Genomic DNA, 57,671 nt, shown 5'->3' with positions numbered 1-57,671 from the left:
AACGGGGCCACCGGCGCCGGGGCGGCATACCGGTTGCGCTGGCGCAGGAAGAACGCCACCAGGCTGGCGTTGAGCAGGGCGAAGGCCAGGAACAGGCCGTTGGCGCCCACATGGTCCATCACCCAGGAGATGACCAGCGGGCTGACGGCCGAGCCGATGGAATTGATCAGCAGCAGGCCCTGGATCATGCGCACCAGTTCGTCGGCGGGGGCGCGGTCGGCCGCGTGGCTGACGGCCACGGGGTAGATCGCGAAGATGCCGCCGCCCAGCAGGAACAGCAGCGCCGCAAGGAACAGCGGGGACAGCGGCAGCAGCAGGATTGCCAGAGACAGCGCCAGGCAGAACACGCCCAGCGCGATCAGCACCGTGCGGCGATCCCGGTGATCGGACCAGCGGCCCACCGGGTACTGCAGCACCATCGCGCCCAGGATGGTGCTGGCCATCATCTGGCCGACCTGCTCCACGCTCAGGCCGATGCGCTGCAGGTACAGGGGCAGCAAGGTGTAGACCGCGGCGATGGCGACGCCCGAGCCGAAGCACCCGACCACGCCGGTGGGCGTCATGCGCAGCAGGTGGCGCGGCGACAGCGGCTCGATGCGTTCCACCAGCGGCGATACGCGCGGGATCATCACCATCGGCATGACCGACAGCGAGGCCAGCATGCCCGCCACCATGAAGGGGGCCGCGTCGCCCCACTGGTCGATGGTGCCCAGCTTCCACTGGCCCAGCATGCCCGAGCCGTACAGCACGATCATGTAGACCGCCAGCAGGCGGCCGCGCAGCTTCTGGTCGCCCGCCAGCAGCAGCCAGCTTTCCACCACCAGGAACACGCCTACGATGGCCCAGCCGGCGACCAGGCGCAGGACGAACCACGACCACGCGTCCAGATGGAGCCCCTGCAGCAGCACCGTGACGGCGATGAGCGAGGCGAAGCAGCTGTACGCGCGGATGTGCCCGATGCGCACGATCAGGCGATCGTTGAACACCGCGCCCAGCGACAGACCGATGAAGTAAGAGGCGGACACCATGCCGATGACGGTGGCCGACACGCCCGCGGCGTCGAGCCGCAGGGTGGTGAGAGAGGCAATGAAACCATTGCCGATACAAACGATGAAAAGCCCGAGCAGGGGCCCCAGCACCAAGGCCAGCAGTTGCCGCGACATTGCGTTCCTGAATCGAAGGAAGGCCGCGGGCCTGCATGCCCGCGCGCCGGATGTTCCCCCAGGCAACGCCGCTACGGATTCTTTGGTGCCGCTGCTGAAAATTGCGCCGCGAATTTTACGCCGACGCCTGCCGTTGGGAAGGGGCGGGCGGCGTCGCGGCCAGTGGTGTGGCGCAGCCGCCACGCCCGGCGAGATCAGGCCTCGGCCGAGGCTTCGTCCGAAGCGGCAGCCGCAGCGGGCTGGGCCTGGCTGATCAGCGCCGGCCAGGTGTTGATGGACAGCAGGTGGCAGTAGACCAGCGGCAGCCAGCCGTTGGCGCGCCAGCGCAGGAAGGTCTCGTCGGGCAGCTTGTTCAGCCTGGCTTCGTCGACCACCTTGAAGCCGGACAACGCCAGGCGCTGGCCGTCGGGCAGGGTGATGTCGGCGCGGTTCTCGACCAGCAGGTCGGCCTCGGCCAGGGCGCGCGCGAACTCCATCGTGTAGGCGTGCTGGTTCTGGTAGTCGCGGCAGAACTCCAGCGCGCTGCGGGCCAGGGCGGTGGGCTCGCCAGCTTCGTCGAAGAACGGATTGTCGCGCCCTTCGACCACCGAGGCGGCCTTCTCGTCCACGCACAGCGTGAACTGGCTGCGGTCGGCGTTCTCCATGAAGATGAAGGGATAGCGGCGGATGTAGGCCGGGATGTAGGTGCCGGCGCGCCACTGGCCTTCGGCGTCGACGAACAGGTTTTCCTGGCCGCGCACGCCCAGCACGGCGACGGGCGAGGGCTGGTCGCCATCGGTGAACACAATGGGGAAGTGGCGGCACGCGGTCGGCAGCTCGGTGGCCACCAGCGGCACCGCATTGGTCTTGGCGGCGAAGCCGAAGCCGGTATTGCCGGCCAGCGACAGGTTGGCGTGCGCGCCGGCCGCCAGGGGCCGGGGTTGCTGGTAGAACAGCGGAAGCGAAGTCTGCGTAGTCATGTGAGGTATCAGAGAGTGCGGGGTTGCTCGTCGCGTTCGCGACGCGGTTCATCGCTCGGCTGCGCGCCGCCGATGCCGGTTTGTTGCGGCGCGCCGGCCGGGGCCTGCAGCACCGATCCGTCGCCCGAGGGGATTTGCAGCAGGGCATTATCGCCGGACTGCCGCTGCCACACCGCGCGGCCGGCATCGGCCACCGTCAGCACTTGCGGATCGGCGTAGGCGCCCAGGACATCGGGGCCGTAGGCTTGCGGCATGACCGTGCCGCGGAACAGCGAGTCCGCCGTCGGCGTGGTCGGCGCCACCCAGCGCGGCGCCGTGCTGGCGGCCAGGCGGTCGATGACGTCGGTCGGACCCCAGGTCGTGCCGTTCAGGAAGTACGGCGAGCCCACCAGCGAGCTCTTCACCGTGGCGGCCGCCAGCGCGCCGCCCTTGCCGCCGATCATGCCCCACATGTCGGCCGAGCCCGCCGTCGGCACGCTGAGGCTCAGCACGTCGAGCTTGTGACTGGGATCGGCGTCGTTCAGACCGATGCGCATGGCGCCCAGGCCGGAGGACAGCGTCAGGGCGGTCTGCGGACCGGACAGGCCTACGGCGGTGATGTCGCCGTTGGTGCTGATGGTCGCGGCCGCGCCCTGCAGCCGGGCAGGAGCGCCCAGGCTGATCGGTCCTTGCGTCACCAGAAGATTGGCCGGCAGCGTCACGCCCGAGCCGCCGGTCTGGGTGAAGCCGGTGGCGGCCCGCACCGTGGTGCCCGCCGCGAAGTCCACCGTGCCGGTATTGCCCGGGTTGGCGATCTTGATCGCCCCGGTCGTGGCGGTGACGTCGCCGCCGAACGAGAAACCGCCGCCGGACAGGGCGATGCCGTCCGGGCCGGCGGCCGTCAGCGAGCCGTTGTAGCTGGCCGACCGGGCTTCCAGCTGCTCTACCCGGTAGGCGCTGACGTCGCCGTTGAACACGATCGTGTCGACGGCGCGCAGGGTCAGCGAGCCCAGGCCGGTGGCGTCGTCCGCCACCAGGATGTCCTGGCCGGCGCTGATGGCCAGGTTGTTGCCGTTGCCGCCGTCCAGCGTGCTGCCGAACACGACCGAGCCGGTGCTGCTGCCCAGGTCGCGATCGCCGGTCAGGGCCACGGCGCCCTTGTAGGTCTGATCGCCGATGGTGACCACCTTGCCGGCGCCCATGGCGGTGTCGCCTTCGACGGTCAGGCCGCGCAGGGCCGTGATCGCGCCCACGTCGCCGTGGATGTCGGCGTTGCCGACGATGATCAGGCCTTGCTGGCCCCACTCGGTGCCGTCGACGCCGGCGCCCAGCTGCACGGTGGTGCCAGTCAGCGTGGTGTCGACGCCGCCCAGCACCACATGCTGGCCGTAGCGCTGTTCGCCGGTGGTATCGACGGAGCCGCCGTTGATCACCAGGTCGCCGGCGCCGCTGGTCTGTACCGAGCCGGCGCGGACCGGGCCTTCGAAGCGGGTCCCGCCGTTGGCGGCGATGGTCAGGTCGCCCAGGCGGGCGCCCTGGCCGACCGGGCCGGCGAACAGGACGTCGCCCTGGTCCGCGACGATGCTCAGGTCGTGGCTGCCGTCGATGGCCTCGTCGAAGACGATGTCGCCTTCGTGGCTGGCCAGCGCGACGTCGCCGCCCAGCGTGACCGTGCCCGTGTACGACTGGTCGCCCTGGGTCGCGATGCTGCCCGCGCCCAGCGTGGCGTTGCCGTTGACGGTCAGGCTGGCCAGCGCCTCGTTGGAGCCGAACGGCCCCTTCAGCACGGCGTCGCCGTCGATGGTCAGGTCGTGTTCGCCGTCGCCGCCGCCCAGCAGGCTGACGGTGGTGCCGGTCAGCACCGTGTCGCCGCCGAACAGCACGATCTCGCCGTACGACTGCGTGCCGATGGTGTCGACCAGGCCGCCATTGATGGCGATCGTGCCGCCTTCGTCGGTAGTGACGGACGCTGCGTACACCGGGCCGCTCAGCGTGGTGGCGCCGTTGCTGCGGACGGTGATGTCGCCCAGGCGGCCGCCTTCGTCGTCGCCCACGGCGTCTTCGAAGGTGACGTTGCCCGCGCCGGCTTCCACCGACAGGCTGTGGCCGCCGGCGCTGGCCACCTTGTGCGTGAAGCTGACATCGCCGCCCTGCGTGCTCAGCTCCTGCAGGCCGGCCAGCGCGACCGTGCCGTTGTAGGCCTGGTCGCCGACGGTGGCGATGCTGCCTTCGTTCAGCGTGATGCTGCCGTTGATGGTCAGGCTGCCCAGCGCGTCGCTGGCGCCGAAGTCGCCTTGCAGCGTGGCGTCGCCGTCGATCGTCAGATCGTGTCCGCCGTCGCCGCCGCCCAGCAGGCTGACGTGCGTGCCGGTAAGCACGGTGTCCGCGCCGAACGTGGCCAGTTCGCCGTAGAACTGCGTGCCGGTGGTGTCGACCAGGCCGCCGTTGATAGCGACCGATCCGGGCACGTCGGTCTGCACCGACGCGGCATGGACCGCGCCGCCGAAGGTGGTCGCGCCGGCGGTGTCCACCGCCAGGGCGCCCAGGCGCTGCGCGCTGCTGCCGATGACGCCGAACGTGACGTCGCCCGCGCCGGTGGAGGCGACGGTCAGGTCGTGGGCGCTGTCCAGCGAGCCGTCGACGATGACGTCGCCGACCGTGGTCGTCCACGACTGGGCGCCGACAAGGATGAGGTCGCCGCGGTACTCCTGGTTGCCGGTGGTCGCGATGCTGTCGGTGGCCAGCGTGGCGTTGCCGTGGATGGCGAGGCTGGCCAGTTTGTCGGCGGCGCCGATATTGCCGGTCAGTCCGGCCGCGCCAACGATGGTCAGGCCGTGGGCGCCGTCGACGCCGTTGTTCAGCGTGACGCTGCTGCCGGTCAGCGTGGTGTCGGCGCCCAGGGTGACGTGGCCGACGTACGTCTGGGAGCCCGCGGTGGTGACCGCGCCGCCATCCAGGTAGACGTTGCCTATGCCGTTGTTGGCCAGCGCAGCGGCGTCGACCGTACCCTCGTAGCGCGTGTCGCCGGTGGTGGTCACCGTCAGCGCGTGGTCCGCGCCCGTGACGTCGCCAGCGAAGGCGACGTCGCCATATCCCGCCCACACGGTGACGCCGTTGGCCAGCGTCGTCGCGCCATCCACGGTGAAGCCGCCGCTGATGGTGGTGTACGAGTTGCCTGCCAGCGTGGTGTTGCCGTTGTATCGCTGCGCGCCCGTGGTGGCGACGCCCTGTACGCTGATCGCGGCGCCGTCGATGGTCAGGCCGGCCAGGTTGGCGGCATTGCCCGACAGCGTGACGTCGCCTGCGCCGGCGTTGAACACCGCCTGCTGGACGCCGCCGTTCAACGTGCCGTTGATGCCGATGTCGCCGCCGGCGCCGCTGGTATTCAGCGTGCGCGTGCCGCCGGCCAGCGTGACGTCGCCCGTGATGTCGATGGCGTCGGCGGTGATGTCGCCATTGAGCGTGACGCCGGCGGTCGAGGCCAGCGCCACGCCGCCGTCGCCGGCCGTGATGTGGGTGTCGCTGCGCAGGGCGCCGCTGGCGGTGACGTCGATGTCGCCCGCGTGGGTGGCCAGCTTCGCCAGCGTCAGCGGGCCGGTGCCGCCCAGGTAGATGTCGCCCGTGCCCAGCACTTCGGCGGAGACGTTGCGGACCGAGGTCGCGAATCGATCACCGGCGCTGCCGATGCCGGTGTAGGCGGTCATTTCCAGGCTGTTGGCCGTCAAGCCCGAGCCGCCGCCCATCAGCGAACCCTGCTCGGCGGTCAGGATGATGGCGCCGGTCGCTCCGGCATTGACGGTGCCGACCTCGATGTCACCGTCCGTGGCCGTCAGGTCGATGGTGCGGTTGGCGCCGGCAGCCGTTACGGAGCTTGCCCTCAGCATGCCGCTGGTCGTCGCGGAGATGTCGCCGTTGGCGGTGCTCAGCGTGGCGTCGAGGTCGCCGGTGTTGTCCAGCGTCAGGTTGCCGGCCGCGGTGGTGCCGGTCAGGCTGGCGCTGATGGTGGCGACTTCGGTCTTCAGCGTGGTGCTGCCGCCCGCGGCGCCGCTGACGAAGTTCAGCGTGTCCGCCTCGACGATGATCGTGCGCGGGTCGGCTCCGGCGGCGCGGATGTCGACTCCGCCCGCCAGGGTGACCGTGTTCGCGGCCTGCACGCCCGAGGCGGCGACCGTCAGAATGCCGGCCGCGGACAGCAGCAGATTGTCCGCGGTGGCGGGCACACCGGCGCTGGCATCCAGGGCGCCGGCGGTGCGCACGTAGAGCGAGCTGTGGTCGCCCGTCTGCGTCACGTTGCCGTTCAGCGTCAGCGGCGTGGTGCCCAGGTTGTCGATCGAGATCACGGCGCCGTCGGCGGCGGTGGCCAGCTGGCCCAGCGACGCGACATTGGTGCGCAGCGCCTGGCCGCCCGTGCCGGTCGGCAGGTCGCCGACCGTACCGATGCTGCCTCCGGCCGAGGCCGTCAGGCTGCGGCCGGTGACCAGGTTGGCGGCGGAGCCGCCCAGGATGGACCCGGCCGCCTGCAGCGTCACGTCGCCCAGTACCTTGCCGTCCACGGTGTCGACCGTGAGGTCGCCGTGGGAGACGGCGATGGCGATATCGTTGGACGCGTTGCTGGTTTCCGAGATCACGCTGACGGCTCGCGTGGGTCCGGCGGTGGTGATGCCGATGGCGCCGTTGGCCGTGCGCATCGAGTTCAGCGTGGTGCCGGCCGCGCGGTTGTCATCCAGGTAGATCGCGCCGTTGCCCGTCACGCGGGCACTGATGCTGCCGGCGTCGGTCTGCACCCGATCCAGCGAATCGGCCGTGGCGCCGCCGATGCCGGCGCCGGCGGTCAGCGTGACGCTGCCGCCCACGATGCGCGTCGCGTCTTCTCGGTCGTCGACGATGGTGCTGCCCGCCCGACCGAAGTCGATCGTGACGCTGCCCGTGCCGGCGTCGATATTGCCCGCGACCAGTTGGCTGTTCGTCCCGTTGCCCGTCATGCGGATCGTGCCGCCGCCGTTCGTGGCGATGGCGTTGGCGATCTGCAGGTTGCCCGCTGCGGCGATGTCGATGGTGCTGCCGGACAGGTACGAGTAGACCGCGTTGTTGTCTGCCGCCAGGTACATCGAACCGTTGGTGGTGGCTTCGACGCGCTGGCCGCTGGCGTTGATGCGGCCTGTGGCGCTGTCCGCGCCAATGCCGTCGCGGGCGTTCAGAGCGACGCCATAGGCCTTGACGGTGGCGCCCGCGCCACGGGCGAGGATGTAGCCGTTCTCTGCGTTGAGCGTGACCTGGCCGTGGTTGGCGCCGGCCTGCACGTTGCCGACCGTGATACTGCCCGACGAGGTCTTCACCGAGATGTCGTTGCCGACCGCATCCGTGCCCGAGGTCATGCCGGCCAGCACGATGTTGCCCGAGGACGTGACGCGCGTCGCGCCGTTGTTGACCGAGGTCGTCAGGCCGCCCATCAGGTTGTTGGTGCTATCCAGATATAGCGAGCCGGTGCCGGTTACCGTGGCCGACACCGGGTTGAGCGGCGCGGAGATCCTGATCGCCGCATCGCTCGTTCCGATGCCGTCGCGCGCCGTCAGCGAGATGGCGCCGTCGCCGTAGCCCGAGATCGTGCCGCCGCCTGACAGGATGCGGCCGGCCTGCGCGTTCAGGGTCAGGCTGCTGCTGTCGCCGTTGGTGCCGTAGTTGACCGCGCCGACGATGATGTCCCCGGTGGTGGTGCGCACCGACAGACTGTCCCCGGCGTTGAGATTGCCCAGGTTGATCGAGCCGGTCTGGTTCAGCCAGATGGAGCCCGAGGCCGTGGCGGCGATGTTGTTGACCTGGGTGTTCAGGTAGAGCCCGTTCGAGCCGATAGAGTTGGTGGCGTTGCTCCATCCCGCCGACAGCGTCAGGTCGTCCGCGGTGATCTTCGAGAACGTGTTCAGCCCATAGATGCCGCCGGACGAGGTGGTGTACGGATTCGTCGCCAGCGAGACCGAACCGGTTTGCGTGACGTCGATGGTGTGCAGCGCGATCGCGCCGATGGCCCGATAGTCGAAGTTCAGGCCTGTGCTGTCGCTGACCGTGGTCAGCGTGCTGACGTTGCTGGAATCGCCGCCGCTGAAGACCAGGTTCTGCGCCTCGATGGAGAGGAAGCCGGCGCTGCCGAAGTTGCTGCCCTGCGCGTTGTTCCGGATGATGGTCAGGTCGGTCAGGTCGGCCAGGTTGTCGACGTAGATGCTGCCCGGGGTGGCCAGCGTCAGCTGCGGTGTGTTCAGGTGCAGCTTGTTGGCGTTGGAAGAGCCGATGCTGCGGCTCGTGCCGTAGTCTGCCGTCAGGCTGACGCTCTTGCCCGTGATGAGATTGGTGTTGTCCGCGCCGACGATGCTGCCGCGGCTGGTCGAGAGCGCGACCGCGCCGTTCGTGGTCGAGATGGTGCCCACCACCAGGTCGCGACCCATGCCGGAGAAGTCCGCCGTCAGCGTGACGTCGCCATCGGCCGTTACCGAGGCCGCCCGCAGGCCAAAGGCTTCGGTCAGCGCGATGCTGCCGTCGGCCGTGTCCGTCTTGCGGGCGCTCAGCGTGACCACCGTCGTGCCGCCGCTCGAGATGTTGGTGGTGCGGATGGCGCTCTTGTTGCCGATCGAACCGTTCGCCGTCAGGGTGACGGTGGTGGCGTTGCTGATCGTGCCGCTGAGGATCGAACCGCCGGCATTGTTCGCCGTGAACGCGTTGCCGTTGGTATTGACGGTACCCAGCTCGATATCGCCGACGGTGTTGGTGACGGCGCTGTTGCCCGTCGCGTACAGGCTGGGCAGGCTGGTGTTGCCTTCCACCGTGATGTAGGCGCCGCCGCCGTACGCGCTGCCGCTGACCGTGCTGACGCGGGTGTCGATGGCGTTGCCCGCGCCGGTGGCCCCGATGGCGCCTTGCTGCGCGGTCAGGTTCAGGGACGCGGCGTCGATCTTGGTGTTGCTGTCGCCGTCACCCAGCAGCGAACCGCTGCGCGCGTACAGGCTGACGGTGTCGTAGCCGACGTCGATCGTACCCACGGTGATGCTGCGGTCGCTGATCACGTTCAGCGCCATGCCGCCCGCGTCCTGCACGTTGGTCAGCACCAGGCCGGCGGCGCTGCCGCTGCCATCGTCGGTGGCCGTGAAGCCGATGGAGCCGCCGTCGCGCGCGGGCGAGGCGATGCTGTAGGAGCGCGCATTGTTGCCGCGCGAATCCAGCGACAGCGAATCGATGTGCGTGTCCGAATCGATGTAGACGTCGCCGGTGTTCTGGATGCGCAGCAGCGGCGTGGACAGGTTGAGTTCCCGGCCGACGGCGCCCATGCCGCCCGTGCCCTGGGTGACCAGTTCGACTTGCGCGGCGGTGATGCGTTGCGTGCTGTCGGCGCTGCCCAGGATGCTGCCGTTGCTGGACAGACGCACGGTGCCGGTCGGCAGGGTGTCGATGATGCCGATGTCCTGGCCGACGCTGCTGGACAGCATCAGGTTGAGCCCGGTGTTGTCGCGGACCTCGTTGACCAGCAGGCGACTGCCGTTGTGCGACACGTCGAACAGCAGTTCGTTGGACAGGATCTCGTACGTGGCGGGCGACGCTCCGGTCGCGTACAGCGACAGGGTAGCCAGGTCGCGGTGGTTCTCGACGTAGACGTGGCTGCCGGCGGTCAGGTAAAGCTCGCTGGCCGTGGTGTGGATCGAGCCCAGGTTGTCCGCCGTATCCACGCCGATTTCGCTGTTGGCGAACAGCGAGACGCTGTCGGCGGTGATGTGCGAACCCGGCGCCAGGTTGACGATGTCGCTGCCTGCGCCGGTGGCGGCCAGGCTGGCGCTATGCGCGGGGCCGACGTCGATCGTGCCGACGCGCACGTCGCGGTCGCCGGAGAACGAGAAGTTCAGGCCGGTCACGTCGCGGATTTCCGTGACGTTGTAGCCGTTGGTGTCCGTGATGTCGAACGTCAGGCCCTGGGCCGCGACCTGCACGGCGTTGTCGACCGCGGGATTCGCGTGATTGGCCTGGATGTCCAGGCTGAAGAGGTCGGTGGCGTTGTCGACGTACAGGTCGCCGCCGGTGCGCGTGGTGAGGCGTCGCGTGTCGGTCAGCAGCGCGTTGCCCGCGGCGCCGATGGACTGCGTGGCCGACAGCACGAGCACCGGGGCCACGAAGGCGCCCGCGCCCTGCATGATCGATCCGTTGGTGACGTTCACCTCGGCCGAGCTGGCGACGTTGTTGTTCAGCAGCGTGAGGCTCTTGTTGTTCGACACCCACATGCTGCCGCGGATGTTCGAGGACAGCGAATCGACGCTGACGTACAGCGGCCGGACGGTGTTGTAGGTGCCCGTCACCGAATTGGCGTTCAGCGTCAGCGCGCCCGTGGTGATGTTGGGACTGGCGGCGCTGGAGCTGTTGCCGTAGATCGTGCCGGTAGTGCTCAGGGAGACCGAGCCGCCGGCGCCCGTGTTGACGTTGCTGACCGTCAGCGTGCGGTCCGACGAAATGGACAGCGCCAGGTTGCCCGAACTGCGCACGTCGCCGAGCGTCAGGCCCGAGGTGCCGGTCGAGTCGCTCAGCGAGAACGCCGACAGGTTGCTGGCGGTGATGGCGTACGTGTTGCTGGACGACCCGCCGGAACGGTTGTGGTTCGCCGTCAGCGACAGGGCGTTCAGCGAGATGTTGTTGTTGACGCTGACATTGCCGGCCGACGCGATCGACAGGTCGGTCGTGCTCGTCTGTGCCGAGACGCTGCCGTTGGTGCCCAGGGCGCTCAGGCTGACCTTCCCGCCGGTGATCAGGCCGGTGCCGCCTATGCTGGGCGCGACGTTGCTGTTGGCGTAGCGCGAGGTCAGCGCCACCGTGCCGGCCACGCCCGTACTGATGCCGTTGGACGTGAGGCCGGAGTCGGCATTGATCGACAGATCGGCGCCGGCCATGTTGGCGCTGATCGACAGGTTCGTGCCGCCGGATATTCCCAGCGTCTGGCCGCCCAGGCCGCCGATCGCATAGACGTTGGTGTCGAAGTTGGTGGTGCTGCCGGCGTCGCGGCGCGACAGGTACAGATCGAGGCTGCTGAGCGCCAGCCCGCCGTTGTTCAGGTAGATGTCGCCGTTGTTGGCGATGTCCAGGTTGCTGGTGCTGACGCGCAGCGCGCCGCTGGCCATGCCGATGGCGCCGGTTTTCGCGTCGCGGGCGGTATAGCTGTCGGAACCCGTGGCGGACAGCGTCACGGTGTCGGCCGTGATGCGGCCGGCGCCGCCGTCGCTGGTGATGCTGGAGTTGACGCCGCCGTTGGCGGTGGTCAGGCTGACCGAGTTGCTGGCGCCGATGGTGCCGACCAGGATGTTCTTGCGGCCGCTGAAGCTGAAGTCCGTCAGCCCCCCGGTGATCTGCTCGAGATAGTGCGTGAGCCCGTCGTCGCTGATCCGCACGGTCTGGCCGGCCGCCGTGCCGATGGCGTAGTTGCTGGCCAGCCCGGCCGAACGCAGGCTGTTGATGGACAGGCTGCGCAGCACGGTGTCGCTGTCCACGTAGACGTTGTTCCCCGAGGTCAGGGACAGGCTGGACGTGCCGGTCAGGGCCAGCGCGCCGCCCGCCACCGCCGAGCCGATGGAGCCGCTGCTGCCTGCCGCCAGCGAGACTGTCGCGGCCCGGATGGCGCCGCGGTTGGCCGGATCGTCGTTGGCGATGTTCAGTCCGGAGGCCAGTCGCACAGTGCCGTTCGCGCCCGTGTCGATGTTGCCGACCAGCACGTTCTTGTTGACGCCGTTGAACCCGAAATCGAGGTCGGTCGAGCTGGCGATGTCCCTCAGGTGCAGGCCGCCGGCATCGTCCGAGATCGTAAAGGACGTCAGGTTGGGCGCCGTGATCCAATACGCGCCGCTGCCCGCGCCATGGCGCGTGATGTCCAGGCGGTCCAGGCCTGCCGTGTTGTGCACGGCGATGTTGCCGCCGCTGGCCAGCGTGAGGTCGGACGTCTGCACCGTCAGCACGGCGGCGGGTGCGCCAATGGCGCCCGAGATCGCCCGCAGGGCGACGCTGCTGCCGCGGATCAACGTTGCCGCATTGCCGTCATCGGCAATGGAACCGGAATCGTTCGTTATCGAGACCGACCCGCCGGACAGCACATTGCCCACCGTGGTCGTGTTCGACCATTGCGTGTGGCGGACATTGCCGCCTGCGTTCAGGCTGGCCAGGAAGATGTTGGACGACCCGCCGTTCAGGTATATCTCGCCGCCGGCCGTGGCCATCACGGTCACCTGCCCGGCGCCGCCGACACCCACGCTGCGGTCGGTGTCGGCATACATGCCGCCGATCTGGCCCGCAGCGTCCAGAGTGATGAAACCGGCGCCGGAATACACGCTGCCGGAGCCCTGGATGGAACCGTTGCGCGCGATCAGCGAGACGTTGCCGGTGTTGCTGCGCACCATGCTGCCCAGTACCAGGTCGCCTTGCACGGCGTCGATCTGCACCAGGTCCGACGCCGTGATGCTGCCCAGCGTGATGATGCCGGTGTAGTTGCCGGACCCGACCGGATTGGGCAGGCGGACGTTGAACATGCCGCTGCCCGCCGAACCGTTCAGGTTGCTGGTCAGGATGTCCATGTAGCCGGCGCCGCCCGCGCCGACGGCCCGCCCGGCATACAGGTTCACCGAGTTGGCCAGCAGCAGGGTGTTCTTGTTTCCGTCGTCGATGATGCCGCCGGAGGTGTTCAGCGTGATGGTGCCGGCATAGCCCGCATCGATGCTGCCTGCCGTGATGTCGCGATCGCTGTAGAAGCTGAAGTTCACCCAGTTGCTGTCGCGCAACTGGTGGATCGTGTGGCCGCTGGCATCGTCGCTGATGTCGAACAGCAGCGACGGCGCGCGCACGTCCAGCACGTAGTGATCGTCGTCGGCCTTGTGGCGGGCATAGACCGTCAGGGAGCTGAGGTCGGCGATGTCGGTGACGTACAGGTTGCCGCGCGTGTCGGCCGACAGGGACGGCGCGTTGACGGCGATGAAGTCGGCGCTGGTGCCGATGTCCAGGTAGGCGGAAAGGCCAACGCTGTTGGCCGTGACCCGCGTATTGGCGTTGCCGTCGTCCAGGATGTTGCCTTGCGTGGACGTCAGCGTGACGCCGCTGCCGGCCCGGATGGTGCCCAGCTTCAGGTCCTGGTCGCCGCGGAAGACGAACTGGTTCAGCAGCGAGCTGTACACGTTCCGCAGTTCATAGGCGACGCCGAGATCGTCGTTGACGTCGAACTCGAGGAAGGGCGCCGAGACCAGCAGCGTGTTGCGCCGGCTGGTGTCCGCGTGCGAGTTGGCGATGGACAGGTGCGTCAGCGCCTTGTCGGGGTTGTCGACGTAGATGTCGCCGCCGCTGTTCAGCGTGAGGCTGGCGGTGGATGTCTCGATATGGTCGCCGGAGGTGCCGATGTGCCGTTGCGCCTGCAGGTCGACGCTGTTGCCGGCCAGCACGCTGCTGGCGTTGGCCCGCAGGATGCTGCCGCCCTGGGCGTTGAGTCGCAGCGTGCCGGTGCCCGCATTCAGCATGTTCGCGGTCAGGTCGGCCACGCCGGTGACAGTGATGCCTTGGTATGCCGTCAGGTCGTCCAGCAGCACGGAGCCGTCCGCCTGGTGGATGTAGATCTGGCCGCCCGTGGCGTGCAGTTCGCCGGCGGCGGTGCGCAGTGCGGTGCCGGATGTTCCCACCGTGTAGGCGGAATTGGCGGCCGGGGCCAGCAGGGTGACGACGCTGCCGGTGATCAGCGACGCGCTGTTGCCCGTGATGCTGCCCGCGCGCGCGGTCAGGGTGACGTTGCCCGCTCCGGCATTGACCTGGCCGGCGGAGATGCTGTTGCCGGTGAGGTTGATGGCGCCGCCGCCGGATCCGACGTTGTTGGCCGTGATGTGGCCGCCGCTGGTGATCGCGATGGAACCGCCGTCGGACTGGGCCTCGGTGATGTTCAGGCTGCTGGTGCTATCCAGGTAGACCCCGGTCGCGCCGGTGGCCGACAAGGTGCTGGCGTTGGTCTTCAGGCTGCGTGCCAGCGTGCCGATGGTGCCGTACTCCGCCGACAAGGTCAGCGACGGGGTCGCGACGATCGTGGCGTCGTTGCCGTCGTCCAGGATGCTGCCGGCAGTAGCCCTCAGGGTGGACGAGGCGCCGGCCTTGATGGCGCCCAGCGTCAGCTGTCCCGCATTCGTCACGAACAGGCTGCCGGTAGTGTCGACCGAGTTGAGCGCCAGGCTCATGGCGTTGTTCAGGTACACGCCACCCGTGCCGCTGGCGGCGGTCAGGCTGGCGGTCTGCGTGTTCAGCGCCTGGCTGAAGGAGCCGATGGCGCCGTTGCGGCCATTGCTGCCCGCGGCGGACAGCGCGATGCTGCCGGCGCTCAGCCGCGAGGCCGATGTGCCGAGGATATGGCCGGACGTCGAATTCAGCGCCAGCGCGCCCGCGCCCAGGCTGATGTCGCCGGCGGTGATCGTGCGGTCGCCGGTGAACGAGAAGTTCAGGCCGCTCTGGCGCACCCTGTCCAGCGTATAGCCGCCCGCGTCGGTCACGTCGAAGTCCAGGCCGACCGACGACAGTTCGAAGACGTTGTCGACGTTCGCCTGCGCGTGGCGGCTGGTGATGTCCAGCGAGGTCAGTGCCGTCCGGTTGGCCACGACCAGGTTGCCGCCGGTGGCCAGCGACAGGTGCGCCGTTTGAGTGTTGACCGCATTGCCCGGCATGCCGATGCTGCCGCCGCTGGCGTCCAGCGTGACGCTGCCGCCCGCGACCACCTGGCTGGCGCCGCCGGTGTTGCGGATCGTGCCCGCGCTGGTGCGGACCAGCGCCACGCCCGCGCCCGCATCGATGACGTTGGCCAGGTTGATGTCGCCGGTGGCGTTGAGCGTGACGTTGCCGCCGCGGCTGGTCAGCTTGCCGATGTTGTCCAGCGTGCTGCCCACGCCCAGCGCCTCCAGCGTGATGGAGCCGCCCTGGGTGCTGATCTCGGTGTCCGCATTCTCGAAGCGGATGCCGCCCGTCTGCGTCGAACGCATCGTGAAGCTGTGGCCGGGCGCGGTCTGCAGGTCGATGAGCGAGATGTCGCCCGCCACCGTGATCTGGCCCGTGGCCTCGAGCTTGATGTTGGTCGTGCCGGCCAGGCTTTCCAGCAGGCCGCGCGACACGGTGTTGGTGGCGGCGTTGGCATCGCCGCCGTTGATGGTGCCGTCGCCGGCGCTGCCGTCCAGGGCGCCGGCGCCGGCGTCGATGATGCGCAGGTCGGTCGGGTCGATCAGCAGCAGGCCGGTCTTGCCCTTGGGCGCGCGCAGGTCGGCAGAGCCCGTCAGGCCGATGTTCTTCTTGCTGGACACTTCGGCGAAGCCGCCGTCGCCGCCTTGCTCGCCGCCGCGCGCCGACAGGCTGCCGGCGAACGCGGTCGCGTCGTTGGACCACATCGTCACGTCGCCGCCGTCGCCCTTGACCAGGGCGTCGGCCTTCAGCGTGGCGCCCGCGGCCACCTTGACTGTGGACGACTTGCCGCTGAACGCGGCCGAGCCGTCGTCGGGCGCGACGCCCAGGCTGCCCAGCGCGATCTCCCCGCCGCCGGCCGAACCCGACGCGTCGATGGCGGCGCCGCGGACCACGTCCACGTGCTCGCCGGTCACCACGACCTTGCCGCCGCGTTCGCCCGCGTTCTTGCCGGTGGCGTCCACCGTGCCGGCCACCTTGACCGTGCCCGCGTCGCCGCCCGACAGCACGATCTTGCCGTTCTTGGTGCCCACCGCCTTGGCGCTGACGATGCCGTCGGTGTTGATGACGTTGTCGATCACGCCCTTGACCGCGCGCGCGGTCATCAGCACCGTGCCGCCGTCGGCGCGGATCTCGCCGGTGTTCGACACCAGCGCGCCTGCCGGCTTGCCGTCGGCATCCTTGGGCAGGCCTTCGACCGCCGAGCTGGCGTCGAAGCTCAGCAGCCCGTCGCCCTGGAAATCCACCGTGAAGGTGCGCGCGCCCGCCAGCGCCACGCGACCCAGCCTGGCCTCGATCACGCCCGAGTTGCGCACCGACGGCGCCACCAGCGCAGCCAGGCCGCTGTCCTTGATGCTGATGGTGCCTTCGTTGATCACCGCGGCATCGAGCTTGGGCGAGGCCTGGTCGAACTTGTACTTGCCGGCGAGGAAGTCCTGGTCGCGGATGTTGGCCGTGGTGGCCACCAGACCGCCTACGTCGATGCGTGCGCCCTTGCCGAACACCACCCCGTTGGGATTGACCAGCATCACGGTGCCGTTGGCGTTCAGGCGGCCGAAGATGGCCGATGGGTCATTGCCCACCACGCGGTTCAGCGTGACGCTCTTGCCGCCCGGCTGGCGGAAGTTGACCGTCTCGCCCTTGCCGATGTTGAAGTCTTTCCAGTTGATGATGGCCTTGCCGGTGGACTGGTTGATGTCCAGCGTGCCATTGCCGCGGTCGATGATGGAGGCCGAACCTGCCACCACCGAACCGCCGGTGGGGTTGGCGTGCACGCCGCCCGACACCATCGATCCCAGCACCACGGCCAGCGTGCTGAGCGCCGGCAGTGCGGTTTCCTTGTGCAGATGCAGCCGGCGAGCGGCCTTGACGGGGGAGCGTTTGCCGATGCTGCGGGTAGAGCGCTTTTCCATAATCAATCTCGTCTCTGCTTAGTACTGGGCCGCGATGCTGAAGAAGAACCGGGGATTCTTGTCGCCCTGCGTAAGGACGTCGGAACTGGTGGGCTTGGCGACTTCGAACGTGGCGTAGACGTTCTTGGTCAGGTTGGCGCGCATGCCGGCGCCGATCGACGACAGCTTGGCGCGCGTCAGGTCCGTTTCGCTGTCGCGCCGCGCCCAGATGCGGCCGGCATCGACGAACGTGTACACGTGCGCGCCGTGCGGCAGCAGGGTGGGCGTGGACACCGCATAGCGCAGTTCCAGCGAGCCCGCGATGCCGCTGTCGGCGGACATTTCGCCGTCGTCGTAGCCGCGGCCGAAGTTGGGGCCGCCCAGCGCGAATTCCTCGCTGGCCAGCAGCGGGCTGGCGCTGTACTGGCCGGCAAACGTGGCCAGCAGGCTGAAGCGGTCGGTCAGCTGCTGCAGGCGCGTCAGTTCGGCCGTGAACTTGAAGAAGTCGGAGCGGCCGTTCACGCGCGAGGCGAGCTCGTTGCCGTTGTCCGACGCACCCAGTCCGTCCAGGCCCTTGTGCAGCGTGCCGCGAACGGCAGTGATGCCGTTCCAGCTGTCGGTGCGGTCATAGCTCAGGCCCATGCGCAGCACGCGCAGGCGGTCTTCCGTGAAGGGCGTGTCGGTGATGTCGGTGGTGACGTTGCGCACCTCGAACTGGCCGACTGCGCGCAGGTTCTGCAGGCGCGAACGGATCAGCGGGTAGGTGGCGGTGGCCGAATACGACTGCACGTCGCTCGCCACGTTGAGATCGGCCAGCTCGCGGCCGGGTTCGCTCTTGGCATAGCTGGCGGCCAGGCCCACCGTCATGCCGGTGTCGGTGGCCAGCATGTCGTAGTTCGCCGCGACTGCCTGGCTGCGCTCGGCGGGCAGGCCCAGCCGGCCGGTCAGGGTGACGCGGTCGGCGCGGGCGCCGAAGGAGTTCAGCGACACCTGGCCTATCATCTCGCTCCAGCCCAGATAGGGCGAGCCGCGATTGTCCAGGGTAAGCGAGGCATCGACCGCCTTGCGCTCGCTGCGCACCACCAGCACCGAGCCGCCGACTTCGGTGGGCGACGATTCCAGCGAGGCACGCACCGTCAGGCCGGGCAGGTCGTTGGCCAGCAGCAGTTGGCGTTCGACCTCGGCCACGTTCACGGGCCGCATGGCGCGCAGGCGGCGAACCAGTTTTTCCACAGCCGCCTGGGCCGGGCCGATGTCGCCGTCGTACTTCACGTCCGAGATGAAGCCTTCCACCACCACGATGCGGAAGCGCCCGTCCTCGATGGTCTGCTCGGGCACGATGACGCGCGTGGTGACATAGCCGTCGTTGCGATAGCGCAGCTCGATGTCATTAGCCACCTTGAAGGCGTCGGCCACGGTGATGGTCTTGCCGAGCAGCGGCTGGTACAGCGTGCGCAGGTCCGCGGCGGGGTAGTGCCTGGCGCCTTCGATGCTCATGTCCGTCAGCGTGAAGCTGAGGTTTTCCGCGCCCGCGGGCGCCTCGGTGGCCTGGCCCTGCGGCACCGACACGCGCGGAGCGCTGGGCGTGCTCTGCGGCATGACCGGCTGCGGCAGCTGGCGGCCCGGTTCGGCGGCGGACGGGAGTTGCGGTACGGTCTGCGCTGTCACCGGCGTTGTCAGCAGCGCCGCGGCCATGGCCAGCGAGGACGAGATGAGGGAAGGCGGGAAGGGGCGGCGAGAGGCGAATCGGCTGGACATGAGATCGGAACCGCGGGGAAGACGCTACACAGGGAAATCGACGCATACTATTTGACATATATTTCTTGCGCCAGTAAACAAATTTTTCAACTTAATCAGGAAATGTAAATTCCTATACTCAATAAGCCTCGAATATCGCGGAAAGTGTTTCTGATTTGTCGTGCTGGGCCCGTTGGGAGGGTCTTGTAGCGTTGTGTGGGCACGACGGAGCGTGGAGTGCCGTCTGCGCGTCCGGTTCGGCGTGGGCAACGGTTCTTCCGAGCACGCGCTTGGCGCAATGCCCTGGTAGCGGCAGGCTGGTTGAAATGAACATGGCACGTACCGCGCGTTCCATCTGCGTCCGGGCGTGGAGATCGCAGGATCGAGCCGCTCGATGCGGCATTGAATACCGACGGCTGAGTCCTCGTGCCGGACTGCCAGCCATTCGACGATGACGTGGTGATTCCGCGACCGGGATTGCGCTGCGGCGCGCTACGTTGGTGACGTCGGTGGGGATCCGGGATGTCGGCGATAGGCACCCGGGCGTGATGCCGCGTGCCCCGGCACCGGCGGCGTCGCGGTCCGGTGCCGAGCCGCGCAGGCGCGGCCTACAGTATGGTGTAGACCATCATGAACCCTACGCTGACCAGCAGACTGAGCGCGCCGAAGAACAGCACGTCGCTGGCCGTGGCCAGCTTGTCGGTCAAGCGCTCGCGTCGGGTTCTCAGCGCCCAGAACGACATATAGGTGGCGATCAGGAACAGGAACGAACAGATCGCCAGCAGGTCGTCCGCAATGGTTTCGAGGCCGGCCAGGCGGTGGTTCGACCGGAAGAGCGTCACTCCGGCGATGCACAGGCCCGACAGCGAGGCCGACATGGGCAGCAGGCGCAGCAGCAGATCGCGCTTGTCCGTGCCCGTCGGCTCTGTGGTGTTCATGTCTCGAGCGTCGCGCATGTCGGGGCACGCTCCGTAGTGTGGGCGCGACACATGTCGGCCGGTGGCAGGTCGCCATGCGGCGATCGCGCACTGCCGCGCCGCCGCCGCAAGCCGAGGGGGCGCGGGCCAGAGAGGGTCATCGGCGGTCGCAGCGGCATGGGCGCCTCGCGACGATAAAGTGTCGACCCAGTATGCGCCGCGCTCGATCCGTGCGCAACACGCGCTCGTGCGGCACGCGACGTGCTGATGTGGCTCACCCGGCCCTGGCGCGGAATCCCTCCGCGCCGGCGGGCCCGGCCATACGCCAGGAGGTCACGCCATGTCCAACCACGTCTACAAGCAGATCGAGCTGGTCGGCTCGTCCACCGTGTCTACGGACGACGCCATCGCCCAGGCCATCGCACGCGCATCCGAGACGCTGCGCAACATCGACTGGTTCGAGGTGACCGAGGTGCGCGGCCATGTCGAGAACGGCAAGATCGCGCACTGGCAGGTGGGCATCAAGCTGGGCATGCGTCTGGAGTCGTGAGGGTGGCGGATAGGCACTTTGGAAACATTGCGGTAAGAATTTGAGCGGCGAACTCCAAGTGCTTGTCGCAGCGGTGTTTTTCTGAATTGTCAGAAAGCTGTACATAGGCTTTTCCACATCCGCAGTGGATAAGCCCGTTTCAGTGTGTGCGGGCCGGGTCCGGACGCTGCCGTGCTTCCTTCGTGCGCGGTTTGTGCGCGGCGCCCGCAAACGATTGTCCCGTAAGGGATTTCCCGAACTGCCCGCAGGCTATGCCCAGCCTTATCCACATACCGCGTGGAAAAGTCGGCGGCGTCGTGACCCTTTTTTGATCACGGTACCTAGGGCATTGATAAGAAACGTGAAATTTTGGCTGCCCTCAAGCTGTCCTCAGCGTTTTCCACATGCGGCGGGGATAAATGCGGGTCTACCCGGACATCCCCGCCGCAGGGCGTTCAGCCTACCTTCCGCACCCAGGCTTCGTAGCGGTCCATCCAGCCCTGCAGGAACTTGCGCGTACCCTCGTCGGTGATCTGGTACTGATCGTCGATCAGCCCGTCCTTCATCTGCAGGAACACTTCGGGGGTGGTCAGCACGTTCACGCCTTCGGCGGCCAGGATGTTGCGCAGGTGTTGCTGCGCCATGGCCGAGCCCGCCGCGCTGGGCGAGGTGCCCACGATGCCGCCCGCCTTGCCCATCCACGAGTTCTGGCCCCAGGGACGGGTACCCCAGTCGATGGCGTTCTTCAGCGCGGCGGGAACCGAGCGATTGTGCTCGGGCGTGACGAACAGCAGGCCCTGCGCCTGGGCGATCAACTGTTTCAGCTTGGCCGCGGCGGGCGGCATGTCGTTTTCATGGTCCTGGTTGTACAGGGGTACGTCGCCAAGGCTGGCGTACTCGAACTGGAACTCGGCCGGAGCCAGCTTTTCCAGCGCGCGAGCGAGTTTCAGGTTGATCGAAGCGGCACGCAAACTGCCGACGAAGACGGCGATCTTGATGTTGCTCATGGGTGCAATGCTCCTATGTGAAGGATCGGTCAGTGTAGACGTGCCCTGATGACTGGTCGATCTCACCCTGTGCCCGTTCCGAAAGGCGGCACATCATCCCGCCGGACGGCACGTGCCGCCGCACGGAGGCAACGGCTCGAGGGCTGAAATCTCAAGGGCTCATCAGGCTGACGTGCGCCGCCACCACTCGCCAACCCTGCGGGGTCCGCATCCACGTCTGGCTCTGGCGCCCGATGCGCGGCGAGCCTTCGCGCCGGAACTCGATGTTGGCGGTGGCGAAGTCGCGGCCATACGTGGTGATGACGGTGCGCAGCACCTCGCGCGCCAGGCCTTGCGCCGGACGCTGTGCGCGAAACTCGCGTATGGCCTCATAGCCGTACAGATTTTCGGTGGCGCCGTAGCGCAGGGTGTGCGGACTGTTCCAGAACAGTTCGTCGAGCGTCTCCACCTCGTTGTTGACCAGCGCGTGCTCGTAGCGCGCGAATTGCGCCGACACCTCGGCGACCACGTCGGGCAGGTTGATGTCCATCCGGACTCCGATAAAGACGCACCGGGGCGGTGCGAAAGTTTAGGGTTATCCCTGGTTTGGGGATTTGTGCGGTGCAAGAAATAACGGTCAACTGCAGCGGCCTGCACCTATGAGGGAGAGGATGTTGCGCCGCAAAGTTGGCATGGCGATTGCTAGGGTTAATACCGAGGCGCCATACCGCGCTGCTTGCCAGGCTGACCACGCTGCATAGGAGTCCATCATGTCCGCCGCCCCGGTTCCCGTTCCCGTCACGATGCTGGTGACGCGTCACATCTCTCCCGATCGCTACAGCGATTTCCTGGCGTGGATGCGCCAGGGAGAGATCCTGGCCGCCGGGTTTCCGGGCTTCCTGGGATCGGGCGTGCTGCAGCCGCCCGAGGGAGGCGACCAGTATCAGATCGTGCTGCGCTTCGCGGACGAGGCCAGCCTGACGCGCTGGGAGACCTCGCTGCCGCGCCGGATGTGGCTCGAGCGGGGAGCGTCGCTGGTGCGTACCAGTCATGAAACGCGGGTCAGCGGGATGGACAGCTGGTTTGGTCCAAGGATGACCGCGCCGCCCCGGTGGAAACAGGCGTTCAGCATCTGGATCGCCTACTTTCCGATGCTGCTGCTGTTCAGCACCATTTTCAACGAGCAGCTCAGCGCGTTGCCGCTGTTCTGGCGCGTCCTGGTCACCACGGCCTGTATGACTCCGGTGCTGTCGTTCATCTGTATGCCGGTCATCACGCGGCTGCTGCGCCGCTGGCTGTATCCGGCCGGCGCCTCGCAACGGGGATTGAAGGCGGCGCGGGGATGAAGCATGGGTCCGGACCCGGCGCCGCCGTCAGAGCGCGGACGCCTGGGACGGCTCGGGCACGAGGGCGGGCCAAGGGCCCGCCTTTCATCATGGGCGTCGCCGAACGGGCTCAGGCCGTATGTCCGCTGCCGCCGGCCATGGGCATTTGAGCGAGTTGCGGCACAACCCGCGCAGGCGCCGAGCTGGCCGGTTGCTGGCTGCCCTGCAGCTGCAGGAAGCGGCGTACGTAGCGGTCGATGGTGTCCTGGGTCATGGCGGTCTGCTCCGAAAGAGGCGGACCCCGGCGGGTCCTAACCGCTTTCAAGCAATACCTATGCCAACGCACCACGGTGGGCCGCGCTCCCAGGCACATGTCACCGCAACGATGTCATAGAGGTGCGCGATGCACTGGTATGGTGCGATTTCCGTTCTCGTTTGGTGCGCCGATGGCGAACCACGACGCGCGCCGATGGTCCGGCCGAGCGCCAGCGGATCCGGCGCAAAGACCCCGCGCTGATTTGACAGCACTCTGAACAAAGAACGAATCTCGTTTACACTCCGTTCTCCCGTGAATCAAGAACGAAGCGCGGTCTGCCGCGGGGCGGCCGGCGCAAGACGGAGATTAGTCGATGCATCAAAAGCTACGAGGTCTGTTGACCGGCGCCGCGCTGGCAGCCGCCCTGGGCGCGGCCGGCGCCCATGCCGCGGTCGAGCCCGCCGCCGTGACCCGCACGTATTCCGATATCGCCCTGGCCGGCTATGAAGACTCGCTGGCCACCGCGCGCACGCTGCGCACGGCGATCGAGGGGCTGGTCGCCAAGCCCAGCGCCGCGACGCTGAAGGCTGCGCGCGACGCCTGGTTGGCCGCCCGCGTGCCCTATCAGCAGACCGAGGCCTTCCGCTTCGGCAACCCCATCGTCGACGACTGGGAAGGCAGCGTGAACGCATGGCCGCTGGACGAGGGCCTGCTCGACTACGTCGATGCCTCGTACGGCTCGGAAAGCGACGCCAATGCGTTCTATGCGGTCAACCTCATCGCCAATTCCAAGATCTCGGTGGGCGGCAAGACGATCGACACCTCGCGCATCACGCCCGAGCTGCTGTCCGACGTGCTGCACGAGGCCGACGGCAACGAGGCCAACGTGGCCACCGGCTACCACGCCATCGAATTCATGCTGTGGGGGCAAGACCTCAACGGCACCGGCCCCGCGCCGGCCGACCGCAAGGGCACCCCGCAGGAACGCCACTCGGGCAATCGTCCGCACACCGATTTCGATACGGCCAACTGCACCGGCGGCAACTGCGCGCGCCGCGTCGAGTTCCTGAAGGCCGTGGCCGACCTGCTGGTCTCCGACCTGGAAACCATGGTGGCCAACTGGAAGCAGGACGGCGCCGCGCGCAAGGCCGTGCAGGACGATCCCAAGGCAGGCCTGACCGCCATGCTGACCGGGCTGGGCAGCCTGTCGTACGGCGAACTGGCCGGCGAGCGCATGAAGCTCGGACTCATCCTGGGCGACCCCGAGGAAGAGCACGACTGCTTCTCGGACAACACGCACAACTCGCACTTCTACAACCAGATGGGCATCCGCAACGTCTATATGGGCGCCTATACTCGCGTGGACGGCAAGACGGTGCAGGGCGCCAGCCTCTCCGAACTGGTGAAGTCGCGCGACGCCAAGCTCGATGCCGAAGTGCGCGCCAAGCTCGACGACACGGTCAAGGCCATGCAGGCCTTGAAGCAGCGCGCCGAGACGGTGGAAACCTACGACCAGATGATCGCCAGCGGCAATGCCGAAGGCAACGCGGCGGTGCAGAAGGCCATCGACGCGCTGGTCGCGCAGACCCGCAGCCTCGAGCGCGTGATCGCGCTGCTGGAAGTGGGCAACGTCAAGCTCGAAGGTTCCGACAGCCTGGATAACCCCGCAGCCGTATTCAAATGAAGCTTTACCTGTATGCCGCGGCCTTGGCTGGCCTGGCCGCGGTAGCGAACGCAGCCGGTACGGCGCCCGAGCCTGGCGGGGCGCCGCAGCGGCATGCGCCCGGAGACGTCATCCCCGAGCAACCCATGTCTCCCGCCGGTCCGGCGCCCGCGCCCGGCGGCATCGTCCAGGCCGGCGCCGCGGCGGCCGAACGTCAACGCAACGACTTGTCGGCCGACGACCTGAAGCGCGTGCGGCAGGTCACCGCGCCGGCCGACGATTTCAGCAAGGCCGAGCCGTTCGAATTGATGCAGGCCGGCGCGGCCACGGTCAAGCCGCTGATCAATGCCGACATCTTCTCGCTGCCCTCGGCCACGCTGACTTTCGAAGGGCGGCAGCGCTTCCAGATGGGCAACAGCCTGTTCCGCAAGGACTGGGTGTCCTCGCCTTCTTCCACCCAAGCCTCGGATGGCCTGGGTCCGCTGTTCAACGCGCGTTCTTGCCAGGCCTGTCACGTGAAGGACGGCCGCGGCACCGTGCCGGGCTTCGATCCCATGGAGCGCACCGACGCCGTGGCGCTGCTGATGCGCCTGGCGGTGCCGGCGCGCGACGCCGATGACCAGCGCCGCATCGATACCGGCGAACTGCTGTTCCTCACCGATCCGGTATATGGATCGCAGCTGCAGAACTTCTCGGTGGCGGGCCTGCCGACCGAAGGCCGGCTCGAGATCGAATACGAGCCCATCACCGTGAAGCTGAACGGCGGCGAGACCGCCACGCTGATGAAGCCCACGTATCGCATCGAGAACCTGGGCTATGGGCCGATGCATCCGCAGGTTCAGTTCTCGCCGCGGCTGGCGCAGCCCATGATCGGCCTGGGCCTGCTCGAGGCCGTGCACGAGGCCGACATCCTGGCCAACGCGGCCACAGAGAAACGCGACGGCATACGCGGCAAGGCCAACTGGGTCATCGACGCGCGCACCGGCAAGCCGGCGCTGGGGCGGTTCAACTGGAAGGCCAGCCAGCCCACGGTGGCGCAGCAGAGCGCGGTGGCCTTCTCCAACGACATGGGCCTGTCCACGCCGATGTTCCCCAGCCACTATGGCGAATGCACCGAGAAGCAGCCGGAGTGCTTCAAGCTGCCGCACGGCGCGCAGCCACACCTGGGCGAGCACGAGGTGCCGGGCGAATTGATGGACCTGGTCGCCGACTATTCGACCAACCTGGCCGTGCCGCAGCGCCGCGACGTGGACGACGCTCGCGTGCTGGCCGGCAAGAAGCTGTTCTACGAGGCTAACTGCGTGGCCTGCCACGTGCCGAAGTACGTCACGCGGCGCGATGCGGAGCGGCCCGAACATCGCTTCCAGCTGATCTGGCCGTACACCGACCTGCTGCTGCACGACATGGGCGACGGCCTGGCCGACGGCGTATCCGAAGGGCAGGCCAGCGGCCGCGAGTGGCGCACCGCGCCGCTGTGGGGCATCGGCCTGACCAAGACCGTCAATCCCAATGCCACCTGGCTGCACGATGGCCGCGCGCGTACGCTGCTGGAGGCCATTCTGTGGCATGGCGGACAGGCGCAGGCCGCGCGCGACCGCGTGGTCGGGATGACGCCTGACGAACGCGCCGACCTGGTGCGATTCCTCGAGTCGCTGTAGCGGCCGCATTGCAACGAGAAGGAGCCGCGATGATGCGCAACACACTCTACAAGGGCCTCGCCGCGGCAGCCCTGGGGCTGGCCGTCTGGTCCGCCCACGCGGCGCAGCCGCCGGCCAGCCTGGGCAAGCGGCTGGCCGAAGGCTATGCCCGCCCCGCCTTCGACAGCCTGAAGACCAATGCGTCGGGCCTGCAACAGGCATTGAAGAATTGGTGCGAGCGTGACGACGCGGCCGGCGCGAAGCGCGTGGCCGAGGCCTACGCCGCCACCGTGCAGGCCTGGTCCGGCGTCGAATTCCTGCGCTTCGGTCCGCTGGTGCAGGGCAATCGCTACGAGCGCCTGGCCTTCTGGCCCGATACGCGCGGCGTGGTGCTGCGCCAGGTGCAGGAAGCCCTGGCCAAGCGCGACGAGGCGCTGCTGGCGCCCGGGGCGCTGGCCTCGCGCAGCGTGGCCGTGCAGGGCCTGCCCGCGCTGGAGTTCGTGCTGTACCGCGATGGCGGCGTGCTGCAGTCCCGCGATGCGCAGCATTTCGCCTATGAATGCCGCTACGCGCAGGCGCTGGCGACCAATGTCGGCGCCATCGCCGGCGAGCTGGCGCAGGCGTGGAGCGCGCAGGGCGATTTCGGCCGGCAGTTCGCCGAGCCTGCCGCGGGCAATGATTTGTACCGTAACAGCCAGGAGGTCGCGGCCGAGGCGGTGAAGGCGCTGTCCACCGGCGCGCAGTTCGCGCGCGACGTGAAGCTCTTGCCCGTGCTGGGCGACGCGGCGGCCGACGCCAAGCCGCGCCGCGCCGCCTTCTGGCGCAGCAACCAGACGGTGCCGTCGCTGGCGGCGGGCCTGGACGGCATGGGCGCATGGGCGGGCCAGCTCACCGAAGCCCTGCCGCCCGACGGGCGCTGGGCGGGGCAGGCCGTGCGCGAGGAATTGGGCAGGGCCCGCCAAGCTCTGAACGACGCGTCTCAGCCCATCGAAAAAGCCGTCGCGGACGAGAACGCGCGCCGCGCGCTGACACTGGCCGCGCTGGTGCTGAAGAACGCCAAGGACATCACCGACCAAGACCTGGCCGCGGCATACGGCGTGGTCATCGGCTTCAACGCGCTGGACGGGGATTGATCGAGCGCGGCCCAGTGGTAGGTACGCCATGAACATGCACATCGACCGCCGCCGGTTCCTGGCATGGATTGCGGCCATGGGCCTGCCGGGCGACACGGCCCTTGCCGCCTCGGCGCGGGACATCGCGGCAAGCGCCGCCCGCACGAACGACGACGAACCCTGCTACGTCACGGCCCGCCGCCGTGCCGGCCGCTACGAGGCCGTGGTGCTGGACGCGCGCGGACAGGACCTGCTGCGCGTGCCCATGCCCGATCGCGGCCACAGCTTCGCGCTGGACCCGGCGCGCGGCCGCGCCGTGGTGTTCGGCCGTCAACCGGGTTTCTTCGCGGTGGCCTTTGACCTGCAAGGCCGCCAGCCGCCGCAGCCGATCGCGGCCGCCGAAGGCCGGCATTTCTTCGGCCATGGCGTGTTCCTGCCCGATGGCAGGCGCATGGTGGCCACCGAGAACGACTACGAGGCCGGCCGCGCGGTGCTGGGCGTCTACGACGTCTCGCCGGGCGGCGGCTATCGCCGCGTGGGCGAATTCGACGTCGGCGGCGTGGGCTCGCACGAGGTCGTGCTGATGCCCGACGGCACGACGCTGTGCGTGGCCAACGGCGGCATCCTGACGCATCCCGACTACGGCAAGCTGGAACTGAACCTGGACAGCATGCGGCCCTCGCTGGCGTATCTGGATGCCGCGGACGGACGCCTGCTCGAAAAGATCGAGCTGGATGCCTCGCTGCATCAGCTGTCGCTGCGCCATCTGGCCGTGGCCGGCGACGGCGCGCTGTGGTTCGGCTGCCAGTACGTGGGCCCGGCATCCGAGCGTCCGCCTGTCGTGGGGCGACATCGGCGCGGCCATGCGCCCGAACTCTACGCCGGCCCACCCGAGGTGCTGCGCGGCATGGGCAACTATGTGGGCACGGTGGCGGTAAGCGACGCCGGCACGGTGGTCGCCACGTCCAGCCCGGTGGGCGGGCAGGTGGCCTATTGGGACGCGGCCAGCGGCCGCTGCCTGGGTGCCACCGCGCTGCCCGACGGTTGCGGCACCGCGCCGCGCGCGCAGGGCGGTTTTCTGATCAGCAGTGGCTTGGGCGAGATGATCGCGGCCGGCCCGGGCCTCGAGCCGCAACCCGCGCGGCCCGCCGACTCGGGCCTGGCCTGGGACAACCATTTCCGGCGCCTGTAAGGCTTTGCTTCTCCGGCCCGCCAGCCGTCGGATCGGCCGCGCGCATCTGCTAGAGTTGCCGCGGTAAGTCCGCACCTGGCCGGGCGGCCCCCGGCAAGACGCTCCGCCCCGGGCTGCGTCCGAAGGCAGCCTCTTTTTTTCTTTTTCTTCCCATGGGAGTTGGCATGGAATATACCTGGAACGGCCTGGCCGGCCTCTGGCCGCGCGTATTCGACCTGGGCGTGAACCTTTTGGTCGCCCTGTTGATCCTCGGCGCCGGCTGGTGGATCTCGAACCTGCTGGGCAGGTGGGTGCGGCGCATGGCGGCGCGCTCCCCGCACATCGATCCCACGGTCGTGCCGATGTTCGCCTCCGTCGTCACGTGGGCGGTGCGCGTGTTCACGATCATCGCGGTGCTCGCGCGCTTCGGCGTGCAGACGGCCAGCCTGATCGCGGTGCTCGGCGCGGCGGGCCTGGCCATCGGCCTGGCGCTGCAGGGCACGCTGCAGAACATCTCGGCGGGCATCATGCTGCTGATCCTGCGTCCCATCCGCGCCGGCGAATACGTGGCGCTGAGCACGGGCATCGACGGCACGGTCGACGAGGTCGGCCTGTTCCTGACTCGGCTGATCAAGGCCGACGGCATCACCGTCACGCTGCCCAACAGCACCGTGTGGAACGCCACCATCACCAACTATGCGCGCAACGCCACGCGCCGCCTGGACGTGCCGGTAGTGATCCAGTATGGCGACGACGTGGACGCCGCCATCGAGCGCCTGCAGCAATTGGTGGCGGGCCATCCCGACGTGCTGGAGACGCCCGCGCCGGTCGTGAAGATCGAGGACTATCGCGACAACGGCGTGCTGGTCAACGTGCGCGTGTGGACGCCGTCGTCCAAGTTCGGCGACCTGCGCTGGGAAATGCTGCATAGCGTGCGCAAGACGCTGGACGACGCGGGCTTCCAGTCGCCGCTGCCTTTGCAGCGCGCCATCCACGTCGGGGCCGCGGGGCACGACGAAGGCGCCGAGAACGCCGGCGCGGCGCAGGCGGCTCGCGCGACCGAGAACCGCGCCAATCCGGCCAACCTGGCGAATCCGGCCCATCCCTCCAATCCGAGCCATCCCGGCTCGTCGGCCTGACAAGCCCCGGTACGTACGCGCGGAGGCGGCTCAGGCGCGCGGCGCCAGCCGCCCCAGCTCGGCCTTGATCCAGCCTGCAATCTCGCGCTGGCGCTGCGCCGGCATGCGGTCGATGATGGCCGTCACGCTGACGGCCAGTTGCGGCTGGCCCTGCGCGTCCAGCAGCGCGCACCCCACGCCCAGCGCGCCGCGCACGGCGTGGTTGCCCACGACCGCATAGCCCCGCGCGCGCGTGTTGTCGATCAGGCGCAGCATCTCGTTCGAAGTCATTCCGCCGTACTCGTCCAGCTTGCCCGAGTTGCGCGCCACGATGCCGTGGGCCACGCGGTCGGGCAGGGCGGCCAGCAGCGCCATGCCGCCCGAGCCCACGCCCAGCGGCTGGCGCTTGCCCGCATACGTGGCCAGTATCTGCACGGGATAGCTGCCGATCTCGCGATGCAGGCTGACCGATTCGTCGCCGTCGCGCACCACCAGGAACACCGCGTCGCCGGTGCGCTCCGCCAGGCGGCGCAGCGTGGGCAGCATCTGCCTGACGCGGGGATCGGGCGGGGTCATCTCGGGTTCGGTATCCAGCTGGGCGCGATAGCGCTTGCTGCCTTCCACCGGCGACACCAGGCCCGCCTCGAGCAGGGCGGCGAGCAGGCGATAGATGGTGGGACGCTGGATGGAGGTCAGTCGCGCGATGTCGGTGACGCTCAGCCCCGCGGCGCCCTGGTCGCGCAGGGCTGCCAGCACGGTCAGGCCGCGCCGCAGCGTGCGCGGGCCGGCGCCTGAGGCGTCGGTGGCGCCGGCCGCTTCGAGTTCTTCCATCCTGTACCGCCTTCCATGTAAAAGTCGCGAGGGAAAACGCTGACCCGCCGCATGTCCATACAATGGACTATGCCTTGCTGGCCGCAGCGATAGTAGTGGACAATCGTGTCAAATCATCTCAAACGTCCGCACAATGGACAAATTACGGAGACTAATCCATGAAAGTGGATCTCAAGCCCCGTGTCGGCCGCACCGTGGCTGCCCTGTTCGCCGGCCTGGCTGCCGCCGTTGCCTTCAGCGCTCCCGCGCAAGCCGACTACCCTGATAAGCCGGTACGCGTCATCGTCGGGTTCAGTGCCGGCGGCACCACCGACGTCATCGCGCGCATCATGTCCAAGGAACTGACGCAGGCCCTGGGCCAGTCGTTCGTGGTCGAGAACCGTCCCGGCGCCGGCAGCAACATCGCCACCGACCTGGTGGCGCGCGCCACGCCCGATGGCTACACGCTGCTGTTCGTGGCCGTCACCAGCGCCATCAACCAGACACTGTACAAGAACGTCAATTTCGATCTCGTGAAGGACTTCACGCCGGTCGCGCTGGGCGCCAAGGTGCCCAACCTGCTGGTCGTCAACCCGCAGGTGCCGGTCAAGTCCGTCAAGGAACTGGTCGATTACGCCAAGAAAAACCCCGGCAAGCTGGCCTTCGCATCGTCGGGCAGCGGCACCTCTATTCACATGGCGGGCGAACTGTTCAAGCAGCGCGCCGGCATCGACGTGCTGCACGTGCCGTACAAGGGCAGCGCCCCGGCCGTCACCGACCTGATCGGCGGCCAGGTGCAGTTCATGTTCGACAACATGCCCTCGGCATGGCCCCACGCGCAGGCCGGCAAGCTCAACGCCCTGGCCGTCACCACCAGCCAGCGCTCGCCCAGCGCGCCCAACCTGCCTACCATGCAGGAATCGGGCTTCGACAAGTTCGACGTGTCGTCGTGGTTCGGCCTGATCGCCCCGGCCGGCACGCCGCCCGAGGTCGTCAACAAGCTCAACGCGGCCATGGTCAAGGCGCTGGACAACCCTGAAGTGCTGAAGGCCTACGCGGACCTGGGCGCGGTGGCGCAGAAGACCACGCCCGCCGAGTTCGGCGCGTTCATCAAGTCGGAAGTCGAGACCTGGGCCCCGGTGGTCAAGGCCTCGGGCGCGCGCGTCGACTGATTGCGCGTGTGTGGGCGCGCCCGCCGCGGCGCGTCCAATGAATACGGCGCCCGCGGGCGCCGTTTCTTTTGCCGTGCGCAAGCGACTGCGCCGCGTGCCGGTCGCTGTACGTGGCGGGCGCTCGTTCAGTCGCGATCGGCGCGCCGCGCGGTGGCCATCATGGCGGTGCACACGCCGCGCAGCATGTCCACTTCGTCGCGCGTCAGGGCCTGGCGGTTGAACAGGTGGCGCATGCGCGGCATCAGCTTCTTCGGATGCGCGGGGTCGAGGAACTTCACCGCGACCAGCGCTTCTTCCCAATGGGCCAGGAGGCCCTGCACCGCCGCGCCCGGCGCGGGCTCGGCGCCGCTTTGCGCCTGGCTGGGCGGGGCCGGCGGCAGCATGGGCGCGCCCTCGGCCGACAGCAGCGCGTAGCGCACTTCCCACGCGGCCAGCTGCAGCGCCTGCGCCACGTTCAGCGAGCTGTACTCGGGATTGGCCGGGATGTGGCAGATGCGGTGGCACAGGCCGATCTGGGCGTTGGTCAGGCCGGCGCGCTCGGTGCCCAGCACGATGGCCACGCTGCCCTGCGGCGTGTCGTCCAGATGACGGCCTGCCAGTTCGGCGGCCTGGCGGATGTCGCAGGGCGGAGGACCCAGGTCGCGCACCCGCGCGGTGAGCGCGAAGGCCAGGGTGACGGGCGCCAGCGCGGATTCGAGGGAGTCGTGGACCTGGGCCGCGGCCAGCACGTCCCCCGCGCCGCTGGCCAGGGCCACGGCCTCGGGCTGCGCGGCCATGTCGGGCAGGCGCGGCGCTACCAGCACCAGTTCCGAGAAGCCCATGGTCTTGATGGCGCGCGCCGCCGAACCCACGTTGCCGGGGTGGCTGGGCTGTACCATGACGAATCGTACGCGGGAAAAAGCTCGAGTCATTTAAAATGCCGTGTTTGGCCTGAAGTGCGGCTGGCAAAACCAGCGCCGCAAGAACGCCGCGGCCCGCGGACAGGCCCTTATCGCGTCACCGTACGGAATTCTATGCATCCGATGCTCAATACCGCCATCAAGGCGGCCCGGCGTGCCGGCACCATCATCAATCGCGCCAGTCTCGACCTGGAGCACCTCAGCATCGCGCGCAAGGGGCCGCGAGATTATGTCACGGAAGTCGACCGCGCCTCGGAAGAAGCCATCATCGAGGTCCTGCGCACCGCCTATCCCGATCACGCCGTGCTGGGCGAGGAATTCGGCCTGCAGGGCGATGAAGACGCCGAGTTCCAGTGGATCATCGATCCACTCGACGGCACCACCAACTTCATCCACGGCCTGCCCATCTACGCCACTTCCATCGCGCTGATGCATCGCGGCCAGGTCACGCAGGCGGTGGTCTACGATCCCACGCGCAATGAACTCTTCACGGCCAGCCGCGGCAGCGGCACGTTCCTCAACGACCGCCGCGTGCGCATCTCGGGCCGCACCCGCTACCACGAGGCGCTGCTGGGGGCCCACTGGCCCGGCTCGGCAGGTCCCGACTTCGGCGCGCCGCGCTTTCGCGACATGGCGCAGGGCTGCTCGGGCATGCGCCGCCTGGGTTCCACGGTGCTCGACCTGGCCAACGTGGCCGCGGGCCGCCTCGACGGCTTCTGCGGCGTGGGCCTGAAGCCCTGGGACCTGGCCGCGGGCAGCCTGCTGGTGCTCGAGGCCGGCGGCCTGGTGGCCGACTTCGACGGCGAGCAGGGCTGGCTGAAGTCCGGCAACGTGCTGGCCGCCAGCCCCAAGATATTCGCTCAGATGATGACCAGCATGCAGGACAAGCCGTCCGCCTGATTCCGGCGGGCGCCGTTCAGCCGCGCGCCGCGGCGGCGGATATGCGGATATCCGGCCCGCCGAGCCCGCTTTCGTCGGTGGAGTTCGATCCACCGCACGGAGCGGGTTCGGCGGGCCGTTTTCCTGTCGCGGCGGAGCGCTCGGCCAAAGGATGGATGTCCCCTGGCGCGCACGCGGGCGATACTCGTGCGCCTGCCGCCCGACCCGCCCAGGGGCCGGGCTCCCTGTGGCGCCAACCGCGGCACGCTGCCAGGAACGTCATGGGATTTCTTGTACGATTGGCGGTTTACTATTTCCGGAGCTCCTGATGGAGTGGCTGCTGGACCCCGCTGCGTGGGTCGGCTTGCTGACCCTGGTGATCCTCGAGATCGTCCTGGGCATAGACAACCTGATATTCATCGCCATCCTGGCAGACAAGCTGCCTCCCGCACAGCGGGATCGCGCGCGTATCATGGGCCTGAGCCTCGCCCTGATCATGCGCCTGGGTCTGCTGTCGGTCATGTCGTGGCTCGTCACGCTTACCGAGCCGCTGTTCTCCATCGGTCCGATGACCTTCTCCGGGCGAGACCTCATCCTGATGTTCGGCGGCCTGTTCCTGTTGCTGAAAGGAACGATGGAGCTGCACGAGCGCATCGAGGGCGAGCAGCACGGCGTGGTCTCCGGTCCGCGCGTGTACGCCAGCTTCTGGGTCATCGTGCTGCAGATCGTGGTGCTGGACGCGGTGTTCTCGCTGGACTCGGTCATCACCGCGGTGGGCATGGTCGACCATTTGGCCATCATGATGATCGCCGTGGTCATCGCCATGGGCGTCATGCTGCTGGCATCCAAGCCCCTGACGCGCTTCGTGAACGCGCATCCCACCGTGGTGGTGCTGTGCCTGGGCTTCCTGCTGATGATCGGCTTCTCGCTGCTGGCCGAGAGCTTCGGCTTCAAGGTGCCCAAGGGGTATCTGTACGCGGCTATCGGCTTCTCCGTGGCCATCGAGACGCTCAACCAGGTGGCGCGTCGCAACATCCTCAAGCTGGATGCGCGCCGCCCGATGCGCGAGCGCACCGCCACGGCCGTGCTGCGCATGCTGGGCAAGCGTCCGCCTGCCGGCGACGAGCCGGCCGAACCGGCCGCCGAGGCGCCCGCGCTGCAGGCCTTCGGCGTGGAAGAGCGCAACATGGTCAGCGGCGTGCTGACGCTGGCCGACCGCAGCATCCACTCGATCATGACGCCGCGCACCGACGTCACCTGGATCAGCCTGGATGACGACGTGGCCACCATCCGCGAACAGCTCGACGCGTCCCCGCACAGCTTCTTCCCGGTGTGCCGCGGCTCGCTGGACGAGGTGGTCGGCATCGGACGCGCCAAGGACATGGTGGCCGATCTCATCACCGAGGGCCGCATCCGCCGCGATCGGCTGCGCGATCCGATCATCGTGCACGAGAACATCGGCATCCTGCGCCTGATGGATACGCTCAAGCGCTCTCGCGGCCAACTGGTCCTGGTGGCCGACGAATTCGGCGCCATCGAGGGCCTGGTGACCGCCATCGACGTGTTCGAGGCCATCGCGGGCGAATTCCCCGACGAGGACGAGATGCCCGACATCGTGGCGGAGTCCAATGGCGTCTGGAAGATCGACGGCGCCGCCGACCTGCATCACGTCGAGCAGCTGCTCGAGGTGGAGGGGCTGATCGACGAGTCGCAGGACTACACCACGCTGGCCGGCTACCTGCTGGCGCAATTCGGCCACCTGCCGCAGCCCGGCGATGCCTGCGAGTTCGACACCTCGTACGTCCGCCTGCGCTTCGAGGTGCTGCAGCTGGACGGCCGCCGCATCGCCTCGGTGCGGGTCCAGAAGCTTGCCAACGAGCCCCAGGATCCCGATGCGGGTCCCGAGGGCGGCGACGCCTAACTTCTCCGGGTCCATTTCCTTTATGTCAGACGGTTCGTTCTACCTGCTCAAGGCTTTTTTCCTCGGCATCATCGAAGGGCTCACCGAGTTCATTCCCGTGTCCAGCACGGGCCACCTCATCCTGATCGGCGACTGGATCCAGTTCCAGTCCAGCTCGGGCAAGGTGTTCGAGGTCGTGATCCAGCTGGGGTCCATCCTGGCCGTCATGTGGATCTTCCGCGAGCGGCTGTGGCAACTGATCTCGGGCACGCTGGGCGGCGTGCGGCAGGAGGTCATGTTCACCCGCAACCTGCTGATCGCGTTCCTGCCGGCGGCGGTGGTCGGCGCCGTGTTCATCACGGCCATCAAGAGCCTGTTCTACTCGCCCGCCGTGGTGGCCGTCACGCTGGTGCTGGGCGGTCTGATCATGCTGTGGGTCGAGCGGCGCACCCGCCACACCCCGGGCGACCAGCCCGGCGCGTCAGACGACACGGCCTCGGACGAACGGGCCACCGCGCACACCCTCGAGCAGATCACGTGGAAACAGGCGCTGGCCGTGGGCGTGGGCCAGTGCGTGGCCATGATCCCGGGCACCTCGCGCTCGGGCGCCACCATCATCGGCGGCATGATGGCCGGCATCCAGCGCAAGACGGCAACGGAATTCTCCTTCTTCCTGGCCATGCCCACCATGCTGGCCGCCGCCGTCTACGACATGTACCGGAACATCCATCTGCTGACGTCGCAGGATCTGTCGGGCATCGCGGTGGGTTTCGTGGCGGCGTTCCTCAGCGCGCTGGTCATCGTCCGGGCGGTGCTGCGGTTCGTGGCCAATCACACGTATCGGGTGTTCGCCTGGTATCGGATCGGGCTGGGGATCGTTGTGGCGGTGTGGTTGTATCTCTGAGCGCGATCGGTTTGGCGGTGTGATGCCGTCACGGGTTGGGTTCTGATGGCGCCGCCTGCATACCTGCGAAGTCCCGTCCTCGCGCTAAAGCGCTGCGGGCGCGACTTCTCCGGCACGCAGTCGGCTCGCAGCAACGCAATGCCGCGATGGCCATGGCCAACGTCAGCTCTGCCGAGATATGGTCATCGCAACGTCAGCGGTGTGGGCTTGTAACGCTAGCGCGCAGTGGCGCCGATCCCCTTGGCTGGTGGCGGGAAAAGCCGGCGCGACGGTGTCGACAAACGAAGCAATGGGTGTGCGGCCGAGGCATCGAGATGTCTTGAGCCTGGGCCATGGCGGAGGGTTCGCGCCCGCAGCGCTTTAGCGCGAGGACGAGAATCCGCAGTCATGGACCAGGCGCTCAGGAACCCGATTCTCACCGCCCACAGACGCTCAGTGCCCACCGGCAGATGAGCGACGACCTCAAGCCACTTCGAGGTCGAATATCTGCAATCCGTCCTCGTCGATGACGAGCCAACCCCCGCGCGGGGGTTGGGCGTGGTCGCAGTCCCAGTCGGGCAGCACCCAGCGTTCGCAGCGGCGGCCGTCGATGTCGAGTACGTGGCGTCCGGGGCGGTGCGTGTGGCCGTGGACCATTACGTGCACGCCGCTGTTCCGGAAGGCCTGCGTGATCGCGTCCGGGTTCACGTCCATGATTTCCATGGACTTGGACTGGTTCGCGGCCATGCTCTCGCCGCGGGCCTGTTGGGCCAGTTGCAGGCGTTCGGGGATGTTGCGGGACAGGAACTCGGCCTGCCATTGCGGATTGCGCACCATCGCGCGGAACTGCTGGTAGGCCTGGTCGTCGGTGCAGTACTCGTCGCCGTGCGACAGCAGCACCTGGCCGTACGCCGTTTGCAGCAGCGCGGGCTCGGGCAGCAGTTGCGCACCCACCGCCTGCGCCAGTTCGGCGCCCATCAGGAAATCGCGGTTGCCGCGGCCCAGGTACAGCGGCACGCGAGCCGCGGCGGCCTGCAGGCCGCGCAGGGCCTGCGCGAGCCAGGGCGGAGCGGCTCGGATCACGTCGTCGCCGATCCAGGCGTCGAACAGGTCGCCCGGCAGCAGCAGGGCGGCCGCCTCGTCCGCCGCGGCCTCGAGAAAGCCCAGGAAGGCTTCCTGCGTGGCGGGCGTGGCGGGCCCCAGATGCACATCGGAGGCCAGCCAGACCGGCCCCCGCGGCAACGCCAGTTTATTCAAGGACTTCCGCCTTCTCGATGATCACGTCCTCGGTAGGCACGTTCTGGTGGAAGCCGCTGTTGCCGGTCTTCACGCCCTTGATCTTGTCGACCACTTCGGTGCCTTCGATGACGCTGCCGAACACGGCGTAGCCCCAGCCGTTGGCGGTGGGAGCGCTGAAGTTCAGGAAATCGTTGTTGGCGACGTTGATGAAGAACTGGGCGGTGGCCGAATGCGGATCGCTGGTGCGCGCCATGGCCAGCGTGTACTTGTCGTTCTTCAGGCCGTTGTTGGCTTCGTTCTCGATGGGGGCGTGCGTGGTCTTCTGCTTCAGGCCCGGTTCGAAGCCGCCGCCCTGGATCATGAAGCCGTCGATCACGCGATGGAAGACGGTGCCGTTGTAGAAACCTTCCTTGACGTAGGTCAGGAAGTTGGCGACGGTCTTGGGCGCCTTCTCGGCGTCCAGCGAGATGACCATGTTGCCTTGGTTCGTTTCCAGTTTGACGCGGGGATTCGTGCTCATGGGTGTGGTGCCTTTGGAAGTGGAGGGGGAGGGGGCGGCCGGCTGCGCGCCGGCGCCGATGGGCAGCAGGGCCGCCACGGTGATCGCACACGCCGTCAGGCGGCGCAGGGAGAGCGGGAGGCGAAAACTCATTATTGGCGCTTTTCCTTCAGCAGATTTTCGATGTCCTGGGCCTTGGCCTTGGCGCCGGCCTGCTCGTAGGAGCGCAGGGCCATCAGCAGTTGCAGGTCGCCCAGATTGGCCTGGGCGTCGGCGTAGGCGGGATTGGCCCGCAGCGCCATGGTCAGCGCGCCATGCGCGCGATCCAGTTCGCCTCGGCTGGCATACAGGGCGGCCAGATTGTTCCACGGCTCGGGCAGTTCCGGAAAGCGCGTGGTCATGTCAGTGTAGACGTCGACGGCTTCCTGCGTGCGGCCCAGGGCGGCCAGCGCGCGCGCGTGCTGGAACATCAACTGCACGTCGGTGCCGGGCGTGCCCTGGCGGGCGCGTTCCGCCAGGCGTTGCTCGACCAGCTCCAGCGCGCCGGTGTTGTCGCCGCGCGCCAGCCGGGCCTCGATGTGGTCGGTGATCTGCGAGGGCGCGGGGTCGAGACGGGTATCGGTGCTGGGCTTGAGCGCGTCCAGCACGTTGGCCAGCCCCTGCCAGCCGCCCTCGGGCGGTATCGGGTCCAGCGTGGTGCGGGTGGCATTCTGCTGGCTGGGCGCGCTGCCGCCCATGGCCTGGGCCAGGACGGCGGCTGGCGCGGCGGCCAGCGCCAGCAGCAGCGCGATGAGTAGACGCGGCATGGTGGATTCCATTGTGGACGGCGCCGTCGCGCTTGCGCGCGCGTTCGGGCCGCTTGCTATACTTGACGACCGCCATTTTAGCCCCGGTTCGGTTTCTGCTTGGCGGCTGGGCGGGCAAGCCTGGGCCTGCGCCTTTAGCGGCGCGGCCGCGCGAATGCCATCCAAGCGAATGCCATCCGAGTACGCGCCGCTTGCTGCCGCGGCGAACAGACCGCCGTTTCCGACGCCATCCGAAGAATATTTGCCATATACAGGGCGCCATGCTGCACATCTACAACACACTCACGCGTACCAAAGAACCGTTCAGGCCGGCACAGGCCGGGCAGGTGCGCATGTATGTGTGCGGCATGACCGTCTATGACTACTGCCACCTGGGCCACGCGCGCATGCTGGTGGCCTTCGACGTGGTGCAGCGCTGGCTGCGCGCCAGCGGCCTGTCGGTCGATTACGTGCGCAACATCACCGACATCGACGACAAGATCATCCGCCGCGCGGTGGAGACCAATCGCCGCATCGGCGAGGTCACCGAGTTCTACATCGACGCCATGCACGCCGACGAGCGCGCGCTGGGCGTGCAGGCCCCGGACCGCGAGCCGCGCGCCACGCAGTACGTGGGCGAGATGCTGGACATCATCGGGCGCCTGCAGGACAACGGCCTGGCCTACCAGGCCGACGACGGCGACGTCAACTACTCGGTGCGCGGCTTCGCGGGCTACGGCAAGCTGTCGGGCAAGTCGCTGGACGACCTGCGCGCCGGCGAGCGCGTGGCCGTGGGTTCGGCCAAGCGCGATCCGCTGGACTTCGTGCTGTGGAAGTCGGCCAAGCCCGACGAACCCGAGGACACCAAGTGGGAATCCCCGTACGGCCTGGGCCGCCCCGGCTGGCACATCGAGTGCTCGGCCATGAGCCGCGCGCTGCTCGGCCTGCCCCTGGACATCCATGGCGGCGGTCCCGATCTGAAGTTTCCGCACCACGAGAACGAGATCGCGCAAACCGAAGGCGCCTTCGGCGGCAACCTCGCCAATGTGTGGATGCATTGCGGCCCGTTGATGGTCGATTCGGACAAGATGTCCAAGTCCCTGGGCAATTTCCGCACCATCCGCCAGACCGTGGCCGATGCCGCGGCGCTGTCCGACACGCAGGCGGGCTACCAGGCCAATCCGCGCGAAGCCGAGATGCTGCGCTTCTTCATCGTGCGCAACCATTACCGCAGCCCGCAGAACTACACGCCTGACAACCTGCTGGACGCGCAGAACGCGCTGGACCGCCTGTACCAGGCGCTGCAGAACGTCACGCCCGATGAGCAGGGCATCGACTGGAACGAACCGCAGGCGCAGGCCTTCAAGGCGGCCATGGACGACGATTTCAACTCGTCCGGCGCCGTGGCCGCGCTGTTCGAACTGGCCACCGAGGCCAACCGCAGCGGCAGCGCGCGCAGCGCGGGGCAGCTCAAGGCGCTGGCCGCACTGCTGGGGCTGCTGCAGCAGGATCCCATCAAATACTTCCAGACCAGGACGCGATATAGCGCGTCGGCGGTTCGCGTTCATGGTGTAGTCGTGACGGCCGCCGTCGCCAAAGATATGCCGGATCCGGCATCTATCCAGCTGGAAGCGGCGGATATCGAAGACTTCATTGCGGAACGCGCCGCCGCCAAGCAGGCGCGCGACTACGCCAAAGCCGACAGCATCCGGGAACGGCTGCGCGCCCATGGCATCGAGCTCGACGACAAGCCGGGCGGCGTGACGCAGTGGCGCCGCGCCTGACCACACCCCAACCGGTTTCCTCATGTCCAGCGCCGATACCGCCATCGCCAAGCCCGCTTATTGGGAAGAGGCAGTCGCCCACCTGATGCGGCGCGACCGCATCCTCAAGAAGCTCATTCCCCAGCATCCCGAGGTGTGGCTCACCACCCGGGGCACGCCCTTCGTCACGCTCGCGCGCGCCATCGTCGGGCAGCAGGTTTCCACCGCGGCCGCGCAATCCATCTGGGGGCGCTTCACCGAGGTGGTCGGCAAGCGTCCCACGCCCGCCGCCGTGCAGCGCGTCGATATCGAGGCGCTGCGCGCCGCGGGCCTGTCCAAGCGCAAGGCCGAGTACGTGCACGACCTGGCCGAGCATTTCGCTCAGCGCAAGGTGCATCCCGAGAAGTGGGCCGGCATGGGCGACGAGGACGTCATCGCCGAGCTGGTGGCCATCCGCGGCATCGGACGCTGGACAGCGGAGATGTTTTTGATCTTCAATCTGCAGCGGCCGGACGTGATGCCGCTGGACGACCTGGGGTTGCTCAAGGCAATCTCGTTACACTACTTCAGCGGCGAGCCCGTCTCGCGCTTCGAGGCCCGCGAGGTCTCGCTGGCGTGGCAGCCCTGGCGCACCGTGGCAACCTGGTATCTGTGGCGCAGCCTGGAACCGGCCGCGGTCCAGGACTGAGCCGCCAGGCGCCCTTCAACGGAACCACACACATCAATGCGCAATACCTTTCTGGAATTCGAACAACCGCTCGCCGAGCTTGAGAACAAGATCGAGCAGCTGCGCTACGTGCAGGCCGACTCCGCGGTCGACATCTCCGACGAGATCAGCCGGCTGCAGCAGAAGAGCCAGGCGCTGGCCAAGGAGATCTACGGCAAGCTGACGCCGTGGCAGACCGCGCTGGTCGCGCGCCATCCCCAGCGTCCCTACACCCTCGATTACGTGCGCGAGATATTCACCGATTTCCACGAGCTGCATGGCGACCGCATGTACGCCGACGACCAGTCCATTGTCGGGGGCATGGCGCGCTTCAACGGCGCGGCCTGCATGGTCATCGGCCACCAGAAGGGCCGCGACACCAAAGAGCGCGCCGCGCGCAACTTCGGCATGCCGCGTCCCGAGGGCTATCGCAAGGCCCTGCGCCTGATGCGCCTGGCCGAGAAATTCCAGCTGCCCGTCTTCACCTTCGTCGACACGCCGGGCGCCTATCCCGGCATCGGCGCCGAAGAGCGCGGCCAGTCCGAGGCCATCGGCCACAACCTGTATGCCATGGCCGAGCTCAAGGTGCCCGTCATCTGCACCATCATCGGCGAGGGCGGCTCGGGCGGGGCGCTGGCCATCGCGGTGGGCAATGCGGTGCTGATGCTGCAATACGCCACGTACTCCGTGATCTCGCCCGAGGGCTGCGCGTCCATTCTGTGGCGCAGCGCCGACAAGGCACCCGATGCGGCCGAGGCCCTGGCCATCACCGCCCCGCGCCTGAAAGACCTCGAGCTGGTCGACCGCGTGGTGAACGAACCCGTAGGCGGCGCGCACCGCGATCCGCGCGTCATGGCGCGCCTGCTGCGCCGCGCGCTGGGCGATGCGCTGCGCCAGCTGCAGGGCCTCAGCCCCGAGCAACTGGTCGAGCAGCGCGTGCAGCGCGTGCTGTCCTACGGCCGCTTCCAGGAAGCCCGCGCCTGACGCACGGCGGGCTATCACGCGTACAGCCCGCCATGTCGTTTTCCGATCCGCCCGACTGCCCCGCCGCACTGATCCAGCCGGTGCGCGAGGCCTTGCTGGCGCTGCCCGCGCGGCCGCCGCGCATCGCGGTCGCGGTCAGCGGCGGCGCCGACTCGGCCATGCTGGCGGTGGCCGCCGCGCATGCCGCCCGTGCGCAGGGCATCGAGCTGCTTCTGTTCCATATCCATCACGGCCTGCAGAGCATGGCCGACGACTGGGCCGCGCAGGTCGAGGCGCTGGGCGCCATGCTGGGCACGCATGTCATCCAGTCGCGCGTGCGGGTGCCGGGCGACAGCGGCAAGGGCGTCGAAGCCGCCGCGCGCGAGGCCCGCTATGCCGCGCTTGCCGCGCTGGCGCGCGATCACGCGGTGGCGCACGTGCTGCTGGCCCATCACCGTGACGACCAGGCCGAGACGGTGCTGCTGCGCCTGTTGCGCGGCGCCGGCCTGCACGGCATGGCCGCGATGGCGCCTGCCGTCACGCGCGATGGCGTGCAGTACCTGCGTCCCTGGCTGGGCGTGGGGCGCCAGGCGATACGGTCGGCGGCCCAGGCGCTGGCCGCCGAGCGCGACTGGCATCCCGTCGAAGATCCCACCAACGCCGACCCCCGCTACACCCGCGCGGCCGTGCGCACCCGCCTGGCCCCGGTGCTCGACGAACGATGGCCCGGCTGGCAGGCCATCGTGGCGCGCCATGCACGCCACATGGCCGAGGCCGCCCAGGTGCTCGACGAAGTGGCCGAGGCCGATCTGCAGTCGCTGGAGCCGGGGCCCGACCGCGCCAGTTTCTCGCTGGCCGCCTGGCGCGCGCTGTCGTCCGCCCGCCAGGCCCACGTGCTGCGCTACTGGCTGGCCGGGCAGGGCGCCGCCATGCCCAGCGACGCGCGCCTGGCCGACCTGCTGCGGCAATTGCGGCAGCTGCATGCGCTGGGGCACGACCGCCAACTGCGCGTCGAGCATGCGGGACTGGCGGTGCGCTGCCATCGCGGGCGGGTGTGGGTGGAGCCGGCCTGAGGCGCCGGCTTCGATGCGGCGTGCGTACGCAGTGATCGTCTGATCCATCCGTACGATCCGATCTGGCGGCATGCGGCTGCGCTGCCTACAGTGCCGGTTATCCCGCTTGCGCCGAGAGTCGCCCGATGCCGCCGCCCACTTCCAGTCCGCCTCGCGAAGACTTCGATTCGCCGTGGAAAGAAGCGCTCGAGCACTTTCTGCCCCATGCCTTGGCGCTGTTCGCGCCCGATCTGCATGCGCACGTCGACTGGGGCACGCCTCCGGTCTTTCTGGACAAGGAGTTCCAGGACCTCGCGGCGGGCGTCGGCGTGCGCGGCCGCCGGCAGGTCGACAAGCTGGCCCGCCTGGCGCTGGCGTCCGGCCGTTACGTGTGGCTGTTGCTGCACATCGAAGTCGAGAGCCGCCGGTCCACGCCCGCGGCGCTGCGCTGCGCCGCGCTGCGCGTGCAGCAGTACGGCTTTCTCGTCCATGACCGCTATGTCCTGCGGCCGGCGCTGGCGGACGCAGCCGCGCCATTGGCCGCCGCGTACACGCTGGTCGTCTTCACGCGAGGCGAAGGGCCGGCATGGCTGGAGGCGGATTACCAGCCTATGCAGAACCGCCCGCTGCGTTACCGTGCCGTCTACCTCGAGTCCTGGCTGGCACGGTGGCAGGCGCTGCGCGAGGCGGCGCCGGGCAATCCCATCGCTGTGGTGATCATGGCGCAGTTATTGGCTCATCGGCACCGCAGGGCGGAGCGCCTTGCCCCGAAGGTCGGACTGGTCCGCCTATTGCTCGGTGGCGGCTATCGGCGCGCCGATGTCGCTATTCTGCTCAGGTTGATCGACTGGATACTGACGCTACCTGCCGAACTGGAGGGCCGTTACGTCCGCATCATGCACGACATCGGAAAGGAGTCCACCATGGCTTTCGTCACCAGCTATGAGCGGGTGTATACCAAGCGCGGCATCGAGATCGGCGAGGAAGTCGGCCTCAAGCGCGGCGAACATCTGGGCCTGTCGCGAATGCTTGCGGAGCAGGCCGAGCAGAAGTTCGGCCTGCTCCCCGATTGGGCGCGCCAGCGCCTGCAGCAGGCAGACACCGAGCAATTGCGCGCATGGGGCCGCCGCCTGCTCGGGGCCGACTCACTGCAGGCGGTGTTTTCGGAAAGCGATGGTCCGGGCTGAAACTGTCGCCGCCATGCTGCGCCACGAAGCCGTCCGCGGCCGTGTCGGCCAGGCTGCTCGGGCGCGCTCGCGGTCTAGTTTTGAACCACGGCAGGCAAATTTCTACCAGCGCGTTAAAATCCTGGGTTTTGCCCGTCTTTTCAGCATCGTGTGGCGGGTGTCCAGCCAGAGTACGAGATGTCCCTCATCGTTCACAAGTACGGCGGTACCTCGATGGGCTCGGTCGAGCGCATCAAGAATGTGGCGCGTCGCGTCGCGAAGTGGCATGCTGCCGGCCACCAGGTCGTGGTCGTTCCGTCGGCCATGGCCGGCGAAACCAACCGGTTGCTGGGCCTGGCCCGCGAAATCACGCCGCACCCCGATGGCCGCGAACTCGACATGATCGCCGCCACCGGCGAACAGGCCAGCAGCGGGCTGCTCGCCGTCGCGCTGCAGGCCGAAGGCGTGCAGGCACGCAGCTACACCGGCTGGCAAGTTCCCGTGCGCACCGATTCCGCCTACACCAAGGCTCGCATCACCTCCATCGACGACAAGCGCATCCGCGCCGACCTCGACGCCGGCCGCGTGGTCGTGGTCACGGGCTTCCAGGGTATCGATGACGACGGCCACATCACCACGCTGGGCCGCGGCGGCTCCGACACCTCGGCCGTGGCCGTGGCTGCCGCCATCGGCGCCGACGAATGCCTCATCTACACCGACGTCGACGGCGTCTACACCACCGACCCGCGCGTCGTGCCCGAGGCGCGCCGCATGTCCGTCGTCTCGTTCGAAGAAATGCTCGAGATGGCCTCGCTGGGTTCCAAGGTGCTGCAGATCCGCTCCGTCGAGTTCGCGGGCAAGTACCGTGTGCCGACCCGGGTCCTGTCCTCCCTGACCGACCCCCTCATTCCGCTCGAAGAAGAAATGCGTTCGGGCACGCTGATCACTTTTGAGGAAGACGAAAAAATGGAAGCCGCCGTAGTCTCCGGCATTGCCTTCAGCCGCGACGAAGCCAAAATCACCCTGCTGGCTGTGCCCGACAAGCCGGGCGTGGCCTACTCGATCCTGGGCCCGGTGGCCGCGGCCAACATCGACGTGGACATGATCGTGCAGAACCAGTCCGTGGCTGGCACCACCGACTTCTCGTTCACGGTCAACCGCAACGAATACCAGCGCACCGTCGACGTCCTCAAGCGCGACGTCATCCCCGCCGTGGGCGCTCGTGAACTGGCCACCGACGAGAAGGTCGCCAAGGTCTCCATCGTCGGCATCGGCATGCGCTCGCACGTGGGCGTGGCCAGCCTGATGTTCCAGACCCTGTCGCAGGAAGGCATCAACATCCAGATGATCAGCACCAGCGAGATCAAGACCTCGGTGATCATCGACGACAAGTACATGGAACTGGCCGTGCGCGCGCTGCACAAGGCCTTCGGCCTGGACCAGGCGCCGGGCGAGAAGGCCTGATCGCTGTTCTTGCTTCACTGGCCCGCCATTTGCGGGTCGGTGGTAAAAAGTCAAAAAATTTCTGATAGAATCCTGGATTCTTCGGAGACGTGGCCGAGTGGTTGAAGGTACTCCCCTGCTAAGGGAGCATGCGGCTAAAAACTGCATCGAGGGTTCGAATCCCTCCGTCTCCGCCAAGATTTTTCCCAGCAAGTCCCAGAAAGCCCTGCACAGTCCGCTGCGGGGCTTTTTGCATTGGGTGGTCAGTGCATGATAGGCCCCGCACAGTACGAGGCGATACCATCCAGACCAGACACGCTGCGACGGCAGCGAAAGTGTTACCGCTCTGGGCCGTTGTGGCGGTATGACGGCTGGTCCTCGGATTCAATGATACTTTCGCGGCCAGTGCTGGGTTGTACAAGGCCCACCAATCCATGCGGGTACCGGATCTCCACGATGCGCCCGGGAGCCAGCTCATCGAGGCCGGTCAGCGCGGCACGAATGTGCGAAACCGGGCCCTCGGCGGATGCTTGAAGGACATGCGAGTCAGTCACGCTCAAAATCACGCCTGTGTATGTTTTTCCGGATACAGCAGCGCGGGCCGTCCCAAGGTCGTAGCCCAGCACCTGCGCTTCAGCTTGCCGAGCAAGTTGGACGGCATTGTCGATATTCATTTCCAGCCAGCGGGTGTTGCCCACGAAACCCGGCAGTGCTTCAAGCGCGCGATGACGGATTTCCTCCGGCGTCGTCAGCCCATGCCACACCAGCATCTCGATGTCTCGCTTGTCGTGGTCGGCCAAGCGTGCAATTTTAGAAACCGCGAGGTCCACCGGGGCGAGCGCGCGAATTTGAAAGTTTGGAACGCCGAGCGGCACTTCCAGTGAATCTCGTACGTAGTTTTCGTGCATCAACGCAAAGGTCGAGTTGTACTGTTTGTCGAAATGCACGAGACGAGGAATGCCGCCGTCGGGCGCCGGGACTTCAATGTAGAGGTCGTCGGGAATCAGCAATCGCTTGCTGAACTCGGCGTCGATGTCGCTACTCACCCGGTACGCGGTGTACAGATGTACCGCTACGCCGCCCGCTATGTAGGCGGTAACCTGCGAGGATATTTCCAGTCGCTCTTGCAGCGCATGGAAGAGCGATTTGATAGCTTGGGCGAAATTCGTGTCAGTGTGGAACTGGGGTACCGCCATGGTGCTCATACTCTCGAAGGCGCTGCGCAAGCATCTCCTGGAACCGACTGGGCGCCACCATCATTGATGAAGCCTGCAAATCTGCATAGGTGGCCGGGGTTCCAGGGTGCTGAGCATAAAAAGATTGGTGGGCCGTCCACAGATTGTGGGCGGCGTCGGGGTGCGGCGTGGCCAACAGCATCGCTGCATAGCGGAACACATCAGCCTCTGCCTTGTCCCGTGGCAGGTCGAGCGCTCCGCGAGCTGCCAAGATGCAGCGGTCGACCCAGAGTAGCTCTTTGCTTCGCGGTTCCATAGGGCCTCCGATCTCAATTCCTGTCTATTCAGCTTACCGCCCCTGTTCAGCCGTGTCACGACGCCGCCGCATTACTCGAACGGTGCCGGTCAGTTCACCTTGCGTCACGGGCCTTTTTTTTGCCGCCGCCGCCCAGAACATCACCCCCGGCGCATTGCTATCGAGCCTTCGCCAGATCGGATCGCACCATGATGCAGTCCGTCTCCACCAATATCGGAAAGTGCCCCGCATTGTTGGGCACCAGCGCGCTGAGCGTGAAGCCGTGGCGCTCGTACTCGGTGATGGCCTCGCGGAAGTCCACGGAATCGGCATATAGCTTGGCAATGGCCAGCTCGCTCTGCAGTCCGACGAACTCGCGCACGGCCTCCGGAGAGCCCTTGACGATGTTCACGTCATAGCCCTGGGTATCCATCTTCAGGAAGGGCCGGGCGAAGTCATGTTCGGTCCGAAGCCGGCGCAGCGTGGTGGCCAGCCGCTCGGTTTGCACGGTGATGGTCTTGCTGACCGCATTCATCTGCGTGAACAACTGCACGTCCTCGTGGTTGGGCGTGCTTAGCGAGCTGAACTGGCTGGACTGCATGACGTTGAACTGCGCCGTGCCGTCCTGGTTGGAGATGGCCAGTTCGCTGATGATCCACTTGTCGTCGTGCTGCGCGCGCTTGCGCAGGATGGCGGCGTCGTGCGGGTTGGGCTCGAACGAGAATATGTAGCCCTTGAAGCCCGCGTGCTTGCGCAGCATCTCGGCATACTGGCCTTGGTTGGCTCCGATGTCGAAGACGCAATCCACGTCCAGGTAGTCCAGCAGTTTCTTCAGTTGCAGCTGCTCCCATTTGGCATAGAGCCTTTGGGAGTCGATTACGTCGTGTTTGATTCGGGACAGATTGTCCCTGATGGCGCTTAGCATTCTGACCCTGATGGTTGACGGGAATAAGGACCTTGCGCTGGCAAGCGTACCGCCAATTTGGCGCGCCCTGGCTTGCCCATCGCGTGGACAGCGCAATTTAAGTCGCTTTCGTGTCAAACGTAGCACACGGCGGAGTGGCGCCGGTGTGCGGTTGGATCGTCGCGCGGAGGGACCGGAAGCTCGTTGGGAGGGTCATGACTGCGTCATCCTCGTCGTTCCTGTGGAAGTCGAGAATGGGTAACGAACGAGCCGGATCAGGTCACTGCGTCGCCATAGTGTTCTGTTCGGACGCCGCCCGGCCCGTGCTAGGCGGACGAGGCCAGGGGAACCGGCGATGTGGCGCTGCCCAAGGGGGCCGCACCGGTGGGGCGTTCGGCGTCGGGACGTGCCTGGACGAGATCGGCCGGCTGCGGCTGCGGCCGCAGCCGCGGCCGCGCCACCTCGCCGATGGCGCGCAAAACCCCTCCCACGTCCAGGCCCCACACGGTGCGCGTATGCTCGCAGGGCGGAATGAAGGCCAGTGAGCGCTCCGTGCGAACCATCGCGACAATGGGCGTGCGCAACGCCGCCGCCAGGTGCATGGGCCCAGAATCGGGCGTGACCAGCACGCTGGCCTGCGCCAGCGTGGCCGCGAAGTCGCGCAGCGACAGGGAATGGCACACCGCGCCGTAAGGCAGCGACCGCATCGCGGCCTCGAACTGCGGCGCCAGTTTCATCTCCTCGGGGCCGATGAACACCATGAACTTGCGGCGCTCGCTGTTCAGGCCACGGGCCAGTTCCATCCAGAACGGGAAGGGGCACACCTTGTCGGCGTGGCCGCCCACGAACAGCGCGACGACGGGCTCGTCCGATGCCGCCAGCGCGTCGATGCGCCGCGCCGCGCGGGCCTGCTCGTCGGCGGACAGCGCGATCTGCGGCCGCGGCGGGCTGTCCGCGCCCAAGGCGCGGGCCAGCACGCCCGCGGCATCGTAGGCATGCTGGAAGGGCTCGCGCAGGTTCACGTCATACCAGCACGCCTCGCCGCGGGGCTTGCCCATCGTGCTGCGCGCCCCGACCAGGCGCGAGATCAGCAGCCCGGTCAGCGAGCCGTCCTCGATCTGTACGGCAAGGTCGTAGCGGCTGGCTCGCAATCGGCGCAGCAGGCCGAACGCGCGCCACGGCCGGCGCAGCGTGCTTCGGGACAGCGCGTGCACATGGCCCAGAGGCAGGCCCTTGAACACCGCGGCGGTCTTGTCGGTAGCAAGGTAATCGATGGTGGCGCCGGGAAAGCGCTGCTGCAGCGGCGCGATGGCGGCCGTGCTGATCACCGCGTTGCCGATGCGGTAGTTGGGCCGGATGACGAGGATGCGCGAGACATCGTGCAAGGTCTGCGCCACTGCATCCGCCTGCTGGCCTCGAAACGCATGGACAAGTACCTCCAACGCCTTGCGCTTGGCGGCTCGTTCCACATGCCTGGCAGCTTTCTTCACAGCGGTGCGCGCAGCCAGTGCATTGCGCGAAACGAAACCGGCGCGCTCGGGGCCAGAGGCGGGTATGGATGGCATGTAATGGAGAAGCGAAGTTCACTCGCCTCGCATGCTAGGGACACCGGCGTCAACCGGATGTCGAGGCATTTGATGCTTTTTCGACATCCGTGACATACAGGTTGCAGTGGCCGTCTGGTCCGCCGACGAATCATCAGGGGTGGTTACACTGGGACATTCTTTTCTCCGTCAATCTGGTCGCGCCATGCCGATTCCGCTGCCCACGTCGCCCACCGCAGGCAACTGCTCCACCTGCATGCTGGGCCACCTCTGCGTGCCCGTGGGCATGAGCCAATCCGACGTCACGCGGCTGACCGACCTGGTGCAGACGCGGCTGCGGCTGCGCAGCGGCGTGCGGCTGTACACGGCAGGCGATACGCTGGACGCGATCTATGCCATCCGCTTCGGCAGCGTCAAGACGCAGATCGAGGACGCCGCCGGCCACGTGCAGATCACCGGCTTTTTCCTGCCCGGCGAACTGTTGGGCATGCCCGGCATGCTGGGCGGCCGGCACCTGTCGGCCGCGGTGGCAATGGAGGATTCCGAGGTCTGCGTCATACGCCTGTCGGACATCGATCGCCTGGCCGCGCAGCTGCCCAGCCTGCAGCAGCAGGTTCGCAACCTGATGAGCCGCGAGATCACGCGTTCGCACGAACTCGTGGCCATGCTGGGGGGCACGCGCGCCGAGCAGCGCCTGGCCACGTTCCTGCTGGGGCTGTCGCAGCGCTATGCATCGCTGGGCTACTCGGCCAGCGAGTTCGTGCTGCGCATGAGCCGCGACGAGATCGGCAACTATCTGGGCCTTTCCATGGAAACCGTCAGCCGGCTGTTCTCGCGCTTCGCGCGCGAGCGCGTGATCCAGCTGGCGCAGCGCGACGTGCGCATTCTCGACCCCGTGGCCCTGAAGGCGCTGGCCGACGTCGAAGACTGTTGAACGCACGCCGTGCCGCGGCTTGCGTGGCGCTCAGTCGTCCAGTTCGTCCAGCCGGTCCAGCGCCTTGCGCCGCGGCGATAGCCAGATCGTCATCGCGCTGGACAGCGCGGCCAACGCCCACAGCGTGAAGAACACCACGGTGTAGATCTCGAGGCGGCCATGCGCGTAGTCGCCCGGCGTGGGCAGGTGCAGCGGATCGACCAATGCGAAGGCGATGGCGCTGCCCAGCGCGGCCGTCAGGAAAGACGGCCACAGGATCAGGATCGGCTTGAGGGTCCGCATGGTGGCGTGCCGGGATTCAGCGGGACGGTGCCGCGGCCGTGTCCACCGTGGTGTGTGCCGTGGCGGGCGTAGCCATGCCGCCAGCCGGCTGCGCGGGCACGCTCGCCCGCTCCACCACCAGGCCCCGCCGCGTGCCGCCTTCGGTGATGGCCTGGTCGGCGAAGTTGGTCATTGCCAGGTAGATGGTGACCATGCATCCCGCCATGGCCAGGAAGGGACCCGCCATCAGGAACCAGGGCCAGGGCTCGCGGTACCAGGGGTTGGAAGGCGTCTGCGATGTCTGCATGGTGGACTCACTCTGGAATGTAGAAGCTTGAAGGTTCCTCGACCCGCACCGCAAAGCCGGACGCCTGCCGCGATTGCGCGCGCAGGCGGATGGGATGCGCGCCGGGACCGGAGGCGCCGAGCGGCGCGCGCAGCGCCAACGGCATCAGTCGATTCGATTCGGGCGGGACCAGTACCGTATCCGTGCCCTCGCGCCCGGCCAGCACCGTCAGGCCGTCCATGCCGGAGGCGCTGAGGCGCAGGCTCAGCGGCTCGCGAGAGGTGTTGATGAGCTGCAGCTGGTAGACGTTCTCGACCAGGCCGCCGGCTACCTCGCGCCCCAGCACGCCGCGGTCGCGCAGCACGTCCATGCGCAACGGGTTGCGCATCGCCAGCGCCGCCATCAGGCCCGACGCCAGCACCAGCAGCAGGGCGCCGTAGGCGAGCACGCGCGGCCGCAGCACGCGCACGCCGGGCCGGCGCGACTGCATGGCGCGTTCGGACGTATAGCGGATCAGCCCGCGGGGGTATTGCATCTTGTCCATGACCGGCTCACAGGCGTCGATGCAGGCGCCGCAGCCAATGCACATGTACTGCAGGCCGTCGCGGATGTCGATGCCGGTGGGGCAGACCTGCACGCAAAGGTGGCAGTCCACGCAGTCGCCCAGCCCCGCCGCATGGTGATCGGCCTTGCGCGAGCGGCCGCCGCGCGGATCGCCACGCTCGCGGTCGTAGGTGACCACCAGCGTGTCGCGGTCGACCATCACGCTCTGGAAGCGCGCATAGGGGCACATGTACTTGCACACCGTCTCGCGCATGAAGCCGGCGTTGCCCCAGGTGGCGAAGCTGTAGAACAGCATCCAGAACCACTGCCACGGGCCCAGCTGCAGCGTGACGGCGGCCATGCCCAGTTCGCGGATCGGCGCGAAGTAGCCGATGAAGGTGTAGCCGGTCCAGCCCGCCACCGCCAGCCACGCCGCATGCTTGGTCGCCTTGATGCGCAGCTTGCGCAGGCTGAAGGGCGCGCTGTCCAGGCGGATGCGGGCGATGCGGTCGCCTTCCACCTTGCGCTCGATCCACATGAAGATCTCGGTATAGACCGTCTGCGGACAGGCGTAGGCGCAGAACAGCCGGCCGGCGATCGCGGTGAACAGGAACAGCGACAGCGCCGAGATGATGAGCAGCGCGGCCAGGTACACCACGTCCTGGGGCCACAGCACCAGGCCGAACAAGTAGAACTTGCGCGCGCCCAGGTCGAACAGCACGGCCTGCCGGTCGTTCCATTGCAGCCAGGGCGTGCCGTAGAACACCGCCTGCGTCAGCAGCACCATGATCACGCGCCAGCGCGCATAGCGGCCCTGCACGGAGCGCGCGTAGATCTTGCCGCGCATGTCGTGCATGACGTGCAGCGCGCTGTTGCCGTGCGTACTCATGATGCGCGCGCGGCCCTCATGGCTTGGCCGCGGCCACGGGGGCGGCGGAGGCGGCCTGGGTATTGGACAGGCCCCAGACCCATGCGCCCAGCAGCCGGATCTGGTCTTCGCTCAGCACCGGGCCGAAGGCGGGCATGCGATTGTCGCGGCCTTCGAGGATGGTGCGCACGATGGACGCCTCGGAGCTGCCGTACAGCCACACGTTGTCGGCGAGGTTGGGCGCGCCCAGCAGCGGATTGCCCTTGCCGTCGGCGCCGTGGCACGCGGCACAGTATGTCTGGAAGGCCGGCTTGCCGAACACCATGCGCACCGGATCGGCCGCCAGGCCGGACAGCGAGCGCACGTAGATGGCGATGTCGCTGGCGGCCTTGGGATCGATGGTGCCCTTCCAGGCCGGCATGACGCCGTGGCGGCCCTGCGAGATGGTCTGCGCGATGTACTCCGGCGTGCCCGCGCCCAGCCAATCGCCGTCGGCCAGGTTGGGAAAGCTGGGCGAGCCCTTGGCGTCCGACCCGTGGCACTGCGCGCAGTTGGCCAGGAACAGGCGCTGGCCGATCTCGCGCGCCTGCGGGTCGGCGGCGATCTGCGGCGGCGTCATGGCGGCGTAGCGCTCATACACGGGCTGCACCGCCTGCGCCAGGCCGGCCTGGCTGCGCGCGACCTCGTCGGCGCTGCTGTAGCCCAGCAGGCCCGCGAAATGGCCGAGTCCCGGCATCAGCAGCAGATAGCCCAGGCCGAAGGCGCACAGCAGCAGATACATCCAGGTCCACCAGCGCGGCACCGGATTGTTCAGCTCGGTCAGGTCCTCGTCCCATACGTGGCCGGTGTCTCCGGCCTGCGCGCCGGCCGCGGGCTTCGCGCCTAGCCAGCGCCGCTGCGTGTACAGCAGCCACACGCACCACACGATGCCGCCCAGGGCGATGGCGGCGATGAAATAGCCCCAGAAGCCGTTGACGAAATCGTTCATGGCCGGGTTGCTCCATCCTGTTGCATAGGTCCGCCTTCATCGGGCAGGGCGAACGGCAGCATGGCCGAATCGCGGTTGGCGTCCTGGCGGCCGCGCGAGCAGGCCCACCACAAGATGCCGAAGAATGTCGCCATCGAAAGCGCGGTGACGAAAGCGCTGAGATAGCCCATGGTCAGCCTCCGGCGCCGGCACCCGCCGGCGTATGGGGCGCGCCCGCGGCGGCGGCCGGTGCCCGGCGCATCGCCACGCCCAGGCCCTGCAGATAGGCCACCAGCGCGTCCTCTTCGGTCTTGCCGGCCAACTCGCCGGGCGCCGCCGCGATCTGCCGGTCGGTGTAGGGCACGCCCAGCCGGCGCAGCGCGCGCATGCGGGCCTGCACGTCGCTGTCGTCCAGCGCGGCGTGCTGCAGCCAGGGATACGCCGGCATGTTCGATTCGGGCACCACCGCGCGCGGGTCGCGCAGGTGGGTGCGCTGCCACGCATCGGAGTAGCGTTCGCCCACCCGCGCCAGGTCGGGTCCGGTGCGCTTGGAGCCCCACAGGAAGGGATGGTCGTAGACCGATTCGGCGGCCTCGGAGTACGGGCCATAGCGCTGCACCTCGGCGCGCAGCATGCGCACCTGCTGCGAGTGGCAGCCCACGCAGCCTTCGCGGATGTAGACGTCGCGTCCCATCAGCCGCAGCGCGTCCAGCGGCTCGATGCCGGGCGCGGCCTGCGTGGTGCTGTGCTGGAAGAACAGCGGGATGATCTGCGCCAGTCCGGCGAAGGACACCACCAGCACGCTGGCGATGATCATCCAGCCGATGTTCTTCTCCAGCGTCTGGTGCGAGAAGAAGCCGTGTTGCTTGTCGCTCATGGAATCCTCGTCAGGCAATGGCCGGGGCCGGTTCGGGTCGCCGCACGTCGGTGTGCGGCCGCTCCGGCGGGATGGCGGGATCGACGGCGCGCGCGCCGCGCACGGTCATCCACACGTTCCAGGCCATGATGCAGATGCCGGCCAGGTACAGCAGGCCGCCCATCAGGCGGATGAGGTAGAAGGGCAGGCGCGTCTTCAGTTCCTCGGCGAAGCTGTAGACCAGGGTGCCGTCGGGCGCGGTGTCGCGCCACATCAGGCCCTGCTGCACGCCGGCGATCCACATGGCGGCGATGTACAGCACCACGCCGATGGTCGCAACCCAGAAGTGCAGTTCCATGGCGGCCACGCTGTGCATGCGTTCGCGGCCGTACAGGCGCGGAATCATGTAGTACAGCGATCCGAAGGTGATCATGGCCACCCAGCCCAGCGCGCCCGAGTGCACGTGGCCCACGGTCCAGTCGGTGTAGTGCGACAGCGCGTTCACCGTGCGGATCGACATCATCGAACCCTCGAACGTCGACATGCCGTAGAACGACAGCGCGGTCACCAGGAACTTCAGGATGGGATCGGTGCGCAGGCGGTGCCACGCGCCTTGCAGGGTCATGATGCCGTTGATCATGCCGCCCCACGACGGCGCCAGCAGGATCAGCGAGAACGCCATGCCCAGCGACTGCGTCCAGTCGGGTAGCGAGGTGTACAGCAGGTGGTGCGGACCGGCCCACATGTAGGTGAAGGCCAGCGCCCAGAAGTGCACGATGGACAGGCGGTACGAGTAGATGGGCCGGCCCGCCTGCTTGGGCACGAAGTAATACATCATGCCCAGGAAGCTGGTGGTAAGGAAGAATCCCACTGCGTTGTGGCCATACCACCACTGCACCATGGCGTCCTGCACGCCCGCATAGGCCGAGTACGACTTCCATAGCGATACCGGCATCTCGATGTTGTTGAAGATGTGCAGCAGCGCGATGGTGAGGATGTACGAGCCGAAGAACCAGTTGGCCACATAGATGTGGCGCGCCCGGCGCTTCATGATGGTGCCGAAGAACACGACCGCGTAGGCCACCCACACCAGTGTGATGAGGATGTCGATGGGCCATTCGAGCTCGGCGTATTCCTTGCTGCTGGTGTAGCCCAGCGGCAGCGTGATGGCGGCGGCCACGATCACCGCCTGCCAGCCCCAGAACGTGAAGGCCGCCAGCCTGCCGCAGAACAGGCGCGCCTGACAGGTGCGCTGCACGACGTAGTACGAGGTGGCGAACAGCGCGCTGCCGCCGAACGCGAAGATGACCGCGTTGGTGTGCAGCGGCCGCAGGCGGCCGTAGCTCAGCCACGGGATGTCGAAATTCAGCTGCGGCCAGATCAGCTGCGCGGCGATCAGTACGCCGACGGCCATGCCCACGATGCCCCACACCACCGTCATCAGGGCGAACTGCCTGACCACGGTGTAGTTGAACGTCGGCGCCTCGACCGCATAGGCCGGACTTTCCTTCATGACTCCTCTCCCCAGAACAGAGCGGGCTCCATCCTATGGGGGCGGCGGCGTCGGCATATTGATTTTTCTCAAGTCCTGGCGATATCGCGACGAATGCGGGGCGCCTTGATGTGCGTCAAGTCGCCGCGTTGCCGATGAGGCTACCTTGGCGGCCATGTCCGTCCATTCTTTATTCTCGATGCCGCCAGGCCTGGCGGCCGCGCAACGCCGCCAGCGGCGTCATGCGCTCGCCCGTCTGGCGGTGGCCTGGCTCGCCATGATGCAGGTGATGATGCTGGCGTGGCCCGGCTATCTGCGCCACGCCGACATGGGCGCCGAGGTGCTGGGTACGCTGGACTGGGCCATCGTGCTGATGAACTGGGCCAGCCTGGCGCTGACCGTGCCGGTAATGCTGTATTCGTCGTGGCCGATCTGGGGCGGCGCGCTGGCCAGCCTGCGGCGCGGCCGCGCCGGCATGGACGTGCCGGTGGCGCTGGGCATGCTGGCGGCCTTCGTGCCGAGCGCGTGGTCCACCTGGACGGGACAGGGCCCGGTGTACTTCGACTCGGTCACGATGTTCGCGGCATTCCTTCTTACGGCGCGCTATCTGGCTTTATGCGCCCGCCAATCGGCCGAGATGGGGACGGCGGCGGCATGGATCGAGTCGCGGCGGCCGGCGTTGGGCGCCTGGGCCGATCGCCTGGCGGGCCGCTTCACGGCGGCCCAGCTGGGTCTGGCGCTGCTGGTGGCGCTGGCGTGGGAAACCGGCGGCGGCGCGGGCGATACCTGGTCCGTCGTGGTGGCGATGCTGGTGGTCAGCTGCCCCTGCGCGATGGCGATGGCGGTGCCCACGGCCTTTGCTGCCGCGCATGCGGCCATCATCGCGCGGCCCGATATGACGGCCGCGCAGGTACGGAGCCTGGCCGGCTCCATGGCGCGCACCGCGCGCGCCAGCCTGTACGGTGCGCTGGCCTGGCACCTGCTGCTGACGCCGCTGGCCGCCCTGGGCTGGGTGGCCCCGCAGGTGGCCGCCGTCACCATGCTGGTGTCGTCGCTGGCGGTGGCCGGCGCGGCCTGGTGGCTGCATCGCCGGGCGGTGCAGGCTTCAGGCGAGACGCCGCCTTCCGCGGCCCCATCGGCAAGCGCGTGATGATGCCGATCCTCTACCTGCTGCTGCCTCTGTCGCTGCTCGTCGTGCTGGGAATAGGCGCGGCGCTGTGCTGGGCGGTGCTGACGGGCCAGTACGATTCCACCGACGAGGACGGGGCGTCGATCCTGCACGAGGAGGATGCGCAGGCGCCGTCCACGGGCGCGCGATAGGCACGCGCCCGCTCGACCGCGGGCTCAATCCACGGTGGCGCCCGACGCCTTCACGGCCTGGCCCCACTTCACGATGTCCTTGGCGATGAACGCCTGATACTCCTTCGGCGTCATCACCATAGGCTCCACGCCCAGATCGGCCAGCTGCTTTTTCACGTCGGGCGAGGCCAGGATGGCCTGCACTTCCTTATTCATGCGCTGCGTGATGGCGTCGGGAATGCCGGCCGGGCCCAGCACGCCGTACCAGGGCTGAGCGTCGAAGCCGGCGATGCCGCTCTCGGCCAGCGTGGGCACGTCGGGCAGGGCGGCCGAGCGCTGCGCGCCCGTCACCGCCAGCACCTTCAGGTTGCCTGCCTTCACCTGCTGCATGATGGGCAGCGGGTTCTCGAAGGCCAGCGGCACCTGGCCGCCCACCAGGTCGTTCAGCAGCGGACCCGAGCCCTTGTAGGGAATGTGCTGGATCTTCGTCTTGGCGGCCACGTTGAACATCTCGCCGATGATGTGCTGAGGCGTGCCCGAGCCGGCCGACCCGAAGCTCAGATCGCCCGTCTTGCCCTTGGCGATGATGTCGTCCAGCGAGCCGAGCCCCGACTTGGCATTGACCGCCACCACGAAACTGGTGCGCGCCAGCGGCGAGACCGCGGTGAAGTCTGCCTCGGGCTTGTAGTTCAGCTTGGTGTACAGCGTGCCTGCGATCACGATGGGACCGCTGGCGGCCAGCAGGAAGGTGTAGCCGTCGGGCTTGGACTTGGCAACCAGCGCCGTGCCGATGTTGCCGCCCGCGCCCGGCTTGTTCTCGACGATGACGGGCTGGCCCAGCCTGTCGTTGAGGCGGCTGGACAGCATGCGGGCCAGGATGTCGGTGGTGCCGCCGGGCGCGTAAGGCGAAACGAGCGTGATGGGCTTGTCGGGCCAGGCGGCTTC

General features: G+C 67.8%; 44 protein-coding genes and 1 tRNA gene (2 of these 45 only partly in view). 21 read left to right on the top strand and 24 right to left on the bottom strand.

All coding sequences use genetic code 11. The features are described from left to right. From CAL15_RS11920 to CAL15_RS11900, 5 genes are all read right to left on the bottom strand, one after another. Nucleotides 1-1,163, bottom strand: partial view of an MFS transporter gene (locus CAL15_RS11920; RefSeq protein WP_086078782.1) — the 5' portion only. The gene continues 157 nt to the left of window position 1, outside the view; 1,163 of the gene's 1,320 nt are visible here — the first part of the coding sequence; it begins with the start codon at nucleotides 1,161-1,163; its stop codon lies off the left edge, out of view. 194 nt (nucleotides 1,164-1,357) lie between these two features. After that, a complete protein-coding gene (locus CAL15_RS11915) occupies nucleotides 1,358-2,122 on the bottom strand; it encodes a SapC family protein (protein ID WP_086078781.1) in 765 nt (254 codons plus the stop codon). A gap of 8 nt (nucleotides 2,123-2,130) precedes the next feature. After that, nucleotides 2,131-16,713, bottom strand: coding sequence for a two-partner secretion domain-containing protein (locus tag CAL15_RS11910; protein WP_086078780.1), 14,583 nt, complete (start codon nucleotides 16,711-16,713; stop codon nucleotides 2,131-2,133). A gap of 18 nt (nucleotides 16,714-16,731) precedes the next feature. Next, the gene (locus CAL15_RS11905; RefSeq protein ID WP_232468192.1) at nucleotides 16,732-18,450 is read right to left on the bottom strand and encodes a ShlB/FhaC/HecB family hemolysin secretion/activation protein; all 1,719 of its coding nucleotides are present in this window, start codon (nucleotides 18,448-18,450) and stop codon (nucleotides 16,732-16,734) included. 587 nt (nucleotides 18,451-19,037) lie between these two features. After that, nucleotides 19,038-19,367: a hypothetical protein gene (locus CAL15_RS11900; RefSeq protein WP_086078779.1), complete on the bottom strand. Its 330-nt coding sequence runs from the start codon at nucleotides 19,365-19,367 to the stop codon at nucleotides 19,038-19,040. A gap of 319 nt (nucleotides 19,368-19,686) precedes the next feature. Here CAL15_RS11900 and CAL15_RS11895 point away from each other — a divergent pair, with 319 nt between their 5' ends. After that, entirely contained in the window at nucleotides 19,687-19,896 is a 210-nt protein-coding gene (locus CAL15_RS11895; protein WP_086078778.1) for a dodecin, read from the top strand. Between the two features lie 434 nt (nucleotides 19,897-20,330). Here the strand turns inward: CAL15_RS11895 and CAL15_RS11890 are convergent, their stop codons facing one another. Next, nucleotides 20,331-20,882 (bottom strand): NADPH-dependent FMN reductase, encoded by a 552-nt coding sequence (locus tag CAL15_RS11890; protein ID WP_086078777.1) that lies wholly within the window; start codon nucleotides 20,880-20,882, stop codon nucleotides 20,331-20,333. 151 nt (nucleotides 20,883-21,033) lie between these two features. After that, nucleotides 21,034-21,411 carry an oxalurate catabolism protein HpxZ gene (gene hpxZ / locus CAL15_RS11885; protein WP_086078776.1) on the bottom strand — a complete coding sequence of 126 codons (378 nt, stop codon included), beginning with the start codon at nucleotides 21,409-21,411 and terminating at the stop codon, nucleotides 21,034-21,036. A 220-nt stretch (nucleotides 21,412-21,631) separates the two neighbouring features. On the opposite strand from hpxZ, the gene CAL15_RS11880 reads away from it, so the two are divergent. Next, nucleotides 21,632-22,207: an antibiotic biosynthesis monooxygenase gene (locus tag CAL15_RS11880; RefSeq protein WP_086078775.1), complete on the top strand. Its 576-nt coding sequence runs from the start codon at nucleotides 21,632-21,634 to the stop codon at nucleotides 22,205-22,207. Between the two features lie 109 nt (nucleotides 22,208-22,316). Here the strand turns inward: CAL15_RS11880 and CAL15_RS24405 are convergent, their stop codons facing one another. Further along, on the bottom strand, nucleotides 22,317-22,460 hold the full coding sequence (locus CAL15_RS24405) for a hypothetical protein (protein ID WP_157666648.1): 144 nt from the start codon (nucleotides 22,458-22,460) through the stop codon (nucleotides 22,317-22,319). A 355-nt stretch (nucleotides 22,461-22,815) separates the two neighbouring features. Between CAL15_RS24405 and CAL15_RS11875 the strand changes: the two genes are divergently transcribed. From CAL15_RS11875 to CAL15_RS11855, 5 genes are all read left to right on the top strand, one after another. Then, the gene (locus tag CAL15_RS11875; protein ID WP_086078774.1) at nucleotides 22,816-24,126 is read left to right on the top strand and encodes an imelysin family protein; all 1,311 of its coding nucleotides are present in this window, start codon (nucleotides 22,816-22,818) and stop codon (nucleotides 24,124-24,126) included. Between the two features lie 125 nt (nucleotides 24,127-24,251). After that, a complete protein-coding gene (locus CAL15_RS11870; protein ID WP_086081060.1) occupies nucleotides 24,252-25,763 on the top strand; it encodes a di-heme oxidoreductase family protein in 1,512 nt (503 codons plus the stop codon). Between the two features lie 29 nt (nucleotides 25,764-25,792). Beyond that, nucleotides 25,793-26,875 (top strand): imelysin family protein, encoded by a 1,083-nt coding sequence (locus tag CAL15_RS11865; protein WP_086078773.1) that lies wholly within the window; start codon nucleotides 25,793-25,795, stop codon nucleotides 26,873-26,875. A 34-nt stretch (nucleotides 26,876-26,909) separates the two neighbouring features. Then, nucleotides 26,910-28,046 carry a DUF1513 domain-containing protein gene (locus CAL15_RS11860; RefSeq protein WP_086081059.1) on the top strand — a complete coding sequence of 379 codons (1,137 nt, stop codon included), beginning with the start codon at nucleotides 26,910-26,912 and terminating at the stop codon, nucleotides 28,044-28,046. A 164-nt stretch (nucleotides 28,047-28,210) separates the two neighbouring features. Then, nucleotides 28,211-29,164: a mechanosensitive ion channel family protein gene (locus CAL15_RS11855; protein ID WP_086078772.1), complete on the top strand. Its 954-nt coding sequence runs from the start codon at nucleotides 28,211-28,213 to the stop codon at nucleotides 29,162-29,164. 30 nt (nucleotides 29,165-29,194) lie between these two features. On the opposite strand, the gene CAL15_RS11850 is transcribed toward CAL15_RS11855, so the two are convergent. Next, nucleotides 29,195-29,974: an IclR family transcriptional regulator gene (locus tag CAL15_RS11850; RefSeq protein ID WP_086078771.1), complete on the bottom strand. Its 780-nt coding sequence runs from the start codon at nucleotides 29,972-29,974 to the stop codon at nucleotides 29,195-29,197. A gap of 158 nt (nucleotides 29,975-30,132) precedes the next feature. On the opposite strand from CAL15_RS11850, the gene CAL15_RS11845 reads away from it, so the two are divergent. Continuing rightward, nucleotides 30,133-31,125: a Bug family tripartite tricarboxylate transporter substrate binding protein gene (locus CAL15_RS11845; RefSeq protein ID WP_086078770.1), complete on the top strand. Its 993-nt coding sequence runs from the start codon at nucleotides 30,133-30,135 to the stop codon at nucleotides 31,123-31,125. Between the two features lie 125 nt (nucleotides 31,126-31,250). Here CAL15_RS11845 and CAL15_RS11840 read toward each other — a convergent pair whose 3' ends face one another. After that, nucleotides 31,251-32,036 (bottom strand): RNA methyltransferase, encoded by a 786-nt coding sequence (locus tag CAL15_RS11840; RefSeq protein ID WP_086078769.1) that lies wholly within the window; start codon nucleotides 32,034-32,036, stop codon nucleotides 31,251-31,253. Between the two features lie 102 nt (nucleotides 32,037-32,138). Between CAL15_RS11840 and CAL15_RS11835 the strand changes: the two genes are divergently transcribed. The 3 genes from CAL15_RS11835 (at nucleotide 32,139) to CAL15_RS11825 (ending at nucleotide 35,707) form a co-directional block, all read left to right on the top strand. Beyond that, nucleotides 32,139-32,924, top strand: coding sequence for an inositol monophosphatase family protein (locus CAL15_RS11835; RefSeq protein WP_086078768.1), 786 nt, complete (start codon nucleotides 32,139-32,141; stop codon nucleotides 32,922-32,924). A 307-nt stretch (nucleotides 32,925-33,231) separates the two neighbouring features. Next, on the top strand, nucleotides 33,232-34,824 hold the full coding sequence (locus CAL15_RS11830) for a TerC family protein (RefSeq protein ID WP_086078767.1): 1,593 nt from the start codon (nucleotides 33,232-33,234) through the stop codon (nucleotides 34,822-34,824). A 22-nt stretch (nucleotides 34,825-34,846) separates the two neighbouring features. Continuing rightward, nucleotides 34,847-35,707, top strand: coding sequence for an undecaprenyl-diphosphate phosphatase (locus CAL15_RS11825; RefSeq protein WP_086078766.1), 861 nt, complete (start codon nucleotides 34,847-34,849; stop codon nucleotides 35,705-35,707). Nucleotides 35,708-36,169: 462 nt separating this feature from the next. On the opposite strand, the gene CAL15_RS11820 is transcribed toward CAL15_RS11825, so the two are convergent. From CAL15_RS11820 to CAL15_RS11810, 3 genes are all read right to left on the bottom strand, one after another. Beyond that, on the bottom strand, nucleotides 36,170-36,943 hold the full coding sequence (locus tag CAL15_RS11820; RefSeq protein ID WP_086078765.1) for a UDP-2,3-diacylglucosamine diphosphatase: 774 nt from the start codon (nucleotides 36,941-36,943) through the stop codon (nucleotides 36,170-36,172). Further along, the gene (locus CAL15_RS11815) at nucleotides 36,936-37,445 is read right to left on the bottom strand and encodes a peptidylprolyl isomerase (protein ID WP_086081058.1); all 510 of its coding nucleotides are present in this window, start codon (nucleotides 37,443-37,445) and stop codon (nucleotides 36,936-36,938) included. The genes CAL15_RS11820 and CAL15_RS11815 overlap by 8 nt, the downstream gene beginning before the upstream one ends. A gap of 131 nt (nucleotides 37,446-37,576) precedes the next feature. Beyond that, nucleotides 37,577-38,230 carry a tetratricopeptide repeat protein gene (locus CAL15_RS11810; RefSeq protein ID WP_232468190.1) on the bottom strand — a complete coding sequence of 218 codons (654 nt, stop codon included), beginning with the start codon at nucleotides 38,228-38,230 and terminating at the stop codon, nucleotides 37,577-37,579. A gap of 260 nt (nucleotides 38,231-38,490) precedes the next feature. On the opposite strand from CAL15_RS11810, the gene cysS reads away from it, so the two are divergent. The 7 genes from cysS to CAL15_RS11775 all read left to right on the top strand — a co-directional run bounded on the left by cysS (nucleotide 38,491) and on the right by CAL15_RS11775 (nucleotide 45,499). Next, complete coding sequence (gene cysS / locus CAL15_RS11805; RefSeq protein WP_086078763.1) at nucleotides 38,491-39,993, top strand: cysteine--tRNA ligase; 1,503 nt, start codon at nucleotides 38,491-38,493, stop codon at nucleotides 39,991-39,993. A gap of 22 nt (nucleotides 39,994-40,015) precedes the next feature. Further along, a complete protein-coding gene (locus CAL15_RS11800; protein WP_086078762.1) occupies nucleotides 40,016-40,660 on the top strand; it encodes a DNA-3-methyladenine glycosylase family protein in 645 nt (214 codons plus the stop codon). A gap of 36 nt (nucleotides 40,661-40,696) precedes the next feature. After that, nucleotides 40,697-41,662 carry an acetyl-CoA carboxylase carboxyltransferase subunit alpha gene (locus CAL15_RS11795; RefSeq protein WP_086078761.1) on the top strand — a complete coding sequence of 322 codons (966 nt, stop codon included), beginning with the start codon at nucleotides 40,697-40,699 and terminating at the stop codon, nucleotides 41,660-41,662. Between the two features lie 32 nt (nucleotides 41,663-41,694). Next, nucleotides 41,695-42,714 carry a tRNA lysidine(34) synthetase TilS gene (tilS, locus tag CAL15_RS11790; protein ID WP_086078760.1) on the top strand — a complete coding sequence of 340 codons (1,020 nt, stop codon included), beginning with the start codon at nucleotides 41,695-41,697 and terminating at the stop codon, nucleotides 42,712-42,714. 209 nt (nucleotides 42,715-42,923) lie between these two features. Next, the gene (locus CAL15_RS11785; RefSeq protein ID WP_157666647.1) at nucleotides 42,924-43,880 is read left to right on the top strand and encodes a hypothetical protein; all 957 of its coding nucleotides are present in this window, start codon (nucleotides 42,924-42,926) and stop codon (nucleotides 43,878-43,880) included. Nucleotides 43,881-44,057: 177 nt separating this feature from the next. After that, nucleotides 44,058-45,323, top strand: coding sequence for an aspartate kinase (locus CAL15_RS11780; RefSeq protein WP_198299209.1), 1,266 nt, complete (start codon nucleotides 44,058-44,060; stop codon nucleotides 45,321-45,323). Between the two features lie 83 nt (nucleotides 45,324-45,406). Continuing rightward, a tRNA-Ser gene (locus CAL15_RS11775) sits at nucleotides 45,407-45,499 on the top strand. A gap of 141 nt (nucleotides 45,500-45,640) precedes the next feature. On the opposite strand, the gene CAL15_RS24515 is transcribed toward CAL15_RS11775, so the two are convergent. The 3 genes from CAL15_RS24515 to CAL15_RS11760 form a co-directional block, all read right to left on the bottom strand. Beyond that, on the bottom strand, nucleotides 45,641-46,528 hold the full coding sequence (locus CAL15_RS24515) for a KfrB domain-containing protein (RefSeq protein WP_198299208.1): 888 nt from the start codon (nucleotides 46,526-46,528) through the stop codon (nucleotides 45,641-45,643). A gap of 422 nt (nucleotides 46,529-46,950) precedes the next feature. Further along, nucleotides 46,951-47,697, bottom strand: a complete 747-nt coding sequence (locus CAL15_RS11765) for an FkbM family methyltransferase (RefSeq protein ID WP_086078757.1) — start codon at nucleotides 47,695-47,697, stop codon at nucleotides 46,951-46,953. Between the two features lie 305 nt (nucleotides 47,698-48,002). Beyond that, complete coding sequence (locus tag CAL15_RS11760) at nucleotides 48,003-49,073, bottom strand: glycosyltransferase family 9 protein (RefSeq protein WP_157666646.1); 1,071 nt, start codon at nucleotides 49,071-49,073, stop codon at nucleotides 48,003-48,005. A 352-nt stretch (nucleotides 49,074-49,425) separates the two neighbouring features. Here CAL15_RS11760 and CAL15_RS11755 point away from each other — a divergent pair, with 352 nt between their 5' ends. After that, the gene (locus CAL15_RS11755; protein ID WP_086078755.1) at nucleotides 49,426-50,154 is read left to right on the top strand and encodes a helix-turn-helix domain-containing protein; all 729 of its coding nucleotides are present in this window, start codon (nucleotides 49,426-49,428) and stop codon (nucleotides 50,152-50,154) included. 30 nt (nucleotides 50,155-50,184) lie between these two features. Here the strand turns inward: CAL15_RS11755 and CAL15_RS11750 are convergent, their stop codons facing one another. Genes CAL15_RS11750 through ccoN form a run of 7 tightly spaced genes read right to left on the bottom strand, consistent with a single transcriptional unit; the run spans nucleotide 50,185 to nucleotide 55,448 of the window. After that, entirely contained in the window at nucleotides 50,185-50,436 is a 252-nt protein-coding gene (locus tag CAL15_RS11750; RefSeq protein ID WP_086078754.1) for a hypothetical protein, read from the bottom strand. A 16-nt stretch (nucleotides 50,437-50,452) separates the two neighbouring features. Continuing rightward, on the bottom strand, nucleotides 50,453-50,722 hold the full coding sequence (locus CAL15_RS11745) for a FixH family protein (RefSeq protein WP_232468189.1): 270 nt from the start codon (nucleotides 50,720-50,722) through the stop codon (nucleotides 50,453-50,455). A 7-nt stretch (nucleotides 50,723-50,729) separates the two neighbouring features. After that, a complete protein-coding gene (ccoG, locus tag CAL15_RS11740) occupies nucleotides 50,730-52,133 on the bottom strand; it encodes a cytochrome c oxidase accessory protein CcoG (RefSeq protein WP_086078753.1) in 1,404 nt (467 codons plus the stop codon). Between the two features lie 16 nt (nucleotides 52,134-52,149). Further along, nucleotides 52,150-53,100, bottom strand: a complete 951-nt coding sequence (gene ccoP / locus CAL15_RS11735) for a cytochrome-c oxidase, cbb3-type subunit III (protein WP_086078752.1) — start codon at nucleotides 53,098-53,100, stop codon at nucleotides 52,150-52,152. Next, on the bottom strand, nucleotides 53,097-53,270 hold the full coding sequence (locus CAL15_RS11730; protein WP_086078751.1) for a cbb3-type cytochrome oxidase subunit 3: 174 nt from the start codon (nucleotides 53,268-53,270) through the stop codon (nucleotides 53,097-53,099). The genes ccoP and CAL15_RS11730 overlap by 4 nt, the downstream gene beginning before the upstream one ends. A 2-nt stretch (nucleotides 53,271-53,272) precedes the next feature. Beyond that, nucleotides 53,273-53,956, bottom strand: a complete 684-nt coding sequence (gene ccoO, locus CAL15_RS11725) for a cytochrome-c oxidase, cbb3-type subunit II (protein WP_086078750.1) — start codon at nucleotides 53,954-53,956, stop codon at nucleotides 53,273-53,275. A 10-nt stretch (nucleotides 53,957-53,966) separates the two neighbouring features. Beyond that, nucleotides 53,967-55,448 carry a cytochrome-c oxidase, cbb3-type subunit I gene (gene ccoN, locus CAL15_RS11720; RefSeq protein WP_086078749.1) on the bottom strand — a complete coding sequence of 494 codons (1,482 nt, stop codon included), beginning with the start codon at nucleotides 55,446-55,448 and terminating at the stop codon, nucleotides 53,967-53,969. 154 nt (nucleotides 55,449-55,602) lie between these two features. On the opposite strand from ccoN, the gene CAL15_RS11715 reads away from it, so the two are divergent. Beyond that, nucleotides 55,603-56,577 (top strand): P-type ATPase, encoded by a 975-nt coding sequence (locus CAL15_RS11715; RefSeq protein WP_086081057.1) that lies wholly within the window; start codon nucleotides 55,603-55,605, stop codon nucleotides 56,575-56,577. Between the two features lie 2 nt (nucleotides 56,578-56,579). Continuing rightward, nucleotides 56,580-56,747, top strand: coding sequence for a cbb3-type cytochrome oxidase assembly protein CcoS (ccoS, locus tag CAL15_RS11710; RefSeq protein WP_086081056.1), 168 nt, complete (start codon nucleotides 56,580-56,582; stop codon nucleotides 56,745-56,747). Nucleotides 56,748-56,771: 24 nt separating this feature from the next. On the opposite strand, the gene CAL15_RS11705 is transcribed toward ccoS, so the two are convergent. Further along, nucleotides 56,772-57,671, bottom strand: the 3' portion of a protein-coding gene (locus CAL15_RS11705) for a Bug family tripartite tricarboxylate transporter substrate binding protein (RefSeq protein ID WP_086078748.1). It continues 84 nt past the right edge of the window; only the last 900 of its 984 coding nucleotides appear in the window; the start codon falls outside the window, past its right edge; it ends in the stop codon at nucleotides 56,772-56,774.

The organism is Bordetella genomosp. 13, from assembly GCF_002119665.1.
In the GTDB taxonomy this organism is placed as follows: Bacteria; Pseudomonadota; Gammaproteobacteria; order Burkholderiales; family Burkholderiaceae_B; genus Bordetella.
Note: the sequence above shows the minus strand (reverse complement) of the source record. Positions and strands in the feature narration are given on the sequence as shown.

Bases quoted from the DNA above. Each gene is read 5' to 3' on its own strand.
- CAL15_RS11915 (WP_086078781.1), bottom strand. From the start codon at position 2,122: ATGACTACGCAGACTTCGCTTCCGCTGTTCTACCAGCAACCCCGGCCC.
- CAL15_RS11910 (WP_086078780.1), bottom strand. From the start codon at position 16,713: ATGGAAAAGCGCTCTACCCGCAGCATCGGCAAACGCTCCCCCGTCAAG.
- CAL15_RS11905 (WP_232468192.1), bottom strand. From the start codon at position 18,450: ATGTCCAGCCGATTCGCCTCTCGCCGCCCCTTCCCGCCTTCCCTCATC.
- CAL15_RS11900 (WP_086078779.1), bottom strand. From the start codon at position 19,367: ATGAACACCACAGAGCCGACGGGCACGGACAAGCGCGATCTGCTGCTG.
- CAL15_RS11895 (WP_086078778.1), top strand. From the start codon at position 19,687: ATGTCCAACCACGTCTACAAGCAGATCGAGCTGGTCGGCTCGTCCACC.
- CAL15_RS11890 (WP_086078777.1), bottom strand. From the start codon at position 20,882: ATGAGCAACATCAAGATCGCCGTCTTCGTCGGCAGTTTGCGTGCCGCT.
- hpxZ (WP_086078776.1), bottom strand. From the start codon at position 21,411: ATGGACATCAACCTGCCCGACGTGGTCGCCGAGGTGTCGGCGCAATTC.
- CAL15_RS11880 (WP_086078775.1), top strand. From the start codon at position 21,632: ATGTCCGCCGCCCCGGTTCCCGTTCCCGTCACGATGCTGGTGACGCGT.
- CAL15_RS24405 (WP_157666648.1), bottom strand. From the start codon at position 22,460: ATGACCCAGGACACCATCGACCGCTACGTACGCCGCTTCCTGCAGCTG.
- CAL15_RS11875 (WP_086078774.1), top strand. From the start codon at position 22,816: ATGCATCAAAAGCTACGAGGTCTGTTGACCGGCGCCGCGCTGGCAGCC.
- CAL15_RS11870 (WP_086081060.1), top strand. From the start codon at position 24,252: ATGTCTCCCGCCGGTCCGGCGCCCGCGCCCGGCGGCATCGTCCAGGCC.
- CAL15_RS11865 (WP_086078773.1), top strand. From the start codon at position 25,793: ATGATGCGCAACACACTCTACAAGGGCCTCGCCGCGGCAGCCCTGGGG.
- CAL15_RS11860 (WP_086081059.1), top strand. From the start codon at position 26,910: ATGCACATCGACCGCCGCCGGTTCCTGGCATGGATTGCGGCCATGGGC.
- CAL15_RS11855 (WP_086078772.1), top strand. From the start codon at position 28,211: ATGGAATATACCTGGAACGGCCTGGCCGGCCTCTGGCCGCGCGTATTC.
- CAL15_RS11850 (WP_086078771.1), bottom strand. From the start codon at position 29,974: ATGGAAGAACTCGAAGCGGCCGGCGCCACCGACGCCTCAGGCGCCGGC.
- CAL15_RS11845 (WP_086078770.1), top strand. From the start codon at position 30,133: ATGAAAGTGGATCTCAAGCCCCGTGTCGGCCGCACCGTGGCTGCCCTG.
- CAL15_RS11840 (WP_086078769.1), bottom strand. From the start codon at position 32,036: ATGACTCGAGCTTTTTCCCGCGTACGATTCGTCATGGTACAGCCCAGC.
- CAL15_RS11835 (WP_086078768.1), top strand. From the start codon at position 32,139: ATGCATCCGATGCTCAATACCGCCATCAAGGCGGCCCGGCGTGCCGGC.
- CAL15_RS11830 (WP_086078767.1), top strand. From the start codon at position 33,232: ATGGAGTGGCTGCTGGACCCCGCTGCGTGGGTCGGCTTGCTGACCCTG.
- CAL15_RS11825 (WP_086078766.1), top strand. From the start codon at position 34,847: ATGTCAGACGGTTCGTTCTACCTGCTCAAGGCTTTTTTCCTCGGCATC.
- CAL15_RS11815 (WP_086081058.1), bottom strand. From the start codon at position 37,445: ATGAGCACGAATCCCCGCGTCAAACTGGAAACGAACCAAGGCAACATG.
- CAL15_RS11810 (WP_232468190.1), bottom strand. From the start codon at position 38,230: ATGCCGCGTCTACTCATCGCGCTGCTGCTGGCGCTGGCCGCCGCGCCA.
- cysS (WP_086078763.1), top strand. From the start codon at position 38,491: ATGCTGCACATCTACAACACACTCACGCGTACCAAAGAACCGTTCAGG.
- CAL15_RS11800 (WP_086078762.1), top strand. From the start codon at position 40,016: ATGTCCAGCGCCGATACCGCCATCGCCAAGCCCGCTTATTGGGAAGAG.
- CAL15_RS11795 (WP_086078761.1), top strand. From the start codon at position 40,697: ATGCGCAATACCTTTCTGGAATTCGAACAACCGCTCGCCGAGCTTGAG.
- tilS (WP_086078760.1), top strand. From the start codon at position 41,695: ATGTCGTTTTCCGATCCGCCCGACTGCCCCGCCGCACTGATCCAGCCG.
- CAL15_RS11780 (WP_198299209.1), top strand. From the start codon at position 44,058: ATGTCCCTCATCGTTCACAAGTACGGCGGTACCTCGATGGGCTCGGTC.
- CAL15_RS11765 (WP_086078757.1), bottom strand. From the start codon at position 47,697: ATGCTAAGCGCCATCAGGGACAATCTGTCCCGAATCAAACACGACGTA.
- CAL15_RS11755 (WP_086078755.1), top strand. From the start codon at position 49,426: ATGCCGATTCCGCTGCCCACGTCGCCCACCGCAGGCAACTGCTCCACC.
- CAL15_RS11750 (WP_086078754.1), bottom strand. From the start codon at position 50,436: ATGCGGACCCTCAAGCCGATCCTGATCCTGTGGCCGTCTTTCCTGACG.
- CAL15_RS11745 (WP_232468189.1), bottom strand. From the start codon at position 50,722: ATGCAGACATCGCAGACGCCTTCCAACCCCTGGTACCGCGAGCCCTGG.
- ccoG (WP_086078753.1), bottom strand. From the start codon at position 52,133: ATGAGTACGCACGGCAACAGCGCGCTGCACGTCATGCACGACATGCGC.
- ccoP (WP_086078752.1), bottom strand. From the start codon at position 53,100: ATGAACGATTTCGTCAACGGCTTCTGGGGCTATTTCATCGCCGCCATC.
- CAL15_RS11730 (WP_086078751.1), bottom strand. From the start codon at position 53,270: ATGGGCTATCTCAGCGCTTTCGTCACCGCGCTTTCGATGGCGACATTC.
- ccoO (WP_086078750.1), bottom strand. From the start codon at position 53,956: ATGAGCGACAAGCAACACGGCTTCTTCTCGCACCAGACGCTGGAGAAG.
- ccoN (WP_086078749.1), bottom strand. From the start codon at position 55,448: ATGAAGGAAAGTCCGGCCTATGCGGTCGAGGCGCCGACGTTCAACTAC.
- CAL15_RS11715 (WP_086081057.1), top strand. From the start codon at position 55,603: ATGTCCGTCCATTCTTTATTCTCGATGCCGCCAGGCCTGGCGGCCGCG.
- ccoS (WP_086081056.1), top strand. From the start codon at position 56,580: ATGCCGATCCTCTACCTGCTGCTGCCTCTGTCGCTGCTCGTCGTGCTG.